Source organism: Streptococcus sp. ZY19097, from assembly GCF_040731245.1.
In the GTDB taxonomy this organism is placed as follows: Bacteria; Bacillota; Bacilli; order Lactobacillales; family Streptococcaceae; genus Streptococcus; species Streptococcus orisratti.
Window position 1 is genome coordinate 115,344 of the sequence record NZ_CP160400.1, and the last position, 57,671, is coordinate 173,014.

The window sequence follows — 57,671 nt, forward strand, 5'->3', positions numbered from 1 at the left end:
TAAATGCGAGACCATCTGTGAAGCCTACGGCGTTTGCGACTTCTGAGATATGAAAAGTAGTGTTGGTAAGTAAATCAGCACTTTTTTCCATGCGAACTTGGACGATGTAATCTTTGATGGCATAGCCAGTTTCTTCTTTGAAAATCTTGTAAAGGTAACTACGGTTAAGATTGAGTTTATCTGCGATTTCTCCCACTTTTAAAGAAGTTCCATATTGTGAATGAATTATTTTTTTAGTTTGTCTAATATAGTTTTGAATAAGAATACTACCATCAGAGGCTGCTTTACTGGGAGATTCTTCAATTAAGTAGGCAAGTAATTTATAAAGTTCAGCAATCAGTTGAAGTTCAGTTACGTCATCGAGTTTTTGGTCGCGAAATTGAGTTAATTTGACGATTTGATCAAGTACTTTGGACTTAAGTGTCGAATGGCAGAAGTATTGTTCTAGTAGCTGAGTTTTACTTAAAATATTTTCAGCTTTTGACCCGCTAAAGCCCACCCAAAGATAGGTCCAAGGGTGTTTGCTATCAGCTTGATAGAAGGTCACTTTTCCTTTGGGAAGGATAAACATATCACCGACACTAAGTTCGGTAGTTTGGCCATCAATAGTAAATTTTCCTTTGCCATCAACAATAAAATGCAAAACAAAATTATCACGAAGGGTTGGTCCAAAAGAGTAATTACCTTCGCAGATTTCAGCACCGTAGTGGTCAACATTTAGATCAAAATTATTGGTATCAAATTCATTATAGGTATTTAGAACGTTCAAATTATCATCTCCTCTATAAGCAACATTTTACCATATTTGTCCAACATCCTACCATTTAACAAAGGGGAATTTGGTGGTAAAATTTTAGTAAACATTAAGGAGAAAGCGTAATGGGAATTATAATTAAAGGAAATCTTTTCTACATTCAGAGTAAAGAGATGTCAATGATTATTGAGAACCGAGAAGGTGATTTGCTTCTTCGTCATATTGGGGGCAAAATCGCTAACTATCACGGTTCAAATGCGATATTGGAGAAAGATCATGCTTTTTCAGGCAATCCGACTCCTGATAATCGTACGTTTAGCTATGATACCCAACGTCAGATTTTCGGGGTACATGGTTTTGGTGATTTTCGTTGCCCATCACTTAAAATCCAACATGATAACAATGAATTAACACAATTTAAGTTAAAAGATAGTCACATTTTACATGGAGTTGTTGAGGCAACAGGATTACCTAGTCCTCATTCTACAGAAAGCGCCGAGACACTAGTGTTTGTCTTAGAAGATGAATTTGCTAAATTGCGTCTGACGCTTTATTACACAGCTTATGCAGACTGTACTAGCATTTCAACTTTTGCTAAGATTAGCAATCTATCTGATAAAGCTGTTGTTATCAATCGTGCCTTATCGACAATGCTTGACGTGCCAGCTAGCAATTATGATGTGATAACTTTGCAAGGCGCTTATGCGCGTGAGAAAACAGTTCGTCGTCAAAAAGTTGAGCAAGGCATCTTTAGCATCGCTTCGAATCGCGGAGCTTCTGGTCACGCTCAGACCCCAGCTATGATTTTGTGTGATGGGACAGCGACGGAGGAGGCTGGTCAGGCTTTAGCTCTTCAATTACTTTATAGTGGTAATTTCCAAGCATTTGTCCAAAAAAATCAATTGAATGAAGTTCGTCTGGGAATTGGCATTAATGATGATAACTTTGCTTGGCAATTAGCAGCTGGAGATAATTTTGAAACGCCAGTGGCTTTGATGACTTATTCGGCAAAAGGTTTGACACATTTAAGCCAAGAAAGCCAGTTATTTGTGCAAAATCACATCATGCCAAAACAATTTGCCCACGTTGAGCGTCCGATTCTTATCAATAACTGGGAAGCGACTTATTTTGATTTCAAGAAAGAAAAATTGCTGGATTTAGCTGATGAAGCAAGTAAACTCGGTATTGAACTCTTTGTTTTAGATGATGGTTGGTTTGGAAATCGATTCGACGATAATCGTGCGCTTGGTGACTGGGTTGTCAATGAAGAAAAACTCGGTGGACCATTGAGTGATTTGATTGATAAAGTTCATGCCAAAGGCTTGAAATTTGGCTTGTGGTTTGAGCCAGAAATGATTTCTGTCGATAGTGACCTTTACCGTGCTCATCCTGATTGGGCTATTCAAGCCGAGGGTCGTGCTCATACTTATTCTCGTAATCAATTGGTACTTAACCTTGCCAACCCTGATGTGGTAGCTTATATTAAATCAGCTATTGACAAGATTTTGACAGAAAATGCTATTGATTATGTCAAATGGGATTATAACCGTAACATCACAAATATCGGAAATGGTGATTCTGCTCTTGCTACCAAGATGCAATCCCATGCTTACATGCTAGGTTTGTATGATTTGGTGTCCTATTTGACTGAAAAACATAGCAATATTCTCTTTGAATCATGCTCAGGCGGTGGTGGTCGAAACGACCTTGGAATGATGCGCTACTTCCCACAAGTTTGGGCTAGTGATAATACAGATGCCATTTCTCGTTTGCCAATTCAATATGGTTCAAGTTATCTTTACCCAATTATCTCAATGGGTTCACATGTCTCAGCAAGCCCAAATCATCAGATGGGGCGTACCACACCAATTGAAACACGTGGAAATGTTGCTATGATGGGAAATCTTGGCTACGAACTTGATTTGACAAGCTTGCCAGAAAGCGATAAAGAAGTGATTGCTGCTCAAGTCGCTCATTACAAAGATATTCGCCCAGTTGTTCAATTTGGGAAGCATTATCGTCTCATCAATCCAGAACAAGGTGCAAATGAAGCGGCTGTGCAATTTGTTTATGAAGGTAAAACTGTTGTAACTTACGTTCGCACACTTTCAACGATTGAAACAATCGAAACAACGCTCAAACTGAAAGGTTTAGAGGAAGCGGCAACCTATCGTCTACAAGAAACAGGACAAGTCTTCTCAGGTGCAGAACTGATGTATGCAGGTTTGACTGTAACTCTCCCGCAAGGCGATTACCTTAGTCAACAATATTATTTCGTGAAACAGTAAGGAGGTTTTCAATGAAATGGTGTAAACGATTGATAACTGCTGGCATAGCAGTTTTAGCTGTCACTGCTGGTTTAACATTGACGGCGTGTTCAAAAGAGGATAACACATCGGCTGATGGCAAGGTAACCATTGAATATTTCAATCAAAAGACAGAAATGGTGGATACGTTAAAAGAGATTATTAAGGATTTTGAAGCTGAAAATCCTAACATCCACGTTAAAATGACAAGCGTTCCAAGTGCTGGAACAGTTCTAAAAACACGTATGCTTGCAGGTGACGCCCCAGATGTCATTAACATTTATCCTCAGAATGTCGATTTTAAAGAGTGGGCAAAAGCAGGTTATTTTGAAGATATGACAGGTAAATCCTACCTCAAGAATATAAAAAATAACTATGCAGAAAACTATGCAGTGAACGGAAAAATTTATAGTGTACCGTTATCTGCCAATGTTTCAGGAATTTACTTTAATAAAACAAAATTTGACGAATTAGGACTTAAAGTTCCAGAAACTTGGGCTGAATTTGAGGCTTTGGTAAAACAAATCAAGGCTGACGGTGAAACACCCTTTGCGCTCGCTGGTAGTGAAGGTTGGACTTTAAATGGTTATCATCAATTAGCCTATATTAGTGTGACTGGTAGTGGTGATAAGGCAAATGATTATCTTCGTTTTTCTCCTGTTAATTCTATTTCAACTTCTGATAGCGAGGTCAAAGAGGTTCTAACGCGTTTGGATTTACTTGCTGATAAAGGCAATCAGCAAACTAACTGGGAAGGTGCTTCTTACAACGATTCCGTTGTGGCATTTGCGACTGAAAAAGCGTTGATGTTACCAGGTGGCTCATGGGTACTAGCAGCGATTAAACAGCAAGATCCTGATTTTGAAATTTCAACCTTTGCCTTTCCTGGTGAAAAAGTTGGTCAAGAAGTTACTGTCGGTGCGGGAGATTTGGCGCTATCAATTTCATCATCAACAAAGCACAAAAAAGAATGTGAAACATTTATTTCCTATATGGCATCAGCTAAAGCTATGCAGAAATACTATGATGTTGATGGCTCACCAGTATCTGTAGAAGGTGTGGTTGAAGATGACAATTCTCCACTTGCACCGCTTTATCAGCTAGCATTTACAGATAAACATTATGTCTGGCTTGGTGAAAGTTGGACAAGTGAAGGAGATTTCTTTAACTTGACAGCTAACTATCTTTTGAATCAAGATGCTAAGCAATACACGAGTGAGTTAAATGCCTTCTTCAACCCAATGAAAGCTGATGTGAAGAAGTAGAGGAGTAGATTATGCGAAAATTTTTAAATAAGTATTGGGGATGGACGTTTCTAATTGTACCTTTGATCTTACAAGCTATTTTCTTCTATTTTCCAATGTTTCAGGGAGCTTTTTATAGCTTTACAAACTGGACTGGTTTGACTTATCATTTTGATTTTGTGGGTGTCAATAACTATAAAATTTTGATGACAGATACTAAATTCTTTAAGGCGCTTGGCTTTACCTTAATTTTAACTCTTGCTTTAATTGTGGGAGAAATTGTCATTGGTATTTGGGTGGCGCGTGCTTTGAATGCTAAAATCAAAGGGAAAACTTTCTTTAGAGCTTGGTTCTTTTTTCCGGCTGTTTTATCAGGGTTGACGGTATCTTTGATTTTCAAACAAGTCTTTAACTACGGTTTACCTGCCATTGGCGAAGCTTTGAACATTGCATTTTTGAAAACAAGCCTTCTAGGAACATCTGGCGGTGCCATTTTTGCAGCAATTTTTGCCATGCTATGGCAAGGTGTTGCGATGCCAATTATTCTCTTCTTGTCTGGACTTCAAACCATTCCAAGTGAAATCACAGAAGCGGCAGCAATTGATGGTGCTAGCAGTAAACAAACTTTCTGGAACATTGAGTTGCCTTATTTGTTACCAAGTATTTCCATGGTTTTCATTATGGCACTAAAATCAGGGCTGACCGCTTTTGACCAAATCTTTGCTTTGACTGGTGGTGGACCAAGTAACTCAACGACTTCAATTGGTCTTTTGGTTTACAATTATGCCTTTTCAAGTAACCAATATGGTTATGCTAACGCCATTGCCTTGATTCTCTTTGCTATTATTGTTTTGGTATCAATGTTGCAATTGAAATTATCAAGTCGTTTCGAAGTATAAATGGAGTGAAATATGAAAAAAGAAGAACGTTATCATACTTTTTGGAAATATGTGCTCTTAGTCACGGGATCAATTTTGATTTTGATTCCATTGCTAGCAACAGTCTTTAGTTCATTTAAGACGACTAAAGATATCATGCAACATTTCTTTGCTTTTCCAAATCCAGTTACATTAAGCAACTATGCACGTTTGCTGGCAGACGGTATCGGACACTATTTCTGGAACTCAACCATTATTACAGTGGTTTCAGTCCTTTTAGTAACCCTATTTATTCCTGCGGCAGCCTATTCCATTGCGCGTAATATGAGCAAAAAACGTGCTTTTAACATTATGTATAGCTTGTTGATTTTGGGAATTTTCGTGCCATTTCAAGTCATCATGATTCCAATCACAGTTATGATGAGCCGACTTGGTTTGACAAATATTTGGGGCTTGATTATCTTGTATCTGACTTATGCTGTACCTCAAACTCTATTCTTGTACGTTGGTTACATCAAATTGAGTGTTCCTGATAGTTTGGATGAAGCTGCTGAAATTGATGGAGCTGATAAATTTACAACATACCGCAAAGTTGTTTTTCCGATGCTAAAACCAATGCATGCCACAACTTTGATTATCAATGCTCTTTGGTTTTGGAATGACTTCATGTTACCCCTCTTGATGTTGAATAAATCTTCAGAGTCATGGTCACTGCCACTTTTCCAATACAACTACACAGGACAATACCTCAGCGATTACGGACCAAGCTTTGCCTCATATGTCGTCGGTATTATTACCATCACAATCGTTTACCTCATCTTCCAAAAGCACATCATCTCAGGAATGAGCAACGGCGCAGTGAAGTAAGGATACAAAGACCGTAAAACGAGTGTAGCAAAAATAGGAATTTTGACGAAGAACGTGTACGTTCTAGGAAACATTATCTTTTTTGCTCTGTTCGTAGGTTGTGTTCAACGATATCACAAAATAAAACAAAGGAATCATTATGGGAATTCAAAACAAAACAATGTTAATCACTTACTCGGATAGTCTGGGTAAGAATTTGAAAGAATTAGCGGATAATCTTGAGAAGTACTTTGGGGAAGCAGTTGGTGGTATTCATCTTTTGCCATTCTTTCCATCAACGGGTGACCGCGGTTTTGCCCCTGTTGATTATGACGAGGTAGATTTTGCATTTGGTACTTGGGATGATGTGAAGAATTTAGGTGAAAAGTATTATCTCATGTTTGATTTCATGATTAATCATATCTCTCGTCAATCAAAATATTATAAAGATTATCAAGAAAAACACGAAGCCAGCGCTTATAAAGATTTATTCCTTAATTGGGATAAATTCTGGCCAGAAAATCGTCCGACACAAGCTGATGTGGACTTGATTTATAAGCGTAAAGATCGTGCACCAAAACAAGAAATTCATTTTGCCGATGGTTCGGTTGAGCATTTGTGGAATACATTTGGTGAGGAACAGATTGACCTTGATGTGACAAAAGAGGTGACCATGGATTTCATTCGAAAGACCATCGAACATTTGGCAGAAAATGGCTGTGACCTCATCCGTCTAGATGCATTTGCTTATGCGGTTAAGAAATTGGATACCAATGATTTCTTCGTAGAGCCAGACATTTGGGACTTACTTGATAAAGTGCGTAGCATTGCAGCAGAATCTGGCACAGAATTGCTTCCAGAAATTCATGAGCATTATTCAATCCAGTTTAAGATTGCTGAGCATGACTATTATGTTTATGATTTTGCACTTCCCATGGTGACGCTTTATAGCTTATATAGCGGCAAAGTTGGCCGCTTGGCGAAATGGTTGAAAATGTCGCCAATGAAGCAATTTACAACGCTTGATACACACGATGGAATTGGTGTGGTTGATGTTAAAGATATTTTGACAGATGATGAAATTGATTATACCTCAAGCGAACTTTATAAAGTTGGTGCTAATGTCAAACGCAAATACTCATCTGCTGAATACAATAATCTTGATATTTATCAAATCAATTCGACTTATTATTCTGCGCTCGGTGATGATGACAAGAGATATTTCTTAGCACGCTTGATTCAGGCTTTTGCACCAGGTATTCCACAAGTTTATTATGTTGGCTTTCTAGCAGGAAAAAATGACCTTGATTTGTTAGAAAAAACAAAAGAAGGCCGCAACATCAATCGTCATTATTACACGAGTGAAGAAATTGCTGAAGAAGTCAAACGCCCAGTGGTTCAAGCTTTGCTCAAACTCTTTACTTTCCGAAATCACTCAGCTGCTTTTGACCTTGATGGCAGTATTGATGTAGAGGTATTAGATGAAAACACGCTTGTAATCACTCGCCGTAATCAAGGTAGCAGTGTGGTTGCAGACGCTACAATCAATCTAAAAGACTTAAGTTATACGGTTAAAGAAAACGGGAAAGAGATTGTCTTTTTATAATCAAAAAGAAGAGAACTCGTCTTCTTTTTAGCGGAATGAAGCCATGCTTGATTATCCTAGACAATGTGGTATTACGGCAATTTGGATCTATTAGGTTTACAATTCCCAATTTGCTTTTTAGGCTCATGAAGAGGTTGGTCAAAACGTAATCCGGCTTTAATAATTTGGACAAGTTTACAGTAAAAAACGCGTAGAATCAATGTTTTTGATAACTTGATTTTATGCGTTTTTACTTTTTCAATAGTTTTGCCCTTGATGAATAACATCATTAACTCGTCAACCACAAAGCCCTCACTAAGATTATACACCTAGTGAGGACTCTATATTCGTTTTCATTATTCTGTGGATGAGGGCGGAGCAATCATGGATGTTTTGCCCGCGTCTTTGTCTCATTCTTTTGTTGATATCTTTTATTTTGTGCTGTCTCGCAATGTTAGTGTGGTTGCGAGTCTTGTCATTGTTGGGATAGTGTTATGGTTGATAAGTTGGCGGTTAAGGATGTCAACGGCAGTCCGTCCCATTTCTTCGGTATAAACAGTGATGCTTGATAGGGCTGGAAAGACTTGTTTCGTTAGTGGAGTGTCGTTAAAAGAGATGAGGCTGACGCGGTCAGGTACGATGACATTAGCTTCTTGGAGAGCGCGAAGCGCACCGATTGCAAGGGTATCGTTGGCAACAAAGAAAGCTTGAGGGAGGTCATTACCAAGTTCGGTAATGGCTTTTTTCATTAATTCATATCCTGCTTGTGCTGAAAAATCTCCGACAAATACGTAGTTAGGATTGTAGAGATTATTTTCATAGGCGTAATTTTTGAAAGTACGGAAGCGTTGGTCAACGATAAGTTCTTGTTGGTCGGTTGTGCGTTCTTCGCCAGCAATCATCCCGATTTTTGTGAATCCTTGGTCCATAAAGTAATCAAGCACCTTGATAACAGCATTATCAAAATCAGTGGTCACGCAAGGGTGTCCTGCATTAAGTGTGTCGCTGTCAACAAAAACAAGATTTTGAGACAATTTTTCGAGCTTTGAAATTTGTGCGCTAGAAAATTTACCAATGGCAATAATACCACAGATGTTTTCAGAAATCGTTAAAATGTCATTATTAAAGTAACGAATAATATCATAGCCCAGCTCTTGAGCGCGTTTTTCGAGTCCGATACGAATGCTGTAATAATAGAGGTCATTGAGTTCTTCTTGCTTGCTGTACCATTGCACAATAGCAATTTTTTGCCGTTCTTGTAAAATATTCGTGCTACGTTTATGCTTTTCGTACCCCAACTCTTCAGCAACGGTTAAAATGCGATGCCGTGTTTCCTCGCTAACAGAAAGGGTAGTATCCTGATTGAGCACCCGAGAAACGGTCGCTGATGAAACCTTTGCCAACTTTGCAATGTCTTTTAATGTAGCCATAAGTCATCCCTTCTTTCTTATCTTTTCTTTAGTATAGCACAAAAAATAACACAAAGAAAATTTTAAGTAAAATTTTAGTAAAATTATTGACTTGGAACATCATCAGGTGTACAATGAAACCGTAATCATAGAAGAAATAAAAAGGAGACCCTCATGAAAGTTACAGAATTAAAAGAAGCCTTCACAGCCGTATTTGGCAATGAAGCAGATGCAACCTTTTTCTCACCAGGACGTATCAATTTGATTGGTGAACATACAGACTACAATGGTGGTCATGTTTTCCCAGCGGCTATCACCCTTGGAACATACGGTGCAGCTCGCAAACGTGATGACCAAACGCTTCGTTTTTATTCAGCAAACTTTTCTGACTTAGGCATTATCGAGGCTGACCTTGCTAATCTTGTCTTTGATAAAAAAGACAGCTGGACCAATTATCCAAAAGGTGTCATCAAATGCTTGCAAGAAGCTGGACATACGATTGCTACCGGCTTTGACCTTTATGTCAATGGGAATATTCCAAACGGTTCAGGCTTGTCATCATCAGCTTCGTTAGAGCTCTTGGTCGGAATTGTTGCTGAAGAATTATTTGACCTCAACTTAGACCGTCTTGACTTAGTAAAAATTGGTAAACAGACTGAAAATGAATTTATCGGCGTTAATTCAGGAATCATGGATCAATTTGCCATCGGTATGGGAGCTGATAAGCAAGCCATTTACCTTGATACCAACACATTAGAATATGACCTTGTACCGCTTGATTTAGGTGACAATGTCATCGTTATCATGAATACTAACAAACGCCGTGAATTGGCTGATTCAAAATACAATGAACGTCGTGCCGAATGTGAAAAAGCCGTTGAAGAACTCAATCAAGTGCTTGATATCAAGACACTTGGTGAACTTGATTTGCAAGCCTTTGATGAATACAGTTATCTCATTAAAGATGCTAATCGTCTCAAACGTGCTCGTCACGCTGTTTGGGAAAATCAACGCACTCTTCAAGCCAAAGAAGCTTTGATTGCAGGTGAACTTGAAACATTTGGTCGTTTGGTCAATGCCTCACATGTATCACTTGAGCATGATTACGAAGTGACTGGTATTGAGCTTGATACCCTTGCTCATACCGCTTGGCAACAAGAAGGTGTCCTTGGAGCTCGTATGACAGGAGCGGGCTTTGGTGGCTGCGGTATTGCCATTGTCGCTAAAGATAAAGTTGATGAATTCACCCAAAATGTCGGCAAGGTTTATACAGAAATCATTGGCTATGCACCAGCTTTCTACATTGCTGAAATTGCAGGTGGATCACGTGTCTTGTCTCGAAATAAGTAAGATTAGAGAAGAAAAATGAAACTTTTAGATACTTTTGTCGCTAAAGTCATTGCAGTTAGCGACTACACAGAAGATGATACTTTTTACCTGCGTAACCGTGTCCTTGCCCTTGTTGGCGAAGAAAGCGCACAGCAAGAAACGAAGCGAACAGAGCTTATTGCCCTCAAAGATGAACTGGTTGACCTAGCTGTGCAAAATGGCAAGGTTGGTGAATTGGCTGAAGAAAAAGAGTGTTTGGGTGCTGAGCTAATGAATTTTATCACGCCTGTCCCAAGTCAGGTGAATCGCGAATTCTGGGATACTTATGCAAAATCTCCTCAGCAAGCTATCGCAGATTTTTACGCCCTTAGCAAACGTAACGATTACATTAAAGTTGCTGCAATCGCAAAAAATATCGCCTTTACAACACCATCACAATATGGTGATATTCAAATCACAATCAATTTATCAAAACCTGAAAAGGATCCTAAAGCTATCGCACAAGCTAAACTGGTCAAAGCTTCTTCATATCCAAAATGCCAGCTTTGCATGGAAAATGAAGGTTACCAAGGTCGGATTAACCATCCTGCCCGCGCTAATCACCGCATTATCCGTATGAATTTGGGTGATGAAAAATGGGGCTTCCAGTATTCACCCTATGCTTATTTCAATGAGCACTGCATTTTCCTCGACACCCAGCATGTGCCAATGGTTATTAGTAAGGATACTTTTGCGCAATTATTGGACATTGTGGATATGTTCCCAGGCTATTTTGCAGGGTCAAATTCTGATTTACCAATTGTTGGCGGGTCAATTTTGATGCACAATCACTACCAAGGTGGCCGTCATGTCTTTCCTATGGAAATAGCAGAGCTAGACCGTGAATTTCACTTCAAAGGTTTTTCTGATGTGATAGCTGGCATTGTCAACTGGCCCATGTCTGTTATTCGTTTGCACAGCACTGATAAAAACCGTTTGGTTGAAGTAGCTGAAACCATTCGCTTGGCATGGCGTGATTATTCTGACGATAGTGTTGATGTTGTCGCTTATACAGGAGACACACCTCATCACACGGTGACTCCAATTGCGCGTAAACGTGATGGAGTCTTTGAACTGGATATTGTTTTGCGTGACAATCACACGACAGCTGAATTTCCAGACGGTGTTTATCATCCGCACGCTGATGTGCAGCATATCAAAAAAGAAAATATCGGTCTGATTGAGGTCATGGGCTTAGCTATTTTGCCGCCAAGGCTCAAAAATGAACTGATAGAAGTTGAAAAATACCTCCTGAACCAGTATAATGAAGTAGCAGACTATCACAGGGATTGGGCGGATACCATCAAGGTTGTCCATCCAGAAGTGGATGCAGATAATGTTTCAGAAATCGTCAGACAGGCTGTCGGGCAAACCTTTGTTCGTGTTTTAGAAGACGCAGGTGTTTACAAACGTGATGAAAAAGGTCAAGCTGCTTTTATGCGTTTTGTAGAAAGTATTGGAGTTATCAATGTCTAAACAGTTGGGAATCAGAGAGTTGCGTCAGCACATCCGTGCCTTATCTGAAAAAGAAAGAGAAGATTTGATTTGCCATCTATATAAGAAAAGTAATGAAGCTAGCCTTTTATTGGAACAACTGTTTTTAGGGCCGGAAGCCAATGAAACGATTGTTAGAGAATTTGATCAAAAACTTGAGAAAATGTATAGGCGTATTCGATCGTTTGAGTTTAAAAATGCCAAAAAACTTTTCAGAGAGACCAAGAAGGTTGTAACAGATGTTACTTTGCTAGCTGAAATCAACCTCAGTTTCGCTTATTATGCGACAGTGTTTACCTATGACTATGGTGATATGTACGAGGATTTTTATGATACAACTGCGAAAGCCTTTATCGCAGCTATGAACGAAGCTGAACGCAATCCAGACTTTGCTCGCAAGCACCAAAAGAGATTTCGTGATATTTACGAAATGGCAAATTGGATGGCTTGGGGTTTCGGTGAAGTTGTGGTTGAAGAGTTTGCCAGAGTTGATTGGGACAATATTTAAATAATAGGAGATAGAAAATGTCAATTTTAGTGCTTGGTGGGGCTGGTTACATCGGTTCTCACATGGTTGACCGTTTGGTTGAAAAAGGAGAAGAAAAAGTCGTCGTGGTTGATAGTTTGGTGACAGGACACCGTGCTGCGGTTCACCCTGATGCGACATTTTATCAAGGCGACCTTGCTGACCAAGATTTTATGCGTAAAGTCTTTACAGAAAATCCTGATATTGATGCGGTTATTCACTTTGCGGCTTATTCATTGGTTGCTGAATCAATGGAAAAACCTTTAAAATACTTTGATAATAATACAGCAGGCATGGTTAAATTGCTTGAAGTGATGAATGAATTTGGCGTGAAATACATTGTTTTCTCATCAACAGCAGCAACTTATGGCCTTCCAGATGAAATTCCAATCAAAGAAACAACACCGCAACGCCCAATCAATCCCTATGGCGAAAGTAAACTCATGATGGAAACCATCATGAAATGGTCTGACCAAGCTTACGGTATTAAATTTGTACCGCTTCGTTATTTCAATGTTGCTGGTGCAAAACCAGACGGTTCAATCGGTGAAGACCATGGTCCAGAAACACATTTGTTACCAATTATTTTGCAAGTGGCACAAGGTGTGCGTGAAAAAATCATGATTTTTGGTAATGATTACAACACGCCAGATGGCACAAATGTCCGTGATTATGTTCACCCATTTGACCTAGCAGACGCGCATTTGCTTGCGGTTAACTATCTTCGTGAAGGCAATCCGTCAACGGCATTCAATCTTGGTTCTTCAACAGGATTTTCAAATCTTCAAATTCTCGAAGCAGCTCGTAAAGTGACTGGCAAAGAAATTCCTGCAGAACTGGCTGACCGTCGCCCTGGTGACCCAGATACTCTTATTGCGTCATCTGACAAAGCGCGTGAAGTCCTTGGTTGGAAACCACAATTTGATGACATTGAAAAAATTATTGCCTCAGCATGGGCATGGCACTCAAGCCACCCAAATGGATATGATGATAGAGGTTAAAGAAAAAAGTTGGATGGAATCATCCAGCTTTTTTGTGCTAAGGGGGATAATATGGCAATTAGATGGCTCTTTTTTGATTTAGGTTCAACTTTGGTTGATGAAAGTTTGGCCTATGAGAATCGTGTTAAGACTTTACTGGCGGGAAGTGAGCTAGACTATCAGGAAACTTGGGAAAGACTTATTGAGGATTATAAAAAGGGGCTACGCGGAGACCTCGCATTGGCAGAACGGCTAAACAAACCTCTGCCTAAATGGACTTTTCAAGATGAACATCTCTATCCAGAAGTTCAGTCAGTTTTAGATTGCCTGTCAGCCCAGTATCATCTAGGTCTAATAGCCAATCAGTTATCGGGTTTAGAAGAACGTTTGGTCAACTTTGGTATTGCTCAATATTTTCAAGTTGTTATCTCCTCTGCCGAAATTGGTTTTGAAAAGCCGGCCTTAGGCATTTTCCAAAAGGCTCTTGGAATGGCCGATTGCTTGCCTGAACAAGCTGTTATGATTGGTGATCGTTTGGATAATGACATTAAGCCAGCAAAACGGCTTGGTATGAAAACTGTTCGTGTGATGAGAGGATTTGGTCAATATTGTCCCGTTACTTCTGAAAATGAGCAAGCAGATGCGACGCTATCTTGTCTGACTGAATTAGTTGATTTCTTATCTGATTGGGAGGAAAAATAATGATTATTTCAATTCAAGGATCTATGGCCGTTGGCAAGACGACCTTATTAGCGAATTTGCAGAAGAAATTTCCAGATGCGGTATTCAGTTACGAAGATGTGACTCCAGTGATAGGTGATATTCAGCGAAAACACCTAGATAAGACGGTTTTTGAAGACTATCTAGCCATTCAAAAACTTTGGATTGCTCATGAAGTGCAGCGTTACCAAAAGGTTAAGGATTATCCCTTAGTTTTTATGGACTTTGGTGCCGAGGAGATTGATTTCTACACACGTTTTTATCCTCAAGCGATTGGTCAGGAGTGGCATGTTCTTTCTTCTTTGAAAAATGAGCTAACGCAGCTTAGCTATTGTCTGCCAGACTATATTATTTTTTTGGAGGCGAGGAACGAGACGCTCAGGAAACGCAAAGCTTCGGATAACACACGTACACGAAATTTCTTTGATTTTCAGTTAGAAAAGCTTCTTCCTCTAAAAAGAAAATGGTTTGCAAAACAGAGAAATGTCATTTTTCTAGAAACGGACAATCTATCAAACGAGGAAGTCGCTCAACAGGCAGCTCAGCTTATTTCACAGATGGTAAAAAAAGGGACCAAACCCAAAAAGCCTCAACAGCGATTTTGAGTATCACCGTGAGGCTTTTATACGTTATTCACAAGTAAAGTACTTTTATCTAAGAGATAGTTTTTCGCTAATTAAGGCAGTTTTTTTGAGGGAATACTGACTGTATTTTGAAAGAAACTAACGATGAGTAGCTTAAAAACTAGCCTTAGATGGAAGTGCTGAACTGTGGATACAAGTTCTAAAGTTGGTTTTAAGCTTTTTGGACAATAATCTCCCAAGAAGCATCACTGATTTGAGCGAAATGAGTAACTGGATATCTCTCATCGGCAGCCCAGTTAGGAATACTCTCAGTTGCTTGAGTGCAGTCAAATCGAATATAAAGTTCGTCTCCGATTTCAAGCTCTGCCATTTTTTGTTTGGCATCAATCAGTGGGAAGGGACACACTAGCCCTCCGGTTTCTAAGGTGTAACGCATGATTTTTCTCCTTATGTTGTGGTTTGACAAAGATAAAGTAGGATGCTGTCCAAACGCCTAAGATGGTGAATAAAAGAGCAATCCATCCTTTGCTACTCATAGCAGATGTAGCGGTGAGACCATTTCCGATTGTGCAACCGCCGGCCCAAGAAGCACCGATTCCCATCAAAATCCCGCCAATAACACTGTTTCTGATAGTTTTAATATCAGGTAAGCGCCATTTAAATTCGTGGCTTCCCTTAGCTGCTAGGTAGGAGCCTAGTAAGATTCCTAAAACAAGAAATACTCCCCAATTTAGCTTGGTTTGATCACCACTAATAATAAAGTGAATCAAATTAGCAGACGGAGTAGTGATACCAAGCCCACCGTTGCGACCAGTAATTTGACTAGCTGGCCAAGCAATAAGTGCAATCAGCCCGATAGCTATACCAGCTCCAAAGGGATGATAACGCTTTTCAAAGAGATAGTGACGCAGCCCAGAATATTTCTGAGGAAGGCTGGCAACCTGACGTTTAGGTTTTCTTAACTCGGTCCAAACTAGGTAGGCTGTCACGATACCCAATATGCCAACTAATAACCAAATCGAAATTCCCAGTTGTCCAGCTAAATTGTCATTGATAACCCATTGGCTGGCAATACTTTGATTAAGTGCTTGAAGAGCTCCATATTTCATTGCAGCGGCACTTAGCATGTAAAGAATTAGAGCAATCCAACTCCCAATTAGGCCCTCGCCTGAACGATACCAAGTTCCAGTTGCACAGCCACCAGCGAGAACAATTCCGATACCAAAAAGATAAGAACCAAGAATTGCGCCAATGACTGAGTAATCTTCATATGGATTTGCGACTATTCCTAATTTAATTAAGCTCACAACTCCGATACTTTGAATAAAGATAGCAATTAAAAAAGCATAGAAGAGGCGATTATTTTTAGTGAGGTACATGTCTCTAAAACCGCCCGTCATACAGAAACGCGTTCGTTGAAGAATAAAGCCAAAGACCAGACCAACTAGACCTCCAGATATCATTGATAATCCCATAGAAACCTCCTTTTGCTTGATTGCTATCTAGCTTATCAAAAAATGAAACGTTTGCATAATCTTGATTTTTTATGGATGGCTATAAAAAAGAGTTATAGCTTAGAATTTATTCAGGTGCAGTAGCTATAAAATTAAGATTATAGCATCCTTGGCTTATTGAGCAGAGCATAGCAAAAAATTGAGCTTTGAATGAAAATCGTGTATGATAGGGCTATCATTAAAAACGAGGTGTGAAATATGACATTTGAACAAGCCGTTAGTGCTTTTGAACCAATCACGGTAGCCGCAGCGCGTGAGCGAATTGAAGCAGGCAACAAGTTTATCCTCTTCATTGGCCGTCCAAGCTGCCCTTATTGCCAACGCTTTGCCCCAAAATTAGCCAACGTTGCGCAGACGACAGGCGCTAAAGTTGCCTATATTAACAGCGAAGATTTAGTGCAAATAGAAGAGATTCAAGCTTTTCGTCGTCGATATGGTATCGCGACCGTTCCAGGTCTTTTTGTGGCTGAAAATGGCACAGCTAAAGTTGTGTGTGACTCCTCTCTTGCAGAAGAAGACATTATAGACTTTATTTCTTAAAAAGCCAAAAGCTTGTACAGGGAGGCTAATTTTGATGGTCTTTCCTTGCCCTGTCATTGAATTTTTGGTATAGTAAGTCTTGACTTTAAAATTTGGAGGAACCTATCTATGCCAATGATTATTATGCTTGTCGTGATGGTTGGGATGATCTTTTTCATGCAACGCCAACAAAAAAAACAAGCGGAAAGCCGTCAAAATCAATTGAATGCCATCCAGAAAGGTGATGAAGTTATCACTATTGGTGGAATGTATGCTCTTGTTGATGAGGTTGACACAGATGCTAAAAAAATCGTTCTAGATGTTGATGGCGTTTATTTGACCTTTGAGTTATCAGCTATTAAGACTGTTGTTAACAAAGCCGCTCAAGCTGTTCCAGCACCAACTGAAGAAGCTGACACAGAAGCCGCTGTTGAAGCAGATGATGTAGGCGATACTGCTATTGAAGAAGACTAACTCAACGACACGATGAAGGTTGGATGTTTAACATCTAGCTTTTTTTGTTACCGTAGAGACAAATGATGTGATTTTTAAGGTTATACTCTTCGAAAATCAAAATTATCCGTTGTCAACTTGCCTTGATGAACTCAAGTTCTATCGTCGGCTTCGTTTCCTAGGCTACTTTTGATTTTCATTGAGTATTAGAATAGGATTGACAGCGGTTTACATTGAATAAAATTCTTGACTTAAAAATAAAAAAGTTTTTTGTCTTAGTCTTGGTCTTAATGAGTAAGATAAACCAATACTCATTGAAGATTAGAGCAACAATGTCTGAATTTGGTATGAATACCAGGTTGAGTATTGCTCTTCCCCTTTGTTTAAGAAATATTTCTAATGTGGCTGGCTATTATTTTATTTGTTACTAAAATATGGTAAAATAAGGAGAATAGTAACGATTTAAGGATTTATATGCTGAAATTATTTAAGAAAACAGAGCAGCCTGTGACTTTGGATAAAATTCCAAATCACATAGGAATTATTATGGATGGCAACGGTCGGTGGGCTAAGAAGCGTTTACAGCCACGTGTGATGGGACATAAGGCTGGAATGGATGCCTTACAAGATGTGACCATTGCAGCTTCTGATTTAGGAGTCAAAGTATTGACCGTTTATGCTTTTTCAACAGAAAACTGGTCACGCCCACAAGATGAAGTAAAATTTATCATGAATTTACCTGTTGAATTTTTCGATAAATACGTTCCCGAACTTCACAAGAACAATGTACGCGTGCAGGTAATTGGAGATATTAGCCGGTTGCCAGAGGAGACTTTTGACGCTATGGAACGTGCGCGGGAGAAAACCAAACATAATTCTGGTCTTATTTTAAATTTTGCACTGAATTATGGTGGGCGAGCAGAAATCACTAATGCTGTCAAAGAAATTGCAAAAGATGTCTTAGATGCCAAATTAAATCCTGGTGATATCACTGAAGATTTAATTGCCAATTATTTAATGACACAGAGTTTGCCTTACTTGTATCGTGACCCAGAGCTTATTATTCGAACCAGTGGAGAGTTACGTTTGAGCAACTTTTTGCCTTGGCAATCCGCTTATAGTGAATTTTATTTCACTTCAACTTTATGGCCGGATTTCAAAAAAGATGGCTTAATTGAAGCAATTAGGGAATTCAATCGTCGCCATCGTCGTTTTGGTGGAGTATAGAAAGAGGAGTTTTATGCAACAACGTGTGATTTGGGGGGCGATCGCCCTTGCTATTTTCCTTCCTTTTCTTTTAATGGGAGGTCTTCCGTTTCAATTTTTTGTTGGCTTATTAGCGATGATAGGTGTGGCTGAAATGCTACGCATGAAAAGGTTGGAATTTTTTTCTTTCGAAGGTGTTCTAGCTATGCTCGCTGCCTTTGTGTTGACAGTTCCTCTTGATAATTATTTATCTTTCTTGCCAGTGGATGCCAGTCTTTCAGTTTACAGTTTAATTGTGTTCTTGATTTTGGCAGGAACGGTTTTGAGTTCTACCTATTCTTTTGATGATGCAACCTATCCTATTGCGGCTAGCTTCTATGTTGGTATCGGTTTTCACAATCTTGTTACTGCACGTATGGATGGCTTAGATAAGGTTGTTTTGGCCCTCTTTATTGTTTGGGCAACGGATATTGGAGCCTACATGATTGGCCGTCAATTTGGAAAGCATAAGTTATTGCCTAAAGTTTCGCCAAATAAGACTATTGAAGGTAGTCTCGGTGGTATTTTAGCCGCAGTTCTTGTGGGAGCTGCATTCATGTTATTTGACAAATCCGTCTATGCACCACATTCGTTTCTAGTGATGCTAGTTCTCATTGTTTTATTCAGTATTTTTGGTCAATTTGGAGATTTAGTTGAAAGTGCCATTAAACGCTATTTTGGTGTCAAAGATTCTGGAAAGCTTATCCCAGGGCACGGCGGTATTCTTGATCGTTTTGATAGCATGATTTTTGTCTTTCCAATTATGCATTTGTTTGGCTTGTTCTAATCCTGTTGACAGATGTTGCTTGGGCTTTGGAGTGTACCAAGGCCTATAATCTTTACCTGAAAGGAACTGCATGTTAGGAATCATAACTTTTATCATTATTTTTGGAGTACTTGTACTCGTCCATGAGTTTGGACATTTCTATTTTGCTAAAAAATCTGGCATTCTTGTGAGAGAATTTGCTATAGGTATGGGACCGAAGATTTTTTCTCATATTGACAAAGAAGGCACTGCTTATACAATTAGAATCCTTCCGCTCGGAGGTTATGTTCGTATGGCTGGTTGGGGTGATGATACCACTGAAATTAAGACAGGGACGCCTGCTAGCCTGACCTTAAATGCTGAAGGGCAAGTTGTTCGTATCAATTTATCACAAAAGCAGGTTGATATGACTAGCTTGCCAATCAATATTCTGACCTATGATTTAGAGGATGCATTAGAAATCACAGGAGTTGTCCTTGATGAAACCAAAACTTACTCGGTAAATCATGATGCGACAATCATTGAAGAAGACGGTACCGAAATTCGCATTGCACCTTTGGATGTTCAATATCAAAATGCTTCTATTTGGGGCCGCTTGATTACCAATTTTGCAGGACCAATGAATAATTTCATTCTTGGAACTCTGGTCTTTATTCTTTTAGTCTTTATGCAGGGCGGTGTTGCTGATGAATCAAGTAATCAGATTCAGGTCGTACCCAATGGTGCTTTGGCAGCAGCGGGTGCTAAGACTGGTGACCGTGTACTCTCAATTGCCAATCACAAAGTTTCAAATTGGGCTGAACTGACCAAAGCAGTTGAAGAAGCGACAACTGGCATTTCTACGGGAGATGAGATTACGGTTGCAATTCAAAAAACTGATGGCACGAAGCAATCGTTAAAAGTCGCTCCTAAAAAGCAGAATGGACAGTTTTACCTCGGAGTTAAGCCAGGTCTTAAAACTGGCTTTTGGGATAAGCTGACGGGTGGTTTCCGCTATGCTTGGCATGCTGCAACGATGATTATTTCTGCTCTAAAAAACTTAATTTCTAGCTTTTCCTTGAACAAACTTGGTGGTCCTGTTGCTATGTATCAGATGTCTAATCAAGCTGCTCAAAATGGTTTTGAAGATGTACTGACTTTGATGGCCATGTTGTCAATGAATCTTGGAATTGTTAATTTGATTCCAATTCCAGCTTTGGATGGTGGCAAGATCTTGATTAACCTTATTGAACTTGTTCGCCGTAAGCCATTGAAACAAGAAACAGAGACTTACATTACGCTTGTAGGTGTGGCTATTATGGTTGTTCTGATGATTGCCGTCACTTGGAACGACATCCTTAGGGTTTTCTTTTAAGTTGTCTGTTCCGCTTTCTTTTGTAAAGGTAAGTCCAGCTTTGCTAGATTTACCTTTTTAGTTTTTTTTGTTATACTTATAGCCAAGGAAACTATGATTATCAAGTTCTAGGAGAGTTTGTCTCCTAGTGAAAATTAGTGAAAGGAAAGTGTTCGCCAATGAACACAGTTCAGTAAAATAATATTTACTGGCTAATAAACTCAATTATGAAACAATCTAAAATGTTAATCCCAACACTTCGCGAAATGCCAAGTGACGCCCAAGTTATCAGCCACGCCCTCATGTTGCGTGCAGGCTATGTTCGACAAGTTTCTGCCGGAATTTATGCTTATTTACCGCTAGCTAATCGCACCATTGAAAAATTTAAAACTATTATGCGTCAAGAATTTGAAAAAATTGGAGCCGTTGAGATGCTTGCACCAGCGCTTCTTACGGCAGACCTTTGGCGTGAATCTGGACGGTACGAAACTTATGGTGAAGACCTTTATAAACTTAAAAATCGTGACCAGTCTGACTTTATCCTTGGTCCGACACACGAAGAAACGTTTACCATGTTGATTCGTGATGCTGTCAAATCATACAAGCAGTTGCCACTAAACCTTTATCAAATTCAATCAAAATATCGTGATGAAAAACGTCCACGCAATGGCTTACTCCGCACGCGTGAGTTTATCATGAAAGATGGTTACAGTTTCCACGCCAATTACGAGGATCTTGATGTGACGTATGAAGACTACCGTAAGGCTTATGAAGCCATCTTTACACGTGCTGGTCTTGATTTCAAAGGTATTATTGGTGATGGCGGAGCTATGGGTGGCAAAGACTCACAAGAATTTATGGCTATCACACCAGACCGTACAGACCTTGAACGCTGGTTGGTTCTCGATAAATCTATTGCTTCAATTGACGAAATTCCAGCTGATGTTTTAGAAAATATCAAAAAAGAATTGGCATCATGGTTGGTTTCAGGTGAAGATACCATTGCTTACTCAAGTGAATCAAGCTATGCTGCTAACCTTGAAATGGCAAGCAATGAATACAAACCTTCAACTAAAGTTGTTTCACAAGAAGAAGTGGTTAAGGTTGAAACGCCAAACTGCAAATCAATCGATGAAGTAGCTGCTTTCTTGCAAGTTGAGGAAGAACAAACCATCAAAACGCTTCTCTTCATAGCTGATAACGAGCCAGTTGTAGCTCTTCTTGTCGGCAATGACCAAGTTAACGATGTTAAGCTGAAAAATTACCTAGGTGCAGACTTCCTAGAACCAGCGACAGAAGAGGACGCAGTTAAAGTTTTCGGTGCTCACTTCGGCTCACTTGGCCCAGTTGCTCTTCCTGAAAATATCCGTATCATTGCTGATCGTAAAGTTCAAGACCTTGCCAATGCAGTTGTTGGTGCTAATGAAGATGGTTACCACTTGACTGGTGTTAACCCAGGGCGTGACTTCAAGGCTGAATACGTTGATATTCGTGAAGTTAAAGAAGGGGAAGTATCACCAGATGGTCAAGGTGTCCTCAAATTTGCTCGCGGTATTGAGATTGGTCACATTTTTAAACTTGGCACACGCTACACTGATAGTATGGGAGCTAATATTCTTGATGAAAATGGCAGAGCTGTCCCAATTGTGATGGGTTGCTATGGTATTGGAGTGAGCCGCATTCTTTCAGCAGTCATTGAACAACATGCCCGTCTCTTTGTCAACAAAACGCCAAAAGGTGACTTCAAGTTTGCTTGGGGAATCAATTTTCCTAAGGAGCTGGCTCCATTTGATGTGCATATAATTACGGTTAATACCAAAGATGACGAAGCTCAAGCTTTGACTGCCAAAATCGAAGCTGATTTGATGGCTAAAGGTTATGATGTTTTGACAGATGACCGCAATGAACGTGTGGGTTCTAAGTTCTCAGACAGCGACCTTATTGGTCTTCCGATTCGTGTGACCGTTGGTAAAAAAGCTAGCGAAGGCATCGTTGAAGTCAAAATCAAAGCAAGTGGTGACACGATTGAAGTGAATGCCGAAAATCTCATTGAAACCCTTGAAATTTTGACGAAAAATTAAGGCTAAATAAATCAATAATTTGAACGTTAGTAATGCAGTAACTGCTCAAATTTTTCAGAAAATAGCTGAAAATCAAATTGACAAATTACCCAACTTAGTTTATAGTATTGCTTGGGCACCTCTTTTTAGAGGTCTGATGAAAAAGTCTCCCTATATTTGGGAGATTTTTTGTTTTTCCTAGTAATATCTATAAGGAGTGTATTTAATGACAAAGTATATTTTTGTTACAGGCGGAGTCGTTTCATCTATTGGTAAAGGGATTGTGGCAGCTAGCCTTGGTCGTCTTTTGAAAAATCGTGGACTTAAGGTGACTATTCAAAAATTTGATCCCTACATCAATATTGATCCAGGAACAATGAGCCCTTACCAACATGGTGAAGTTTATGTTACAGACGATGGTGCTGAAACTGACCTTGACCTTGGCCACTATGAACGTTTCATTGATATTAACTTAAACAAATATTCAAACGTGACGACTGGTAAAATTTACAGCGAAGTTCTTCGTAAGGAACGTAAAGGGGAATACCTCGGAGCAACCGTTCAGGTAATTCCTCATATCACAGATGCATTGAAAGATAAGATTAAACGTGCTGCGCGCACAACCGATTCAGATGTTATTATTACTGAGGTTGGTGGAACCGTTGGTGATATCGAAAGCCTTCCTTTCTTGGAAGCACTTCGTCAAATGAAAGCAGATGTGGGTGCTGACAACGTTATGTATATCCATACCACACTTTTGCCATATCTTAAAGCTGCAGGTGAAATGAAAACTAAACCCACTCAACACTCGGTGAAAGAATTGCGCGGTTTGGGAATTCAACCCAATATGTTGGTTATTCGTACAGAACAACCAGTTGAGCAAGGTATTAAAAATAAATTAGCTCAATTTTGTGATGTTGCACCAGAAGCTGTTATCGAGTCTATGGATGTCGAACATATTTATCAAGTACCACTCAATATGCAGGCTCAAGGTATGGATCAAATTGTCTGCGATCATCTGAAGTTGGACACTCCAAAAGCTGACATGACAGAATGGACAGCAATGGTTGACAAGGTTCTTAACCTCAAGAAAACCACCAAGATTGCCTTGGTTGGGAAATATGTTGAGTTACCAGATGCTTATTTGTCGGTCGTTGAAGCCCTTAAACATTCTGGCTATGTTAATGACTCAGCCATTGATTTGAATTGGGTCAATGCAAATGACGTTACCGCTGAAAATGTTGCTCAACTTCTGGGGGATGCAGATGGTATTATTGTACCAGGTGGTTTTGGTCAGCGCGGTACTGAAGGCAAGATTCAAGCCATTCGTTACGCCCGTGAAAATGATGTTCCTATGCTAGGAGTCTGCCTAGGAATGCAGTTGACATGTGTTGAATTTGCCCGTCATGTGCTTCATTTGGAAGGTGCTAATTCGGCTGAACTTGATCCAGAGACAAAATACCCAATCATTGATATTATGCGTGATCAGATTGATATTGAAGATATGGGTGGAACGCTTCGTTTGGGGCTTTATCCATGTAAATTAAAAGCAGGTTCAAAAGCGGCAGCAGCATACAATAATCAAGAAGTGGTACAACGCCGTCATCGTCACCGTTATGAGTTTAACACATCATTCCGTGAGCAATTTGAAGCTGCAGGCTTTGTGTTTTCAGGAGTATCACCAGACAATCGTCTGATGGAAGTAGTCGAATTACCAGATAAAAAATTCTTTGTAGCTGCCCAATATCACCCAGAACTTCAAAGCCGCCCAAATCGACCTGAAGAACTTTATACTGCTTTTGTAACTGCTGCAGTTGAAAACGCTAAATAAGAGCTACCCTCAGTTTTCAGGAATAGTAAATAATTTACAACTAAGTATGAGAGAGGATCTGATTGAGTTGGTCCTCTCTTTTACTATGGTCAGAGGCATGAGAATTGCTTCATTTCCAAGATCCGTCAGCCTCACCCAGATTGGTGGATTTAGTACTAAAAGCAAACCGAAGGGCTATAAATTGGTATTCTCAAATAACATGAATATGATATCATAACAGGAAATGACACCACCTCTTGTAGCTACTATCAATTCTACTTGCTTGCCAGTAAATAAAAGATAAGGGCATCGTTTATTACATCTTTACGTTTTCTTGATATTTCTCTCGAAATTTTGCTGTTTCTTTTTTTCTTATTTTCTTGTAAAATACTGATATGAAAAAAATAAGATTATCAAAGTTATTTACCCATTTGTTTTTAATTGTACTTCTACTTTCAGTTGGCGCTAGCTTTTATTTTTTCCATGTCGCTCAAATTCGTGAAGAAAAATCATTTATCAATAATTCTGCTCGAAAGAAAGATAACCCCCTCTATGAGTACGAGCAACAATTTAAGCAATTGGATAAGGAAACTCTCTGGATGACAAACCAAGGTGTTAAACAAGATGCCTGGTATGTCCCAGCTAAAGAAAAGACGGGGAAAACGGTCATAGTTGTTCATGGCTTTACAAGTGATAAGGAGGATATGAGTCCTTATGCGTGGCTGTTTCATGATTTAGGTTACAATGTCCTTGTCCCTGACAATATGGCCCACGGGGACAGTGGTGGTCGCATTATCGGATATGGTTGGAATGATCGTCTCAATGTCATCAAATGGGTGGAGCTACTGGTTGAGAGAAATCCTTCAAGCCAAATAACTCTTTTTGGTCTGTCAATGGGGGCTGCGACGGTTATGATGGCAAGTGGTGAGGATAACCTTCCTAAACAAGTTGTTAATATTATTGAAGATTGTGGCTATAGTAGTGTTTGGGAAGAACTTAAGTATCAGGCTAGAGAAATGTACAACCTACCAGCCTTTCCAATCCTGTATGAAGTTTCAGCAATTTCAAAACTTCGTGCAGGCTTCTCTTACGGACAAGCTAGTAGTGTTAAGCAACTTCAAAAAAATCAGCTCCCGGTTCTCTTTATTCATGGTGATGCAGATGATTTTGTTCCGACCTCTATGGTTTATGATAATTACAAAGCCACTCAAGGAGAGAGAGAACTTTATCTAGTAAAAAATGCTAAACATGCAAAATCGTTTGAAACCGATCCGAAAACATATAAGGAAAAGATTTCAGCCTTTTTGAAAAAAACTGAAAAATAATGTTGACAGAGTTCCTATGACTTGATATAATAGTTCATGTTGTTAAGGAACAGCGGGGATGGCGGAATTGGCAGACGCGCAGGACTAAGGATCCTGTGGCCGCTTTAGGCCGTGTGGGTTCAAGTCCCACTCTCCGCAGATTAACTGAACCATGCCAAGGGTTCAGTTTTTTAGTGTCTTTCAAATATGACACTATGCGAAAATAAAGTTGACAGGATGCTGAAAAGGTAAAGTTATCTGATTTTATTGAAAAATTTAGCTTGCTTATTCGAGTGGAATGTGTTAAAATTTTATGGTATGCGGTGTGATACACCCTTAATTCTAAGCAGGAGGACACAGATAATCATGGCTAAAGTTTGTTATTTTACAGGTCGTAAAACTGTATCAGGAAACAATCGTTCACACGCGATGAACCAAACAAAACGTACAGTTAAACCAAATCTTCAAAAAGTAACTGTTCTTATTGATGGTAAACCTAAAAAAGTTTGGGCATCAGCTCGTGCGCTTAAATCTGGTAAAGTAGAACGCGTATAAAAACTAAAGGCCTCTCAGAAGGCTTTTTTTGTTATTTGGGCTGATAGAAGAAAAGGTACAAAAGTTCTGTAAATGCGAATTCATTCCTTCAAATGCTTATATTTTTTTACAAGAAGTCTAAGTTATGATAGAATAAAGTGATAAAAACTTGAGAGGTAGTCAACTATGACTGTAAAAATTAATACAAAAGATGGTCAAATTGAACTATCCGACGATGTGATTGCAACTGTCGTTGGTGGTTCTGCAACAGAAATTTTTGGGGTTGTTGGCATGGCTAGTAAAAGTGCCATTCGTGATAATGTCCAAGCTCTTTTGCGTCGTGAAAACTATGCCAAAGGTGTTGTGGTTAAGGCAGGGGATACAGGAATTACTGTTGATGTCTACACTGTAATGTCTTACGGTGTCAAAATCTCTGAAGTGTCTAAAAACATCCAAGAACGTGTGAAATTTAACCTTGAAAATCAACTCGGTCTAACTGCTGATATGGTGAATGTTTACGTTCAAAACATCAAAGTTGTAGGAGAAAACTAGTGTCAAAAATTACAACAAGTTTATTCCAAGAAATGGTGCAAGCAGCCGCTACAAGACTTGGAAAACAAGCAGAATATGTTAATTCGCTTAATGTCTTTCCTGTACCTGACGGAGATACAGGAACTAATATGAGCATGACCATGGATAATGGTGCTAAAGAAGTCGCTGACAAACCAGCAAGTACTGTTGGTCAAGTTGGTCAGATTCTCTCTAAAGGGGTATTGATGGGAGCTCGTGGAAATTCAGGAGTTATCACCTCACAACTCTTCCGCGGATTTGGTCAATCAATTAAGGACAAAACAGAACTAGATGGCAAGGATTTAGCGCAAGCCTTTCAAACAGGAGTTGAAGTAGCCTATAAAGCCGTTATGAAGCCTGTTGAAGGAACAATCTTAACAGTATCTCGTGGTGCAGCGACAGCCGCTATTAAAAAAGCTGAAGAAACAGAGGATGCCGCAGAAGTGATGCGTGCAGCTCTGGAAGGCGCAAAACGTGCTTTGGCTAAGACTCCAGAGATGCTTCCTGTCTTGAAGGAAGTTGGTGTGGTTGACTCAGGTGGGCAAGGTCTGGTCTTTATTTATGAAGGCTTTTTGTCAGCTCTCACTGGTGACTATATCACCTCCGAAGACTTTAAAGCAACTCCAGCAGTAATGACTGAAATGATTAACGCTGAGCACCACAAATCTGTTGCTGAACATGTCGCAACTGAAGACATTAAATATGGCTACTGTACGGAAATCATGGTGGCACTTAAACAAGGTCCAACTTACGTTAAAGAGTTCAATTATGATGAATTTCAAGGTTATTTGGGTGGTTTAGGAGACTCTCTGCTTGTGGTCAATGATGATGAAATTGTGAAAGTTCATGTCCACACAGAAGATCCTGGGCTGGTTATGCAAGAAGGACTGAAGTACGGTGCACTTATCAAGGTTAAAGTGGATAATATGCGTGGTCAGCACGAAGCTGTTCTTGAAAAAGAAGCTAGTGCTTCTGTACCAGTTCAAGAAGCAAAAGAATTTGGTTTGATTGCGGTTGTTGCTGGTGAAGGATTGGCTGACATTTTCAAATCACAAGGTGTTGACTACATCATCTCTGGCGGACAAACCATGAATCCATCAACAGAAGATATTGTCAAAGCTATTGAAGCTGTTAATGCTAAGAATGTGATTATCTTGCCAAATAATAAAAATATCTTCATGGCAGCACAATCAGCAGCTGACGTGGTTGATATTCCTGCGGCTGTTGTTGAGACGCGAACTGTTCCTCAAGGATTTACTAGTTTGTTAGCCTTTGATCCATCAAACAGTCTTGAAGAAAATATTCAAGCCATGACGGCTAGCTTGTCAGATGTTGTTAGTGGTAGTGTCACTTTGGCTGTTCGAGACACAAGTATTGATGGTCTTGAAATCCATGAAAATGATAATCTTGGCATGGTTGATGGTAAGATTGTGGTGTCAAACCCTGATATGGAAGCTACCTTGAAGGAAACTTTCGCTAAGATGATTGATGAAGATAGTGAAATCGTAACAATTTATGTTGGTGAAGACGGTAATTCTGACTTTGCTCAAGAGATTGCAGACTATCTTGAAGGTACTTACGAGGATATTGAGGTTGAAATCCATCAAGGTGACCAACCAGTCTATCCTTATTTGATGAGTGTTGAGTAGTTTTATAATGATAGAGTCACCTAGCCCATGCTAAGGTGACCTTTTTAGGAGTTAATATGGCAGAGAATATTTTAAATTGGGTAAATATATGTGTCAAAAAAGGTGATGAAGTTCTGTTGTTAAATCGCCAACATGACAATTTTAAAGGGTGGATACAGCCGGGTGGGAAAGTGGAATTTCCTGAGTCCTTCTTTGAAGCTGCTGCAAGAGAATTGAAGGAAGAGACTGGGCTGACTGCTCTTAACCTTCAACTAAAAGGGATTTCTGGTTTTACAAATCCTGATAAGCCTGAACGTTATGTCTATTATGATTTTCTGTGTGAAGATTTTGCTGGTGAACTTAAGGGCAATGATCATGAGGGTGAACCCAAATGGCATAAAATTACGGACATAGATAAAATAGAGATGCAGGATGATATTCGTGATCGTCTGCCACTTTATTGGCGTAGGGGCTCTTTTGAACGCATTCATTACTGGGATGAAGCCAATCACTGCATTGGAGAAACCAAGACAATTTTATATGATTAAGACGGCTGATGATTAAGCTGTCTTTTTTTACTTTAAAAGAGAAAATAGAAATGCCTAGCTCTGCTATTTTCCTAAAAAATAAAAAGCAAAACTTGTGAAAAATCAAACAAAGATAATAGTGGTTCTAAAATACTAAATTTTCTGAAAATTCCTTGACTTTACGCTAGAAAATGTTAACATAGAGTGTAAGATTGAAAGTACGAAGGAGTAACATAAAATGAGAAGTGATATGATTAAAGTTGGTGTTGATAAGGCACCTGCACGTGGTCTGTTATATGCAACAGGACAAGTCAAATCAGCTAAGGATATGCAAAAGCCTTTTATCGCAATTTGTAATTCTTACATTGATATTGTACCTGGGCATGTTCATTTGCGTGAGTTAGCTGATATTGCTAAGGAAGCTATCCGTGAAATGGGAGGCATCCCATTTGAATTTAATACTATCGGTGTTGATGATGGTATTGCCATGGGGCATATTGGGATGCGCTATAGCCTCCCCTCTCGTGAAATCATCGCTGATGCGGCTGAAACAGTTATTAACGCTCACTGGTTTGACGGTGTTTTCTACATTCCAAACTGTGATAAAATTACTCCAGGTATGATTTTAGCAGCTATGCGGACCAATGTGCCTGCTGTTTTCTGTTCGGGTGGTCCAATGAAGGGCGGTGTCGATATGACAGGACACCAAGCGACTCTTTCAAGCTTGTTTGAAGCAGTTGGAACTTACCAAGCAGGGGATATGACAAAACAAGAACTTGATTTCTTGGAACAAAATGCCTGTCCAACCTGTGGTTCATGTTCGGGTATGTTTACAGCCAATTCCATGAATTGTTTGATGGAAGTCATGGGACTTGCTCTTCCTGGTAACGGAACGACTCTGGCTGTTTCTGATGCCCGTCGTGAATTAGTTCGCCAAGCAGCCAAGCATTTGATGGATAACGTTAAAAATAATCTCAAACCTCGTGACATTGTTACGAAAGAAGCTATTGATGATGCTTTTGCGCTTGATATGGCTATGGGTGGATCTACCAATACTGTTTTGCACACCTTGGCAATCGCTCGTGAAGCAGGGATTGATTATAATCTCAAGGACATCAATGAAATTGCTAAGAAAACGCCTTATCTTTCTAAGATTGCACCATCTAGTGTCTATACAATGCACGATGTTCATGAGGCAGGCGGGGTTTCAGCGATTATCAATCAGCTGATAAAAAATGGCTCAATTAAGGGTGATCGCATTACTGTTACGGGTAAAACTCTTAAAGAAAATGTTGCTGGTGCTGAGATTAAAAATGAGAAAATCATTCATCCAATTGAAGCTCCGATTTCACCTGTTGGTGGCCTGTCTATTCTGTATGGTAACATTGCGCAAGATGGTGCTGTTATCAAGGTTGGTGGGGTTGACCCATCTGTTAAAACTTTCCGTGGTAAAGCGATTTGCTGTGATTCGCAGGATCAGGCTCTTGAATTGATTGATAATGGCACTGTTAAAAAAGGTCATGTTGTTGTTATCCGTTACGAAGGACCTCAAGGCGGTCCAGGAATGCCAGAAATGTTAGCACCAACTTCTAAGATTGTTGGTCGTGGTCTTGGTAAAGATGTTGCTCTCATTACGGATGGTCGCTTCTCTGGTGCAACCCGTGGCATTGCTATCGGGCATGTATCGCCAGAGGCTGCCGAAGGTGGCAATATTGCTCTCATCGAAGATGGTGATGAGATCTTCATTGATTTGACTAACCGTACCATTGATTTGATGGTTGATGAAGCTACTTTGTCTGAACGTCGTAAGACCTTGAAGGCGTTTAAACCTAAGATTTCTAGTGGTTGGCTTCGCCGTTACACTGCATTTGCCTCATCAGCTAATTACGGTGGTTCAATGATGACCGAAGAAGAATTCCAAGAACGAAAGGCTGAGCGTGAGGCCTCAGAGGAACATTGACTTATTTCTAAAGTTAATAAGTAGTTTTGCCGAAGAGGATACCACTTTTGGCAAAGCAAAAAAGAATACACTGTAAACGTCAACAATTCTGAATTCCCCTTGCTTTATTTTTAAAAAATGTTATCATAGATGCAAGGTGTTGGAATTTTTCGACAATTTTGAATTTAACTGCAAAGGAGGAGCTAGTGAAACAAGTCAAATTAAGAGAGTCTAAGAATGGTTCTGAACTCGTACTTGAAACCTTGATAGAGCTTGGCGTAGATACTATTTTTGGTTACCCCGGTGGTGCTGTACTGCCACTCTATGATGCCATTTACAATTATAAAGACAAAGGAATTCGCCATATTTTAGCTCGCCATGAACAAGGTGCTCTCCACGAGGCTGAAGGTTATGCTAAATCTACTGGCAAGATTGGTGTTGCTATCGTAACAAGCGGACCTGGTGCCACCAATGCCATTACAGGTATTGCTGATGGAATGAGTGATAGTGTACCCATGCTTATCTTTACTGGGCAAGTTGCCACGCCTGGAATTGGTAAAGATGCTTTTCAAGAAGCGGATATTATTGGCATAACCATGCCGATTACAAAATATAATTATCAGATTCGCGATGTCACAGAAATTCCACGAGTGATTACTGAGGCTATCCATATTGCAACAACAGGCCGCCCTGGTCCTGTCGTCATTGACCTCCCTAAAAATATTACTGAAGTTAAAACAAGCGTTTATCATGATCCAACGATAAATATTCCAAGTTATCAACCAACTATTGAGCCAAATGCCCTTCAAGTTAAGAAGATTTTAGAGCAACTTAAGAAATCCAAGAAACCTGTTATTATTGCAGGTGGTGGAGCCAACTATGCTGGTGCTTCTAAAGAATTGGTCGCCTTTGCTGAACGATACAATGTACCAGTTGTATCAACGCTCCTTAGTTTAGGAGTTATGCCAATTGAACACCCTCTATCGCTAGGTATGGGAGGTATGCATGGTTCTTATGCAGCAAATATGGCAATGAGCCAAGCTGATTTTATGATTAATTTTGGTTCGCGCTTTGCTGATCGGTTGACAGGAAATCCTGCAACTTTTGCCAAAAAAGCGGTGGTTGCTCATGTTGATATTGATCCTGCTGAAATTGGCAAGGTTGTTAAAACTCAAATTCCTGTTGTCGGAGATGCAAAAAAAGCCTTACAAATTTTACTTGAAGCCGATGAGGTTAGAACCAGACATGCAGAATGGACAGAGCAAGTTTTGGCTAACAAGGCCAAGGCACCGTTTGGCTATGACTTTGACGAAACAATCATCAAACCACAACATGCTATTGAAACTATCGGTAAAATCACTAGTGGTGAGGCAATCATTGTTACCGATGTCGGTCAACATCAGATGTGGGCAGCTCAATTCTATCCTTACAAGTACGAACGTCAAATTATCACTTCAGGTGGTTTAGGAACGATGGGATTTGGAATTCCGGCAGCGGTTGGCGCTAAGCTGGCCAATCCAGACAAGGAAGTTATCCTTTTTGTTGGTGATGGTGGTTTCCAAATGACCAATCAAGAATTAGCTATTTTAAATGGTTATGGTGTTCCTATTAAAGTAGTTCTGATTAATAATCACTCGCTCGGTATGGTTCGTCAATGGCAGGAGTCTTTCTATGACGAGCATCGTTCAGAATCAACCTTTGATGATGAACCGAATTTCCAACTCTTGGCGGAAGCCTATGGCATTGCTCATTACCAATTTTCAGATCCTAATACCTTGGAGGAAGATCTGAAGGTTATCACTGAAAACAAGCCGATGCTGATTGAAATTAGCATTTCTAATCGGGAGCACGTTTACCCGATGGTTCCGTCTGGAAAATCAAATGCTGAAATGTTGGGGGTGAAGTTTAATGCGTAGAATGTTAACGGCCAAACTTAAAAACTCAACAGGTGTTTTGAATCGCTTTACAGGAGTCTTATCTCGCCGTCAAGTCAATATTGAATCTATCTCAGTTGGACACACGGTTGAAAAAGACATTTCGAGAATCACCATTATTATTGATGTGGAGAGTATTGAAGAGGTGGAACTTATCATTAAGCAGCTCAATAGGCTAATTGATGTTATCAGAGTTCGAGATATCACTGATATCCCTCACCTAGAGCGTGAAGTTATCCTCGTCAAGTTATCGGCTCCAACAAGCAAGCGCGCAGAGATCTTGGCAGTGATTCAACCTTTCCGAGCTAGCGTTGTTGATGTGGCACCAAAATCAATCACTATTCAAGTAACTGGTGATGCTGATAAGATTGAAGCTCTTATCCGTGTAGTTAAACCTTATGGTATTCAAAATCTTGCTCGCACGGGAGCAACAGGATTTTCAAGAGATTTCTCTTAAATCCTTCCTAAATTTAGTTAATCTTGCCTTTAGGCAAAATTATTGCTTTCTTTTTTGGGAAAGTATTATAAATAAAAATAGAAAAGAGACATATTACTATGGCAGTAACAATGGAATACGAAAAAGACGTCAAAGTTGATGCACTTGCAGGCAAAAAAATTGCCGTTATCGGTTATGGTTCACAAGGACACGCACACTCACAAAACTTGCGTGATTCAGGCTACGATGTGATTATCGGTGTACGTGCAGGTAAATCATTTGATAAAGCTAAAGAAGACGGTTTTGAAACATTTGAAGTGGCTGATGCTGTCAAACAAGCAGATGTTGTCATGATTTTGGCACCAGATGAAATCCAAGCCGACCTCTACGCTACTGAAATCGCTCCAAATCTTAAAGATGGTGCTGCACTTGGTTTTGCTCATGGATTTAACATTCGCTTTGAATATATCAAGGCACCTGAAACAGTTGATGTTTTCATGTGTGCGCCTAAAGGGCCAGGTCACTTGGTACGTCGTACTTATACTGAAGGATTTGGTGTACCAGCACTTTATGCCGTTTACCAAGATGCTACTGGAAATGCTAAAGACATTGCAATGTCATGGTCTAAAGGTGTAGGAGCTGCTCGTGTTGGTCTTCTTGAAACAACCTTTAAAGAAGAAACTGAAGAAGATTTGTTTGGTGAACAGGCCGTTCTTTGTGGTGGTTTAACTGCACTTATTGAAGCTGGTTTTGAAGTACTTACTGAAGCAGGTTACGCTCCAGAATTGGCCTACTTTGAAGTTCTTCATGAAATGAAATTGATTGTTGACCTTATCTACGAAGGTGGATTCAAAAAAATGCGTCAATCAATTTCTAACACTGCTGAATTTGGTGATTATGTTTCAGGACCACGTGTCATCACAGCTCAAGTAAAAGAAAATATGAAAGCTGTTCTTGCTGATATTCAATCAGGTAAATTTGCTGATGAATTCGTATCAGATTACAAAGCTGGTCGTCCACGTCTTGAAGCTTATCGTAAAGAAGCTGCTGAACTTGAAATTGAAAAAGTTGGTGCAGAACTTCGTAAAGCTATGCCATTTGTTGGACAAAACGATGACGATGCGTTCAAAATCTATAACTAATTTTTCAAACTTAGTCTAATAGGAAGCAGGGAGAGTTCTTTCTCTGCTTTTTATAATGAAGCATTTTAGGAATATTTTCAGGAAATTGAGGAAAACTCATAAACCTACATTCAAAACTGACAAAATATGTTATAATACTAAAAAGACAGAAAATTTTGAAAAGAAGGAAAATTTATGCTTACAGCAAAAGATGTTATCAAAGCCAATGAAGTATTAAAAGACGTTGTAGAGCGTACGCCACTTGATTTTGATCGATATTTATCGGAAAAATATGGAGCAACTGTCTATCTCAAACGTGAGAATATGCAGAAGGTACGTTCTTTTAAAATCAGGGGGGCCTATTATGCGATTCACCAATTATCTGATGAAGACAAGCAAAGAGGTGTTGTTTGTGCTTCTGCGGGGAATCATGCCCAAGGGGTAGCATTTACCTGTCATGAGATGAAAATTCCAGCAACTATTTTTATGCCCGTGACAACACCGCAGCAAAAAATTGGACAGGTCCGTTTTTTTGGGGGGTCATATGTTACCATTAAACTGGTTGGAGATACTTTTGATGCTTCGGCTCAAGCAGCTCAAGAATTTACCAAATCTGAAGGTATGACCTTCATTGATCCTTTTGACGATTTTAATGTTCAAGCTGGTCAGGGAACAGTAGCTTATGAAATTTATGAGCAGGCCCAAGAAGAAGGGGTTGATTTTGACCAAATCTTTGTTCCAGTTGGCGGTGGAGGTCTTATTTCAGGTGTGGCAACTTATATCAAAGATGTCTCTCCAGAAATAGAAGTAATCGGAGTGGAAGCATCTGGTGCACGTAGCATGAGAGCAGCTTTTGATAGGGGACGTCCTGTCAAATTGGAAGAAATTGATAAGTTTGCAGATGGTATTGCCGTACAACAGGTCGGTAGGAATACCTACGAAGTGGCTCGTAAGTATGTGGATAAGCTTGTCGGAGTAGATGAAGGTCTAATTTCAGAAACCTTGATTGACATGTACTCTAGACAAGGCATTATCGCAGAACCTGCTGGAGCAGCTTCCATAGCTGCCTTGGAAGTCATGAAGGATGAAATCAAAGGTAAGACGGTTGTTTGCATCATTTCTGGTGGGAATAATGACATTAATCGTATGCAAGAAATGGAAGAGCGGGCACTTATTTACGATGGTGTGAAACACTATTTTGTTGTTAATTTTCCACAACGACCAGGTGCCCTACGTGAGTTTGTAAATAATATCTTGGGACCAAATGATGACATCACGCGTTTTGAATACATCAAACGTGCTAATAAAGGGACAGGACCTGTTTTAATTGGGATTACTCTAGGGGATAAGAATGATTATGAACTCCTTATTGAACGTTTAGCGGCCTTTGATCCGTCCTATATCAACCTTCATGGTAATGAAAGCCTCTATAATTTATTGGTATAATTTAGTCAACAATGGTCAAAGAATTGGAGGCTTGACTCAGGATTTTTCTTGACGAGTTTCAAGAATTGAGTATAATAAATTTATAAATCAATAGAGAACTAAGAGGAGTTTGTCGCTGCAGAGACAGACTCTTTTTCTATATTGGTTTAGTCTTTTTAAGCTTAAAATATCAGACAATGATTGACTTTTGTTTTATTTGATAATATAATTGTACTAAGGAAACGAAACAAAGGAGATCTTATGCCGGTTTACTTTTGGATTTTTGTTTTTATTGCTATTACAGCTGATCTTTGGGGCAGCAAGAAAAAATAAGGAGGAAAGTTTTATGTTTTTCATCGTTTTTGTGATTTTTGTCTTAGTGATTATCCTTTCGGTAATTGCTAGTACTCTCTATGTAGTGCGCCAACAATCCGTTGCTATTATCGAGCGCTTTGGTAAATATCAATTAACTGCTGGCTCAGGGATTCATGTCCGTATGCCTTTTGGCATTGATAAAATTGCTGCGCGAGTGCAATTACGCTTGCTTCAAAGTGAAATCGTTGTAGAAACCAAGACAAAAGATAATGTTTTTGTCACTCTAAATGTTGCTACTCAATATCGTGTCAACGAGCAAAATGTGACTGATGCTTACTACAAACTTATGAAACCGGAAGCTCAGATCAAATCATACATTGAAGATGCTCTACGTTCATCAGTTCCTAAATTGACATTGGACGAATTATTTGAGAAAAAAGATGAGATTGCCCTTGAGGTACAACATCAAGTAGCTGAAGAAATGTCAACATACGGTTACATTATCGTTAAAACTTTGATTACTAAGGTTGAACCTGATGCTGAAGTTAAACAATCCATGAATGAAATCAATGCTGCGCAACGTAAACGTGTGGCAGCTCAAGAATTGGCTAATGCTGATAAGATTAAAATCGTAACAGCTGCTGAAGCCGAAGCTGAAAAAGACCGGCTTCACGGTGTCGGTATTGCTCAACAACGTAAGGCTATTGTTGATGGGTTGGCTGAGTCAATTCAAGAACTTAAAGACGCCAATGTTGGTATGACAGAAGAACAAATCATGTCAATCCTTTTGACTAACCAATACCTTGATACTCTGAATACTTTTGCGGTTAAAGGGAATCAAACAATCTTCTTGCCTAACAATCCAGAGGGTGTTGAAGATATTCGTACACAAATTTTGTCTTCTCTAAAAGCTAAATAATATAAAACCTGCTAGGGAAATTTCTAGCAGGTTTTTGTCTGGCGATTGGAAAAGAATCATACAATGAAGAAGTCCAGAATCTTTCAGATTATTTTTCTAAAAATTCTAGGGTTGGTTAATATTTTTTTCCTTGACGTTTATGCTCATGAATAATTTTCAAGGCACGTTTTCGGGTTTTGATATTTGGGCTCTTCAGTCTACGATAGGCTGAAGATAAGTCTGTTTTTTCAGCCATAAAACCTCCTTTGGTGAGAAATTATTAACGTTAACAAGAAAAGTATAACATAAAATACTTAACCGGTAAAGTAAAAAATAAAGTTATTCGGATATCGTCGATATTTGGTAGAAAACAATCGCTTTTGATATTCAAAATAAAAAAGCTCGTAGAAAATTTTTGAGATTAATTAAGAACCTGTATTCACAGTTCAGTACTTCTATTTAAGGCTAGTTTTTGAACTACTCATCATTAGTTTTTTCAAAATACTGACTTGATTAGCGAAAAACTATCTCTTATCTATAAACACTTCACTTGTGAATAAAGGTTCTAACATTTTCTACGGCTTAAATACAGAAAGGATGGATGGGAGATGAAATTAGAGATAGTTTGAGATATAGTCAATTAGTTTATCTTTTATTACTTTGACGTAAGAGGAAACTCCGTTTCCTTATCTCCAACTTCAAACACTCCACTGGATTGTTTAAACTCGCCTTGCTGTACTTTACGAAAGTGACTTGCTTCGCATGTTTTATTTCCAACCTAGAACAGCCTAGAGGCGTTCTAGCAACCTGCAGCTCGTTGCCTAGTACTAAAAAGCAAACTAAACTAAAAGACTATAATGACATGTTTTTGTTTCCAGTTTTGCAGAAAGAAGTGATAAAAGAGATTTCCAATAGTGAGGCTCAATAGGTTCAGACTAACATCGCCAAGATCAAAAATCCCTAAATGAAATACAAATTGACAGGATTCAATCATGAGGATACCTAAGAATCCTAGTAAGATATTTTTTCTGGACAAAGGGTAGAGGAACCCCAAGGGAATGAACATGAGCAGGTTCATAATCGGTACAAAGCGACTGCCATTTTCAATTTCTCCAATGAAGGACAGCGGATTTAAAGAAAATCCTTGCGTTCCTATGTTTTTTAGGAAAAGAAGATAAACTAGCGAGAAGAAATAGATGAAATAGCAAGAAATTAGGGTGGAACTTTTCATTTGTCTATTTGTACAAAGGTTTAAAAAAACATAAGTAAAGTAGCTGATTATTAAAGTAATAATGATATTGAGGGACAAGGCAAAGTCAACACCATAATTTGAGATATAGTAGGAATATGAAATAAGGTAGCTATCATAAAACCATTTTGAAAGAGAAAAGCAGAGCAAGAAGAGTAATATTTGGAAAATGTAGGGATGTCTCGTCTTTTGCATAGGAAGTTCCTCCTTCTTTTTGTTTTTTCAAGTCTAACATTAAAAACTTAAAGGAAATTGAAGGAAAAAAAGAAGACTAGAAGTTTTGCAAATTAAGCAAACTTTCTAGTCCTTACTCTGATTTTCTATTTCAAGAAACGTTGTAAGAATACTTTGGTACGTTCTTGTTGTGGATTTTCAAAAATTTGTTGTGGTGTGCCTTCTTCAGCAATAACGCCTTGATCCATGAAAATGACACGGTCAGAAACTTCCTTGGCAAATTCCATTTCGTGAGTAACAATGATCATGGTGAGACCTGATTTTGCCAAATCTTTCATAGTTTTAAGTACCTCACCGACCATTTCCGGGTCAAGAGCTGAGGTAGGTTCATCAAAAAGCATAGCTTCTGGATTAACAGACAGGGCGCGTGCAATAGCCACACGTTGTTTTTGCCCACCTGACAGTTGTTTTGGCTTGGCCTGCCAGTATTGCTCAGTCATCCCAACCTTATTAAGGTTTTCTTTGGCAATAGCTTCCGCATCTGTGCGAGAACGTTTGAGAACTGTTGTTTGGGCTACGATGGCATTTTCAAGAACATTAAGGTTTTCAAAGAGATTGAAGGACTGAAAAACCATACCGAGTTTTTCACGATATTCGGTTAAGTTGTAACCTTTGTTAAGAACATTTTGTCCATGAAAGAGAATTTCGCCGCCAGTCGGTATTTCTAAAAGATTGATGGAACGCAGAAGAGTTGATTTCCCTGAACCTGATGAACCAATGATAGAGATAACTTCACCTTTGTTGACGGCAAGTGAAATGTCTTTAAGGACTTCATTTTGCCCAAAAGATTTCTTTAAATGTTTGATTTCTATGATTGTCTGTGTCATTATTTCACCACCTTAGTTTGAATTTGGTTAGCCCCAGTTGTATAAGTATCAGCATCAAAACGCTTTTCAATATAACGGAGGATACGTGTCACGGTAAAGGTGAGCACGAAGTAGATGACTGCTATAATGGTGAAAGTTTGGAAATATTGATAAGTTTGTGTTGCTACGGTATTACCTGAGAAGTAAAGCTCTACAACGGAAATCACATTCAGCACAGAGGTATCTTTGATGTTAATGACAAACTCATTACCTGTAGCTGGAAGAATGTTACGGATAACTTGTGGCAGAACAATTTTACGCATGGTTTGTCCATGACTGAAACCAAGAGCTGTTGCGGCTTCAAATTGTCCTTTATCAACGGCGAAAATACCACCACGAACAATCTCACTCATGTAGGCACCAGTATTGATAGACACGATGAAAATAGCAGCAAGCGTACGGTCGAGTGAAATCCCAAAGGCTTGGGCAGTCCCATAGTAAATAACCATAGCTTGTACAATCATTGGGGTTCCGCGGAAGACTTCAATATAAACGTTAAGGAGCCAACCAAATACTTTTTGTAGAATAGCTAGCACTTTATTGGTAGCTTTGGGAGCGGTACGGTAAACACCAATTAAAAGACCGATAAGTGTTCCGACAATGGTGCCGATGATTGAAATGAGAAGTGTCATTCCAGTACCGCGCAGCAAGGCCTTCCAGTTATTAGTCAGTATTTTTAGAGCTTGAGCAAAGAAACCAGGTGTTTTTTCGCTCGTTTCTTTTTCAATAGGCTGTTTTGGAATAATACTGTCCATCAATTTGGTCTGTTCTTCTTGACTAAAATCAGCAAGAACAGCATTTACTTGGTTGACAAGAGAATCGCCTTTGCGCACACCGATAGCCAACGCTACATCAGATTCGCTAACCTCAAATCCTTCTTTGAGAGAAATCATTTTGAAATCACTGTCAGCAAGTTGAGCCGAGATGCCATCTGGGCGTTCAGAAACATAGGCGTCGATTACTCCTGATTTTAAAGCTTGGCGCATTTGTCCAAAGTCTCCCATTGCCGTTTGTTGATTAACATCAGGGATTTGGCTGATTAGGTTATAGAGATAGACACCTTGTTGAGATGTTACTTTAGCTCCAGAAAAATCAGAGAGTTTAGTAGCATTGGCGTATTTACTGTCTGATTTTACTACAAGAACAGGTTCGCTAGTGTAGTAACTATTGGTGAAGTTAATCTCTTTTTTACGCTCTTCAGTAGGACTCATACCTGCAATGATGAGATCAATTTTTCCTGAAGTGAGTGCGGGAACAAGCCCTTCCCATTTCGTTTTGACTACAAGAGGTTCTTTTCCGAGAGCAGCTGCAATTTTTTTGGCAACTTGGACATCATAACCGTTAGCGTATTGATTTGTCCCCTCAATGGGAACAGCTCCATTAGAATCGTCGTCTTGTGTCCAGTTAAAGGGAGCATAAGCTGCTTCCATACCGACACGAAGGTATTCATCTGCTTGAACTGTAAGACCTGTAAAGGTCATGAGAATAGCAGCGAATAGACTTAAGATAAATTTTTTCATTAAAGTCTCCTGTCTAAATTATATGTTTACATTTTACAGGAAAAAAGTCTTGATTTCAATACAAGCGGCCCTATAATATAGAATATTTATACAGTAAGTAAAATTTGATTAAATCAAAATGGTCGTGATAGGATAAAAAGTATCAAGAGCTCTGCTATTTTTCTCAAAATTTGGTATAATTAGAACGAATACATATTGAGGAGATGCTATGTTAATTATTGAATTGCTCAAGGCTCTTTTTTTGGGGATTATTGAGGGTGTTACAGAATGGTTGCCTGTCTCTAGTACAGGGCATTTAATCTTAGTTCAAGAGTTTATGAAACTCAATCAGTCTAAGGATTTTATTGATATGTTCAATATTATTATCCAGTTAGGAGCGATTTTGGCGGTTATTGTGATTTACTTTGAGCGTCTTAATCCTTTTCAACCGGGAAAATCGGCACGTGAGGTGCGTTTGACTTGGCAACTTTGGCTTAAGGTTGCTATTGCATGTATCCCATCGATTATTATTGCATTGCCTTTTGATAATTGGTTTGAAGCTCACTTTAACTTTATGGTGCCAGTTGCAATCGCATTAATTGTTTACGGGATTGCTTTCATATGGATTGAGAAACGGAATGCGACTGTTGAACCTGCGGTGACTAGTTTAGCAAAAATGTCCTACAAGACAGCTTTTCTCATCGGTCTTTTTCAAGTATTAGCTATTATTCCAGGTACCAGTCGTTCAGGCGCAACCATTTTGGGAGCCATTATTGTTGGAACCAGTCGTTCAGTTGCGGCAGATTTTACCTTCTTCTTGGCGATTCCAACCATGTTTGGGTATAGCGGTCTTAAGGCTGTAAAATTCTTTTTAGATGGTAATGTGCTTAATTTTGGACAAGTGTTGATTTTACTTGTAGCAAGCGTAACAGCTTTTGTGGTCAGTCTTTACTCTATTAAGTTCTTAACGGATTATGTCAAAAAACACGATTTTACCATCTTTGGGAAATATCGTATTGTTCTCGGAACGATTCTTTTGGTTTATGCTTTCATTACTTGGATTTTTTAGACAAATATGAGCGGAGATAGTTTTTATGATTCATAAAAAACTGTCTCTTTTTTTCATTGCTTTAAAAAATTGAAAAAAAAGTATATTTCTTGTATAATGGAATGACTACGCGTGCGAGGTAAAGAAGTATGGAAATGAAACAAATTAGCGAAACAACGCTGAAGATTACGATTAGTATGGAAGACTTGGAAGAACATGGTATGGAGCTTAAAGATTTCTTGTTACCACAGGAGAAAACTGAGGAATTTTTCTATACAGTAATGGATGAACTTGATCTCCCTGACAATTTTAAAAATAGCGGTATGTTGAGCTTTCGAGTAACACCACGCAAGGATCGCATTGATGTCTTTGTGACCAAGTCTGAACTGAATAAGGATTTGAATTTTGAAGATTTGTCTGAGTTTGGGGATGTTTCCAACATGTCTCCAGAAGATTTTTTCAAGACTTTAGAGCAATCTATGCGCTCCAAGGGTGACACTGAGGCGCATGAAAAGCTTGAAAAAATTGAAGAAATGGTGGAAGCGGCTATCAGTGAAACTCAGGCAGATGAAAAGTTGTCTGAAGAAGAGGAAATCAACCCTACAGAGTATGTTCATTACGTCTTGGATTTTGCAAACTTGGAGGATGTTATCTCCTTTTCAAAGGCTATTGATTTTGAAGTAGAGGCTTCTGAACTTTATAAGCAAGCTGATCGTTACCATATGACTATTTTGCTTAGTTTGATTGACAAACCAAGTTATTATGCTAATGTGATGTACGCTCGTCTATTGGAGCACGCCACTCCTGGAACGAAGACACGTGCCTATTTACAAGAACATGGTGTACAACTCCTACTAGAGAATGCTGTTGAAAATTTACGTTTAATTGAATTGGTGTGATATGAACTCATTTACGATTGAATACATAATGGTCTTAATCGGTGCATTTTTGATATCTCTTATCTTAACTCCACTTGTTCGATTTTTATCCTTTCGTATTGGAGCTGTTGATAATCCGAATGCGAGACGTATCAATAAGGTTCCTATGCCAAGCGCAGGTGGACTTGCTATTCTGATTTCTTTTTTGATTAGTACACTGTTTGCTATGCCATTTGTAACTGAAAAGAATGTCTTTGGACAGACCTACTTTGACTTCATTCTGCCGATTGTAGTAGGAGCGGTTATTATTGCTGTGACTGGACTAATTGATGACATTAAGGAGCTTTCTCCCAAGATAAAATTGATAGGGATAATTGCAGGAGCTCTGGTAATTTGGGCTTTTACCGATTTTCATTTTGACAGTTTTAAAATTCCTTTTGGAGGTCCTCTAATTCATTTTACACCTCTATTTACCTTTATTTTTACTATTTTATGGATTGTAGGAATTACTAATGCTGTCAATTTGATGGACGGGCTTGATGGTTTAGTGAGTGGTGTTGCTATTATTAGCCTTTTAACAATGGGAATTGTCTCACAGTTCTTTTTACCAAGCACTAATCAATTTTTGACCTTGACAATATTTGTTCTTATAGCCTCTATTGTGGGATTTTTCCCATATAATTATAATCCAGCCATTATCTATTTAGGAGATACTGGGGCGCTTTTGATAGGCTTTTTAATTTCTGTTTTATCACTTCAAGGATTAAAAAATGCCACTGCTGTAGCAGTTGTGACACCCGTTATCATATTGGGAGTTCCTATTGTTGATACGTTTGTAGCCATTATTCGCAGAACCTTGTCGGGGAAGAAATTTTATGAACCTGACAAAATGCACCTGCATCACCGTCTGCTAGCCATGGGCTTTACCCATCGTGGAGCAGTTTTGGTTGTTTACGGAATTGCTATGCTCTTTTCTTTGACATCGCTTTTACTCAACCTCTCTAGCCGTATTGGTGGACTTCTGCTCATAGTCGGACTTTTATTTGGTATTGAAATTCTGATTGAAGGTATAGAAATTTGGGGAAAAGGACGGACACCGCTTTTTAACGTTCTAAAATTCATCGGAAATAGCGATTACCGTCAAGCTAGTCTCTTAAAATGGCAACAAAGAAAGAAAAAATGATAAACACGAAGAAAGCCATTCTAGGCTTTTTTTGTTATAATATTCTATAAAATAATATAATAGATTATCAGAGCAATGCTCTAGTCTGATAGATTAAGGAGTGGACTATGTCTGTACTTGAAATAAAAAACCTTCACGTTTCGATTGAGGATAAGGAAATTCTCAAAGGTGTTAACCTAACCCTTAAAACAGGTGAAATTGCAGCTATTATGGGACCAAATGGAACAGGAAAGTCAACCCTCTCAGCAGCTATCATGGGCAATCCAAACTACGAAGTTACAGAAGGTGAGATACTTTTTGATGGAGAAAATATTTTGGAATTGGAAGTTGATGAGCGAGCACGTTTGGGACTTTTCTTAGCGATGCAATACCCATCAGAAATTCCGGGGATTACCAATGCCGAATTTATCCGTGCAGCTATGAATGCCGGCAAAGAGGATGATGACAAAATCTCAGTCATGGATTTCATCACAAAATTGGATGAAAAAATGGAACTTTTAGGCATGAAAGAAGAAATGGCAGAGCGCTACCTTAATGAAGGTTTCTCAGGTGGTGAGAAAAAACGTAATGAAATTCTTCAACTCCTCATGCTTGAACCTAAGTTTGCTCTTCTTGATGAAATTGACTCAGGTCTTGACATCGATGCCCTCAAAGTTGTTTCAAAAGGAGTTAACGCTATGCGCGGCGAAGGTTTTGGAGCTATGATTATCACTCACTACCAACGCCTCCTCAACTACATCACACCAGATGTGGTTCACATCATGATGGACGGTCGTGTGGTTCTTTCAGGTGGAGCTGAACTTGCTGCTCGTCTTGAAAAAGAAGGTTATGCCCAATTAGCCGAAGAACTCGGTCTTGAGTACAATGAAGAAGTCTGATTTGTCACTTCTAACAAATGAAAAGAGGTACAAAAGATGACAAAAGATACAATTATAGCTTTTTCACAAGCACATGCTGAACCAAGCTGGTTGCAAGAGCGCCGCTCAGCTGCTTTTGATAAAATTGATGATTTAGAGTTACCAAAAATCGAACGTGTCAAATTCCATCGTTGGAATTTAGGTGATGGTACGATCGCGGAGAGCGAGTATTCGGCAAATGTTCCAGACTTTACAGCATTAGGGGATAACCCTAAGCTGGTTCAAGTTGGTACACAAACCGTCTTTGAACAATTGCCAGCGGACCTAACGGCTAAGGGAGTTGTTTTCACAGATTTCTATTCTGCTTTGGAAGAAATTCCAGAGATAATAGAGAAGCACTTTGGGACAGCTCTTACCTTTGATGAGGATAAATTGTCGGCTTATCACATGGCTTATTTCAATAGCGGAGCAGTTCTTTACGTTCCTGATAATGTCGAACTTGACCAGGCTATTGAAGGAATTTTTTATCAAGATAGCACAAGTGCTGTGCCATTTAACAAACACATCCTCATTATTGTAGGTCGAAATGCTAAGGTCAACTACTTGGAACGCTTTGAGACTATCGGTGATGGTAGTGAGAAAGCGACAGCCAACATTAGTGTGGAAGTTATCGCTCAGGCGGGCAGCCAAGTGAAATTCTCAGCCATTGATCGTCTTGGTGCTAATGTCACAACCTACATCAGTCGTCGTGGCCGTCATGGCAACGATGCAACTATCGATTGGGCTTTGGGGGTTATGAACGAAGGTAATGTCATTGCAGACTTTGACTCTGACTTAATTGGTAATGGTAGCCATGCTAACCTCAAGGTTGTTGCGGCTTCATCTGGTCGTCAAGTACAAGGGGTTGATACACGCGTTACTAATTATGGTTGCAACTCTGTCGGTCATATTCTACAACACGGAGTTATTTTAGAGCGCGGCACCCTGACCTTCAACGGAATTGGTCATATTATCAAGGGAGCTAAGGGAGCAGATGCTCAGCAGGAAAGCCGTGTGCTGATGCTATCTGACCAAGCCCGATCAGATGCCAATCCTATTCTTTTAATTGATGAAAATGATGTCACGGCAGGTCATGCGGCTTCGATTGGTCAAGTAGATCCAGAAGACATGTATTACCTGATGAGTCGTGGCTTGGATAAAGCAACAGCTGAACGCTTAGTGATTCGCGGTTTCCTAGGGACAGTTATTACAGAAATTCCAGTTAAGGAAGTTCGTGATGAAATGATTGGGGTACTCGATAACAAATTGGATGGACGATAAGATGACAGCTTTACTAGATAAAAAAATTCGTCAGGATTTCTCTATTCTTGAGCAGATTATTAATGATGAGCCGTTGGTTTATCTTGATAATGCAGCTACGACACAAAAACCTAAGCAAGTTTTAGAAGTCTTGAATAACTATTATGAAAAGGATAATGCTAATGTGCACCGTGGGGTGCATACTTTGGCAGAACGTGCGACGGCAGCTTATGAAGCTAGTCGTGAAAAGGCGCGTGCTTTTATCAATGCTAAATCAACTAAAGAGGTTCTCTTTACTCGAGGGACTACAACAGGACTTAATTGGGTAACTCATTTTGCAGATGAAGTGCTACAAGAAGATGATGAAGTTATTATCTCTATTATGGAGCATCACTCCAATGTTGTACCTTGGCAAGAGGTTTGTCGCAAAAACGGCGCACACTTAGTTTATGTCTACCTTAAAGATGGCGCTCTAGATATGACTGACTTGCGTAGCAAACTTTCAAGCAAAACAAAATTTGTAAGCATTGCCCACGTCTCTAACGTTTTAGGTTGTGTTAATCCAGTTAAGGAGATAGCAGAGCTAGCCCATGAGGTTGGAGCCTATATGGTTGTGGATGGTGCTCAATCAGCTCCTCATATGACTATTGATGTTCAAGAATTAGATTGTGATTTCTTTACTTTATCTGGTCACAAGATGCTTGGGCCAACAGGTATTGGTGTTCTTTATGGTAGGGAAGAAATTCTAAACCAAATGAGCCCAGTAGAATTTGGTGGGGAAATGATTGATTTTGTTCATGAACAGAAATCTACCTGGACTGACCTACCTTGGAAATTTGAGGCTGGAACGCCGAATATTGCAGGCGCGATTGCCCTTGGTGCTGCTATTGATTATTTAACAGAACTGGGAATGGACAAGGTTCAAGCTCATGAGCATGAATTGGTATCCTATGTTCTACCTAAACTACAAGCTATCGATGGGTTGACAGTTTATGGTCCTCAAGAAGTGAGTAAACACACTGGTGTTATTGCTTTTAATCTTGATGGGTTGCATCCACATGATGTAGCGACCGCCCTTGATTATGAAGGTGTAGCAGTGCGTGCGGGTCATCACTGTGCTCAACCTCTTATTAGTCATCTAGGAATTCATTCTGCTGCCCGCGCTAGCTTTTACATTTACAATACAAAAGAAGACTGCGACAAACTTGTCGAAGCCATTATCAAAACAAAGGAGTTTTTCAATGGCACTCTCTAGATTAGATAGTCTCTATATGGCAGTGGTTTCTGATCACTCAAAAAATCCTCACCATCATGGATTTTTAGAAGGGGTAGAACAAGTTCAGCTTAATAATCCAACTTGTGGTGATGTCATTAGTTTGTCAGTGAAGTTTGATGGCAATCTTATCTCGGATATTGCTTTTGCAGGAGATGGTTGTACGATTTCAACGGCCTCATCAAGCATGATGACGGATGCAGTAATTGGAAAAACAAAAGAAGAGGCTTTAGAACTAGCTGAAATTTTCTCAAAAATGGTTCAAGGAGAAAAAAGTCCTGAACAAAAAAGTCTTGGAGAAGCTAGCTTACTCGCAGGAGTATCAAAATTTCCGCAGCGTATCAAATGTTCAACTTTGGCTTGGAATGCACTAAAAAAGTCAATTGAACGCAGTGAGGAGACTTCTTGAGGAAAAGTTGTCTCTTCACTAATAAAGAACTAGGACAGTAAGCTGTCAGACAGCGTTAGATAGCTAGTACCGTTTACTACTCATTTGAGAATCAATTTCAGATGTGTTGACTTGATATGATGAATTTCAAGTCTATCTGTATCACTGTCGTTTAGTTTTTGATAAAAAGTTATTGAACGTCAAGAAAAAATAGGAAGGGCTGCTATGTCAGAAAACGAAAAAGTAGAACCGAAACCGATTGACCTCGGTGATTATAAATTTGGTTTCCATGATGATGTGAAACCTATCGCAAGTACAGGAAAGGGACCAACAGAAGCTGCAGTTCGTGAAATGTCACGAATAAAAGGTGAACCTGAATGGATGTTAGAGTTTCGATTGAAATCTCTAGAAACCTTCAACAAAATGCCTATGCAAACTTGGGGAGCAGACTTGTCCGATATTAATTTTGATGATATTATTTATTATCAAAAACCGACCGATAAACCTGCACGCTCTTGGGATGATGTACCTGAAAAGATTAAAGATACCTTTGAAAAAATTGGTATTCCAGAAGCTGAACGTGCCTTTTTGGCGGGTGCTTCGGCTCAGTATGAATCTGAAGTGGTCTACCATAATATGAAAGAAGAGTATGATAAATTAGGTATTATCTTTACTGATACTGACTCTGCTCTCAAAGAATATCCTGAGCTTTTTAAAAAATACTTCGCCAAATTAGTACCTCCAACTGATAACAAGTTGGCTGCGTTAAACTCTGCTTTCTGGTCTGGTGGAACTTTTATTTATGTACCAAAAGGTGTAAAAGTAGATATTCCACTGCAAACTTACTTCCGTATCAATAACGAAGGCACAGGTCAGTTTGAGCGTACTCTTATTATCGTTGATGAAGGAGCGAGTGTTCACTATGTAGAAGGATGTACAGCTCCGACTTATTCCACTGCTAGCCTACATGCGGCCATTGTTGAAATTTTTGCCTTGGATGGGGCGTATATGCGCTATTCAACAATCCAAAACTGGTCGGACAATGTTTATAACTTGGTAACCAAACGTGCCAAGGCGATGAAAGACGCTACTGTCGAATGGATTGATGGTAATCTTGGTGCCAAGACAACCATGAAATACCCATCAGTTTACTTAGATGGTGAAGGAGCGCGTGGAACAATGCTGTCTATCGCATTTGCCAACAAAGGTCAACACCAAGATACAGGCGCTAAGATGATTCACAATGCACCACGCACCTCTTCATCTATTGTTTCCAAGTCAATTGCCAAGGGTGGTGGCAAAGTTGATTATCGTGGTCAGGTTACTTTTAATAAAGACTCAACTAAATCAGTCAGCCACATTGAATGTGATACTATCATCATGGACGACTTATCGGCCTCTGACACCATTCCATTCAATGAAATCCACAATTCGCAAGTAGCATTGGAGCATGAGGCTAAAGTTTCAAAAATCTCAGAAGAACAGCTTTACTACCTCATGAGTCGTGGGTTGTCTGAATCTGAAGCGACAGAAATGATTGTTATGGGATTTGTGGAGCCATTTACCAAAGAACTACCAATGGAATACGCCGTTGAGCTTAATCGTCTAATTAGCTACGAAATGGAAGGCTCTGTCGGCTAATATCGTTGAAAAATAGTTTTTCAGTTTATACTCTTCGAAAATCAAAATTATCCGTTGTCAACTTGCCTTGATGAACTCAAGTTCTATCGTCGGCTTCGTTTCCTAGGCTACTTTTGATTTTCATTGAGTATTACCTTGGTTTTCTTGCCTACTCTAAGACGTTTAAGTATAAATAAAATGAGTTGAAAAAACAACTCATTTTTGTTTTGAAGAAAATCAGAAAACTTTATGCTAAAACAAAGCTCATAAATGAATACACTTCATAGTGAGTTATCGAGTTATCTTACTGACTTTGTCACAAAAGTAATGGTTTTTAATTCCACATGTTCCAACGATTTGCAAGCAGTGCTGGATTATTGCATAAAGTTATAAAAGCTCAACTAAAAGATTCTATGATCGTGATTGTCTAAAGGTAATCAGCAGTAGGATAAATAGCAGAGCAATTAGGAAGCCGATAAGACCAATAAGTAAATGGCTATGCTGACTAATAAAAGTCTCAACAGTTTCAAAAAAAGTCTTCTTCTCAGTCTTTTTTATAGTCTTTGTAGTAGAGCGAGGAGCAACGGTCTCGACTTTACTATCTTTCTGTGACGATTTGTTTATTTCCTGAACATCAGCGAAACCTTTTTCTAACAGGGCATTAACAAAGGGGTGGCGATAATATTCACCATTTTGATCAGACCAATCTCCAACTCCCATGACAACAGAAATCAAGCGAGTGTCTCCTCTTTTGGCTGTTACGATACTGTTAAAGGCTGCGCTTGGACTTGAACCAGTTTTTAGACCATCTACCCCTTCAAGAGGGTAGGCGCCCCCAGGAAGAGAATGGTTGTAAGAATGGAAAGTTTCTTCATAAGGAGTTCCTACCATAACACTTACTTCAGATTGATTTGCAAAATTAACAATATTAGGATATTTTTGCATAAAATTGTAAATGAGAATACCTAGATCACGTGCAGTAGTTTTATTTGTTGCACTTAAATCATAGCGTTCAGGGTTATAGTAACCCTGGAAAGCTTCGGCAACAGCTCCGCTGGCATTGCTGAAATAGGTGTTAGTCATACCAAGTGATTTAGCGGTTTTGTTGATAGTATCAATAAAATCTGACGCGTTATTATTAGAAAGGTAGTTCGCAATCATGATTGTTGCCGCATTAGATGAAGGGACAATGGTCATGGTGATAAGATCACGGATAGGATAGGCAACGCCCGCTACGATATTATTGTTAGAAATTTCGTAGATTCGACTGATTGCTTGATCGGTTTCAGTGGCTGTAATTGTAGTATCAAGTGTGATTTTTCCTTTAGCCATCTCTTCAAAAAGCAGATAGAGGGTGAACATTTTGGACATGCTAGCGGGATCGCGAACCTCGTCAATGTTATCTTCCCAGAGAATATTGCCAGTGCTGCCATCAACTACAATTGAAGATTTTGGGCGGTTAATGTCAGAAACATCGTATCCTGCATCACGGGTAATCTGCATGATATCTTTAGTACTAGCGGCGCTGCTGTCTTCTGCGGCAACGACTGAAACAGTAGTAAAAGCCAAAAGGCAAGTCAAAATATATAATAGGATTTTCAAATTTAGTTCCTCAGACAGATTGTATTGTATGATTATATCATAACAAAAAAATCAGTAAATGTCTTTACTGATTCCTAAAGCTAGAAAAATTTTTTAAGAAGGTTTTGAAAAAAGGCTTTAAGGTGACTTTGCCAACTCTGTGTGATTTTTTCAGACGAGTAAAGAGAGATGGATGGTTCTTTAAAGAGATAACCATCACCAATTACATCTGGATCGTTAAAAATTAACCGGCCTATTTTTTGATTTTTAGAAATAGGTGAGGTCAGTTTATTATAAGCTAAGTCAAGTGTGATAGTTTCACTGACATCGCTTCCCTTTCGTCTAACGACAGTTAGGCTATCTTTGACATAAGGGGTCACTTTTTTGGTGCTTTCGTTACTGATTGCCAGTGAATGTAAATGTTGTCCAGAGCTATATAAATCGGTCAACTCAAAAGTTTGATAGAGATAATCTAGCAGTTTATTGGCTTCAGTAAAACGTGCATAGTCATCACTGTCAGCATTGTCTGCATGAAGAATAACAGCTATAATGCGCATGCCATTTTCTTTACTAGTAATAACCAAGGTTTGCCCCGCTAACTCTGTTGTTCCAGTTTTTAGACCATCAACCCCCTGACGCTCCAAAATTTGCCCTGCTAACATTTTATTAGAGGTAGCATAGCTTTCATCTCCCAACTCAACACTAGACTGACTGCTAATGTCTAAAATCTCAGGGAAATCTTGGATGAGATGATAGGCAATGATGGCAACGCTTTTGGCGCTGAGCATGTTTTCATCATTTTCACCAGAATTAGGATAGATATTGCCGTTCAAGGCACTATTGTTTAAGCCACTTGAATTAACAATTTGATAATCTGTAATTCCCCATTCCTCAAGCTTAGCGCGCATCAGATCCACAAAGGCTGGTTCGCTACCGGCAACTTTTTCAGCTAGAGCAATGGCTGCGCTGTTAGCACTGACTACCATGCTGGCATTGACTAATTCACGGACAGTATAGACGCGGTTGGTCATTCCGGGATTGCTGATGGTTGGGTCTTCAACTAATCCATAAGCATAGTCAGACAAACTTACCTCGGTGTCCCAGCTTAATTTTCCTTCATGAATGTTTTCCAAAACCAAGTAAATAGTCAATATTTTACTGATGGAGGCAATATAATTTTTGCTGTCAGCATTTTTATCGTAGAGAACTTTCCCTGTGCTGGTCTCGACAGCAATGACATTTTGAGCAGCGATGTCAGGTTCCTCGGCAGCAACAGCAGAGGTGAAAAACAGGATTAAAAGAAAGCAAAGACTTAGGATGTATTTTTTCATAGCATTATTGTAACAAGTTACCCACGCTTGGTCAAAGGTTTGTCCAAGTAAGTTTGAAGATAGGAATAAGAAAGAAACGGGGGTTGGTCTAATCGTTTTTCTCTTTTTCACAAATGACTGTTATAGTCTTTTAGTTTGCTTTTAGTACAAGGCAACGAGCTGCAGGTTGCTAGAACAGCCTCTAGGCTGTTCTAGGTTGGAAATAAGACATGCGAAGCAAGTCACTTTCGTAAAGTACGACAAGGCGAGTTCAAACAATCCAGTGGAGTGTTTGAAGTTGGAAATAAGGAAACGGAGTTTCCTCTTACGTCGAAGTAATAAAAGATAAACTAATTGACTATAGTTAGATTCTTTTGGTTTGTTTTTCATGACTTTGTTAATCCATTTTGTGGCTTCCAAGCTGAAGCGTGCATGTGTTATTTAGTAGCGAGAGCTAACTGAAATTTCAGGGGAAACTTTTTAGAAAGCTGAAGTTGCAGCCTGCTGGCTGCATTTGTCTCAATTCTAAACTAATTTTTCGTTATGAGTTTAGCCTTCAAAAAGTTCTTAAAGTTCAGAGGTTTTCGTTAACATAGTTAACAAAGTGATTCCACCAAACGGTAAGGAAAAAGTCTCGGTTCACGCTAGTCTTTGTGATAAGTTCTATGCTTGGCTTTTGTTCTAAGTAGCCCTGACCAATCAAAGCAGGGTCTTCAAAACTAGCTGTTCCAACCGTTTGCCCTGCTGCGACAGGAGCAACAAGAGCCTTTGAGTTTAAATTGACTTTAAGTGAGAGTTTGGAAGAGGAAGATTTACTTTTTACCACCTTAAAATCATTTTTGGCAACGCTAGCTACTTGGTTTTCCTGACCATCAATGACCTTGATAGAGCTATTTTGGTAAGTTTTGCCTTTTTTTAGAACGGTTGAAAGTTTAAAATTAGTTTGAATGTAGTTAAGCAATCCATTTGCTGCATCAAAGCTAGCATAGCTGTTGCTCTCAGCACCAGAAGCTCCAAGAATAACTGTCAGCACCTTCATACCATTCTCAGTACTTGTCGTTATGAAAGAATCACCGGCAGTTTTTGAAGTTCCCAATAAAAGCCCATCTACACCGGAACGTTGATAAAGCAAGTCTTTGAGCATATAGTTGTCGTTGTACAAGGTATAGCCTTCAAAGTCTGTGCTTTGTGAACTTGTTATTTTCAAAACTTCTGGGAAATCTTTTACCAAATGATAACTAATGATAGCAAGATCGTAGGCGCTTAATTTATTTTTAGATTTTTTACTAGATCCCGGGTAGATATTATCTCCAAGATAGCTATTTGGTAGTCCAGAAGCATTGATTAACTTAGCATCGGTAATTCCCCACTCTTGAAGTTGGGCCTGCATCATATCCACAAATTTACTTTCACTGCCTCCGATATGCTCAGCTAGGGCAATGGCAGGGCTATTTGCATTAGCGATTAGTGTTACTTTGACAAGTTCTTCAACAGTATATTTCCGAGCGTCCAGAGGCACGTTACTAATAGAGTAATCAGTCGTTAGTGCATAAGCGTAATCGGAAATATCAACAGAACTTTGCCAAGATAATCTACCAGCAGCAATTTCTTTGTAAACCATGTAAATGGTCAAAAGTTTATTTAAAGACGTTACGGACTGCAGAGAGTCGGCGTTTTTTTCATAAAGGATTTTTCCAGTAGTAAGTTCAACAGCTAGAGCATGATTAGCTGCAACATCAAATTCTTCAGCTTTAACCTTTGTACCTATGAGGGTAAGGCAAACAATGAAGAGCGCAAAAAATTTTTTCATATGTATATCAGTGTCCCAAAATCATTTTTCTTCATTATATCACAAGTCTTGTAAAAAAATAAATTAGCGAAATTTTCAGAAAACATAAATAATTCTTAAAAAGTATGATATAATAAAATACAAGCAATAGACCTTCGTTTGAATAAAAATGAAGAAATAGCCTATTGTGATGGATTGGACAATGACATAATATGAATTTTTATTACCGTCTGTTCTAATAAATAGGAGGAACTTTATGACATTGATGAGGAAAAAACTTCTTGTTTTAGGAGTTGCTAGTTTATCTTTTCTGGCTTTGACAGCTTGCGGCAGCAATAAGAATAGTTCAAGTGAGAAAGTGTATCAATACGTTTATGCAACCGATCCAGATTCGCTGGATTATATTGTCAATTTTAATGCGACAACTTCAGATCTCACTACAAATGGAGTTGACGGGTTATTAGAAAATGACCAATACGGAAACTTAGTCCCATCGCTAGCGAAAGATTGGACAGTTTCAAAAGATGGATTGACTTACACCTACAAACTCAGAAAAGGTGTCAAATGGTACACTTCTGAGGGAGAAGAGTATGCTGAAGTTACAGCCAATGATTTTGTGGCAGGTATTAAACATGCAGTGGAGGGGGAATCCTCAGCGCTTTATCTCATTCAAGATTCCATCAAGGGCTTGGACGATTATGTCAAAGGGAAAACGAAAGATTTTTCAACTGTTGGTGTCAAAGCCCTGGATGATTATACCGTTCAATATACGCTAAATAATCCAGAAAGTTTTTGGAATTCTAAAACGACGGCACAGATTCTCTTTCCTGTAAACGAAGAATTTCTCGAATCCAAAGGGAAAAAATTTGGGACAACGGATCCTTCAAGTATCCTATATAATGGTGCCTACTTCTTGAAAAATCTAACTGCTAAGTCTGAAATTTCTTTTGAGAAGAACCCTAATTACTGGGATGCGAAAAATGTTCACATTGACCAAATCAAATTGATTTACAATGATGGTTCTGAAACTGAGTCCATCTACAAAAATTTTGATGACGGGGTGTATTCGGCTCTAAGTTTGAATCCTAATGATTCAAGTTACAAGTCAGCGGCTAAGAAGTATGATAAAAATATTGTTTTTGGACTTCAAGATAGCACTGTTTATTCGCTGCATTTTAATTTGAATCGTACGGCTAACCAATTTACCAAAAAAACATCAGACAGTCAGAAAAATGATACGAAAACAGCTATCTTGAATAAAGATTTCCGTCAAGCAATCGGCTTTGCTCTTAATCGTGAGGCTTTTAATGCTCAAAAGGTTGGAGAACAAGCCGCTAGTAAGTCGCTCCGTAATTTAGTAGTTCCTCCAACATTTGTTCAAATTGGCACCAAAGATTTTGGAACCGCGGTCAAAGAAGAACTTGACAATTATGGAGATGTTTGGAAAGATGTCAATCTTGAAGATGCACAAGATGGATTTTATAATCCAGAAAAAGCAAAAAAATCATTTGAAAAAGCTAAGGAAGTTCTTCAATCAGAAGGTGTTACCTTCCCGATTCACTTGGATATTTCTGTTGACCAAACTTATTCGGTGGGTGTCAATCAAGCAAACTCTCTCAAACAATCCCTAGAAGCTTCTCTTGGGAAAGACAATGTTGTGATTGATATCAATCAGTTGACTACTGATGATTATAATAACACGACCTATTTTGCAAATAATGCAGAGCAAAAGGATTGGGATTTAGCTATTGAGGGTTGGTCAGCAGACTATGATGATCCTTCTACTTTCCTTGATATTTATAGACCAACAGATGGCAGCTACATTCACTATGTTGGGCTAAATCCTGGTCAGAATGCAGATATTGTTCACCAAGTTGGATTGGATGTTTTTGAAGATTATCTGGATGAAGCCGTTAAGGAAACTAATGATCTGCAAAAACGTTATACAATATATGCAAAAGCACAAGCAGCCTTCACAGACAGCGCGGTTATGATTCCAATTTTTACACGTGGCGGAAGTCCAATTGTTACTAAACTCAAGCCTTACTCAAGTGCTTTCTCATGGACAGGGACAAAAGGGAACTCTAGTTTCAAATATAAGAAACTTCTTGATGAACCTGTCACCGCAAAAGAATTTTACAAAGCGCGTGAGAAATGGTTGAAAGAAAAAGCCAAATCAAATGCCAAATATGAAGAAGAACTAGCAGATCACTTAGAATAGTGATATCAACTTCAAGTTGAAGAGAAGAATTGACAAGCTAAAAAAGTTTGTTGACTCTTCCCTTCTTTTTTTGAAGTTCTCCAATGAAAAATCAAAAAAATAGTACACCAGTTTATCTTTGGAGAATGGTCGGTGAGCACGATGAGCTTACGCCAAATGCTAGTTTGAAATGTAACCTAAAGAATGCGACCTGATTTTGAGGAGTAACGTCTTTTTTCAACATAATTGTTAACATAAGAAATTAGATCGGTTGTTTGTAGGAAAGCGCATTCGTAAAGAAAAATTTTATTTTAAAAATTTTTTTGCTCCATAAAAAGTCAGTAATTTCAAGCTTCAAAGCATTTTTTTGAAAAGTTGCGCACAATTTTCAGACAATTTTTTAGCTTTAATCGCTTTTTTTAAGAAAATTTTATGGTATAATAACACACATAAACGTACACGATGAATTGTACGAAAAATGAAAAAATTAGTTTTTAGAGGTACTTTTATGAAGAATAAAAGCAAATGGCTTTTTGCCGCAGGAGTAACATTGCTATCTGCATCTTTCCTTGCTGCATGTGGTAGCAAGAGTTCTGACAGCACTAGTTCATCATCAACTTACAACTACATATATGCATCTGAGCCAGTCTCTCTTGATTACATCAAGATGAACCAAGCAGGGACAAGTGAAATCACTAATAACCTCATTGATGGTCTTTTGGAAAACGACCAATATGGTAACTTGATTCCATCGCTTGCCAAGGATTGGACAGTATCTAAGGATGGTTTGACCTACACTTACAAACTTCGCAAAGATGCTAAATGGTACACTGCTGATGGCGAAGAGTATGCTGATGTTACAGCACAGGACTTTGTTACTGGTCTTAAACATGCCGTTGATTCAGAATCAGAAGCTCTTTACGTTGTCCAAGGCTCTATCAAAGGTCTCCAAGACTATATTGATGGTAAGACTAAGGATTTCTCAACGGTAGGTGTTAAAGCAATTGACGATCACACTGTTCAATATACACTTAACAAACCTGAAACCTACTGGAATTCTAAATTGACTTACAGTATTATGGCTCCAGTCAACGCTGAATTCTTGAAATCAAAAGGCAAAGACTTCGGTAAACAAACTGACCCATCTTCACTTCTTTACAATGGTCCATACCTCTTGAAATCAATCACTGCTAAGTCATCAATGGAATTTGAAAAGAATCCTAACTACTGGGATGCTGACAATGTCCATATTGACAACGTTAAATTGACTTATTATGATGGTTCTGACCCAGACTCACAATACAACAACTTTGACGAGGGTTCCTATGTAACTGCACGCTTGTACCCAACAGCACCAAGCTATAAGACAGCT

At 39.1% G+C, this 57,671-nt stretch carries 50 protein-coding genes and 1 tRNA gene (2 of these 51 cut by a window edge); 40 read left to right on the forward strand and 11 right to left on the reverse strand.

Annotated features, from left to right (window positions below):
* On the reverse strand, positions 1–769 hold the 5' portion of the coding sequence (locus ABZ559_RS00565; protein ID WP_367006819.1) for an AraC family transcriptional regulator. The gene continues 65 nt to the left of window position 1, outside the view; 769 of the gene's 834 nt are visible here — the first part of the coding sequence; it begins with the start codon at positions 767–769; its stop codon lies beyond the left edge, outside the window.
* A gap of 110 nt (positions 770–879) precedes the next feature.
* On the opposite strand from ABZ559_RS00565, the gene ABZ559_RS00570 reads away from it, so the two are divergent.
* The 5 genes from ABZ559_RS00570 (at position 880) to gtfA (ending at position 7,634) form a co-directional block, all read left to right on the forward strand.
* Positions 880–3,042, forward strand: coding sequence for an alpha-galactosidase (locus tag ABZ559_RS00570; RefSeq protein ID WP_367006821.1), 2,163 nt, complete (start codon positions 880–882; stop codon positions 3,040–3,042).
* Between the two features lie 11 nt (positions 3,043–3,053).
* Positions 3,054–4,325, forward strand: coding sequence for an extracellular solute-binding protein (locus tag ABZ559_RS00575; protein WP_367006822.1), 1,272 nt, complete (start codon positions 3,054–3,056; stop codon positions 4,323–4,325).
* 11 nt (positions 4,326–4,336) lie between these two features.
* Entirely contained in the window at positions 4,337–5,203 is an 867-nt protein-coding gene (locus ABZ559_RS00580; protein ID WP_367006823.1) for a sugar ABC transporter permease, read from the forward strand.
* 12 nt (positions 5,204–5,215) lie between these two features.
* Complete coding sequence (locus ABZ559_RS00585; RefSeq protein ID WP_018375002.1) at positions 5,216–6,049, forward strand: carbohydrate ABC transporter permease; 834 nt, start codon at positions 5,216–5,218, stop codon at positions 6,047–6,049.
* Between the two features lie 139 nt (positions 6,050–6,188).
* A complete protein-coding gene (gtfA, locus tag ABZ559_RS00590; RefSeq protein WP_367006824.1) occupies positions 6,189–7,634 on the forward strand; it encodes a sucrose phosphorylase in 1,446 nt (481 codons plus the stop codon).
* 410 nt (positions 7,635–8,044) lie between these two features.
* Here gtfA and ABZ559_RS00595 read toward each other — a convergent pair whose 3' ends face one another.
* Positions 8,045–9,043, reverse strand: a complete 999-nt coding sequence (locus tag ABZ559_RS00595; protein WP_367006826.1) for a LacI family DNA-binding transcriptional regulator — start codon at positions 9,041–9,043, stop codon at positions 8,045–8,047.
* Between the two features lie 153 nt (positions 9,044–9,196).
* Between ABZ559_RS00595 and ABZ559_RS00600 the strand changes: the two genes are divergently transcribed.
* Genes ABZ559_RS00600 through ABZ559_RS00625 form a run of 6 tightly spaced genes read left to right on the forward strand, consistent with a single transcriptional unit; the run spans position 9,197 to position 14,715 of the window.
* The gene (locus ABZ559_RS00600; RefSeq protein WP_367006828.1) at positions 9,197–10,372 is read left to right on the forward strand and encodes a galactokinase; all 1,176 of its coding nucleotides are present in this window, start codon (positions 9,197–9,199) and stop codon (positions 10,370–10,372) included.
* Between the two features lie 15 nt (positions 10,373–10,387).
* Positions 10,388–11,866, forward strand: a complete 1,479-nt coding sequence (gene galT, locus ABZ559_RS00605) for a UDP-glucose--hexose-1-phosphate uridylyltransferase (RefSeq protein ID WP_367006830.1) — start codon at positions 10,388–10,390, stop codon at positions 11,864–11,866.
* Positions 11,859–12,392 carry a hypothetical protein gene (locus ABZ559_RS00610; protein WP_018363962.1) on the forward strand — a complete coding sequence of 178 codons (534 nt, stop codon included), beginning with the start codon at positions 11,859–11,861 and terminating at the stop codon, positions 12,390–12,392. Before galT ends, ABZ559_RS00610 begins: the two co-directional genes overlap by 8 nt.
* A gap of 17 nt (positions 12,393–12,409) precedes the next feature.
* Positions 12,410–13,411, forward strand: a complete 1,002-nt coding sequence (galE, locus tag ABZ559_RS00615; protein ID WP_367006832.1) for a UDP-glucose 4-epimerase GalE — start codon at positions 12,410–12,412, stop codon at positions 13,409–13,411.
* Between the two features lie 51 nt (positions 13,412–13,462).
* Positions 13,463–14,092, forward strand: a complete 630-nt coding sequence (locus tag ABZ559_RS00620; protein ID WP_367006833.1) for an HAD-IA family hydrolase — start codon at positions 13,463–13,465, stop codon at positions 14,090–14,092.
* Complete coding sequence (locus tag ABZ559_RS00625) at positions 14,092–14,715, forward strand: AAA family ATPase (RefSeq protein ID WP_367006835.1); 624 nt, start codon at positions 14,092–14,094, stop codon at positions 14,713–14,715. The genes ABZ559_RS00620 and ABZ559_RS00625 overlap by 1 nt, the downstream gene beginning before the upstream one ends.
* 190 nt (positions 14,716–14,905) lie before the next feature.
* Here the strand turns inward: ABZ559_RS00625 and ABZ559_RS00630 are convergent, their stop codons facing one another.
* Together ABZ559_RS00630 and ABZ559_RS00635 are read right to left on the reverse strand one after the other, a co-directional pair.
* Positions 14,906–15,130, reverse strand: coding sequence for a sulfurtransferase TusA family protein (locus ABZ559_RS00630; protein WP_367006836.1), 225 nt, complete (start codon positions 15,128–15,130; stop codon positions 14,906–14,908).
* Positions 15,078–16,169 (reverse strand): YeeE/YedE family protein, encoded by a 1,092-nt coding sequence (locus tag ABZ559_RS00635; RefSeq protein ID WP_367006838.1) that lies wholly within the window; start codon positions 16,167–16,169, stop codon positions 15,078–15,080. The genes ABZ559_RS00630 and ABZ559_RS00635 overlap by 53 nt, the downstream gene beginning before the upstream one ends.
* Positions 16,170–16,406: 237 nt before the next feature.
* Between ABZ559_RS00635 and traF the strand changes: the two genes are divergently transcribed.
* The 19 genes from traF to ABZ559_RS00730 all read left to right on the forward strand — a co-directional run bounded on the left by traF (position 16,407) and on the right by ABZ559_RS00730 (position 37,046).
* Complete coding sequence (gene traF, locus ABZ559_RS00640) at positions 16,407–16,748, forward strand: conjugal transfer protein TraF (RefSeq protein ID WP_018374992.1); 342 nt, start codon at positions 16,407–16,409, stop codon at positions 16,746–16,748.
* Positions 16,749–16,856: 108 nt separating this feature from the next.
* On the forward strand, positions 16,857–17,201 hold the full coding sequence (yajC, locus tag ABZ559_RS00645) for a preprotein translocase subunit YajC (protein WP_367006840.1): 345 nt from the start codon (positions 16,857–16,859) through the stop codon (positions 17,199–17,201).
* A 447-nt stretch (positions 17,202–17,648) separates the two neighbouring features.
* Complete coding sequence (locus ABZ559_RS00650) at positions 17,649–18,407, forward strand: isoprenyl transferase (protein WP_273413805.1); 759 nt, start codon at positions 17,649–17,651, stop codon at positions 18,405–18,407.
* 13 nt (positions 18,408–18,420) lie between these two features.
* Entirely contained in the window at positions 18,421–19,212 is a 792-nt protein-coding gene (locus ABZ559_RS00655) for a phosphatidate cytidylyltransferase (RefSeq protein WP_367006842.1), read from the forward strand.
* Between the two features lie 70 nt (positions 19,213–19,282).
* A complete protein-coding gene (rseP, locus tag ABZ559_RS00660) occupies positions 19,283–20,545 on the forward strand; it encodes an RIP metalloprotease RseP (RefSeq protein ID WP_367006844.1) in 1,263 nt (420 codons plus the stop codon).
* Positions 20,546–20,751: 206 nt separating this feature from the next.
* On the forward strand, positions 20,752–22,605 hold the full coding sequence (locus ABZ559_RS00665) for a proline--tRNA ligase (protein WP_367006846.1): 1,854 nt from the start codon (positions 20,752–20,754) through the stop codon (positions 22,603–22,605).
* 205 nt (positions 22,606–22,810) lie between these two features.
* Positions 22,811–24,415 (forward strand): CTP synthase, encoded by a 1,605-nt coding sequence (locus ABZ559_RS00670; protein WP_018374985.1) that lies wholly within the window; start codon positions 22,811–22,813, stop codon positions 24,413–24,415.
* A gap of 374 nt (positions 24,416–24,789) precedes the next feature.
* Complete coding sequence (locus ABZ559_RS00675) at positions 24,790–25,719, forward strand: alpha/beta hydrolase (RefSeq protein ID WP_277290446.1); 930 nt, start codon at positions 24,790–24,792, stop codon at positions 25,717–25,719.
* A 52-nt stretch (positions 25,720–25,771) separates the two neighbouring features.
* Positions 25,772–25,857: transfer RNA gene (locus ABZ559_RS00680), tRNA-Leu, on the forward strand.
* A 207-nt stretch (positions 25,858–26,064) separates the two neighbouring features.
* Positions 26,065–26,253 carry a 50S ribosomal protein L28 gene (rpmB, locus tag ABZ559_RS00685; RefSeq protein ID WP_018164578.1) on the forward strand — a complete coding sequence of 63 codons (189 nt, stop codon included), beginning with the start codon at positions 26,065–26,067 and terminating at the stop codon, positions 26,251–26,253.
* 165 nt (positions 26,254–26,418) lie between these two features.
* Positions 26,419–26,784 carry an Asp23/Gls24 family envelope stress response protein gene (locus tag ABZ559_RS00690; protein WP_018374983.1) on the forward strand — a complete coding sequence of 122 codons (366 nt, stop codon included), beginning with the start codon at positions 26,419–26,421 and terminating at the stop codon, positions 26,782–26,784.
* Positions 26,784–28,451 carry a DAK2 domain-containing protein gene (locus ABZ559_RS00695; RefSeq protein ID WP_367006848.1) on the forward strand — a complete coding sequence of 556 codons (1,668 nt, stop codon included), beginning with the start codon at positions 26,784–26,786 and terminating at the stop codon, positions 28,449–28,451. The genes ABZ559_RS00690 and ABZ559_RS00695 overlap by 1 nt, the downstream gene beginning before the upstream one ends.
* Before the next feature lie 56 nt (positions 28,452–28,507).
* Positions 28,508–28,978: an 8-oxo-dGTP diphosphatase gene (locus tag ABZ559_RS00700; RefSeq protein WP_018374981.1), complete on the forward strand. Its 471-nt coding sequence runs from the start codon at positions 28,508–28,510 to the stop codon at positions 28,976–28,978.
* Between the two features lie 217 nt (positions 28,979–29,195).
* Positions 29,196–30,917 carry a dihydroxy-acid dehydratase gene (gene ilvD / locus ABZ559_RS00705; protein ID WP_367006851.1) on the forward strand — a complete coding sequence of 574 codons (1,722 nt, stop codon included), beginning with the start codon at positions 29,196–29,198 and terminating at the stop codon, positions 30,915–30,917.
* A 185-nt stretch (positions 30,918–31,102) separates the two neighbouring features.
* Positions 31,103–32,812: an acetolactate synthase large subunit gene (locus ABZ559_RS00710; protein ID WP_277290449.1), complete on the forward strand. Its 1,710-nt coding sequence runs from the start codon at positions 31,103–31,105 to the stop codon at positions 32,810–32,812.
* Complete coding sequence (ilvN, locus tag ABZ559_RS00715; protein WP_018374977.1) at positions 32,805–33,287, forward strand: acetolactate synthase small subunit; 483 nt, start codon at positions 32,805–32,807, stop codon at positions 33,285–33,287. The genes ABZ559_RS00710 and ilvN overlap by 8 nt, the downstream gene beginning before the upstream one ends.
* A gap of 98 nt (positions 33,288–33,385) precedes the next feature.
* Positions 33,386–34,408 (forward strand): ketol-acid reductoisomerase, encoded by a 1,023-nt coding sequence (gene ilvC, locus ABZ559_RS00720; RefSeq protein WP_018374976.1) that lies wholly within the window; start codon positions 33,386–33,388, stop codon positions 34,406–34,408.
* Between the two features lie 174 nt (positions 34,409–34,582).
* Positions 34,583–35,833, forward strand: a complete 1,251-nt coding sequence (gene ilvA, locus ABZ559_RS00725) for a threonine ammonia-lyase IlvA (protein WP_367006855.1) — start codon at positions 34,583–34,585, stop codon at positions 35,831–35,833.
* Positions 35,834–36,158: 325 nt separating this feature from the next.
* Positions 36,159–37,046, forward strand: coding sequence for an SPFH domain-containing protein (locus ABZ559_RS00730; RefSeq protein WP_018374974.1), 888 nt, complete (start codon positions 36,159–36,161; stop codon positions 37,044–37,046).
* A 115-nt stretch (positions 37,047–37,161) separates the two neighbouring features.
* Here ABZ559_RS00730 and ABZ559_RS00735 read toward each other — a convergent pair whose 3' ends face one another.
* The 4 genes from ABZ559_RS00735 to ABZ559_RS00750 form a co-directional block, all read right to left on the reverse strand.
* Positions 37,162–37,281: a putative metal homeostasis protein gene (locus ABZ559_RS00735; RefSeq protein WP_018374973.1), complete on the reverse strand. Its 120-nt coding sequence runs from the start codon at positions 37,279–37,281 to the stop codon at positions 37,162–37,164.
* Between the two features lie 588 nt (positions 37,282–37,869).
* The gene (locus ABZ559_RS00740) at positions 37,870–38,469 is read right to left on the reverse strand and encodes a VanZ family protein (RefSeq protein ID WP_317335338.1); all 600 of its coding nucleotides are present in this window, start codon (positions 38,467–38,469) and stop codon (positions 37,870–37,872) included.
* A gap of 125 nt (positions 38,470–38,594) precedes the next feature.
* A complete protein-coding gene (locus tag ABZ559_RS00745) occupies positions 38,595–39,335 on the reverse strand; it encodes an amino acid ABC transporter ATP-binding protein (RefSeq protein WP_317335337.1) in 741 nt (246 codons plus the stop codon).
* Entirely contained in the window at positions 39,335–40,894 is a 1,560-nt protein-coding gene (locus ABZ559_RS00750) for an ABC transporter substrate-binding protein/permease (RefSeq protein ID WP_367006856.1), read from the reverse strand. Before ABZ559_RS00750 ends, ABZ559_RS00745 begins: the two co-directional genes overlap by 1 nt.
* Before the next feature lie 208 nt (positions 40,895–41,102).
* Here ABZ559_RS00750 and ABZ559_RS00755 point away from each other — a divergent pair, with 208 nt between their 5' ends.
* The 8 genes from ABZ559_RS00755 (at position 41,103) to sufB (ending at position 49,440) form a co-directional block, all read left to right on the forward strand.
* Positions 41,103–41,942, forward strand: coding sequence for an undecaprenyl-diphosphate phosphatase (locus ABZ559_RS00755; protein WP_273415228.1), 840 nt, complete (start codon positions 41,103–41,105; stop codon positions 41,940–41,942).
* A 128-nt stretch (positions 41,943–42,070) separates the two neighbouring features.
* A complete protein-coding gene (mecA, locus tag ABZ559_RS00760; protein WP_367006858.1) occupies positions 42,071–42,820 on the forward strand; it encodes an adaptor protein MecA in 750 nt (249 codons plus the stop codon).
* A 1-nt stretch (position 42,821) separates the two neighbouring features.
* Positions 42,822–43,982, forward strand: a complete 1,161-nt coding sequence (locus tag ABZ559_RS00765) for an MraY family glycosyltransferase (protein WP_367006859.1) — start codon at positions 42,822–42,824, stop codon at positions 43,980–43,982.
* A gap of 107 nt (positions 43,983–44,089) precedes the next feature.
* Positions 44,090–44,860: a Fe-S cluster assembly ATPase SufC gene (sufC, locus tag ABZ559_RS00770; RefSeq protein WP_018374965.1), complete on the forward strand. Its 771-nt coding sequence runs from the start codon at positions 44,090–44,092 to the stop codon at positions 44,858–44,860.
* A gap of 36 nt (positions 44,861–44,896) precedes the next feature.
* Positions 44,897–46,159 carry a Fe-S cluster assembly protein SufD gene (gene sufD, locus ABZ559_RS00775; protein WP_367006861.1) on the forward strand — a complete coding sequence of 421 codons (1,263 nt, stop codon included), beginning with the start codon at positions 44,897–44,899 and terminating at the stop codon, positions 46,157–46,159.
* Position 46,160: 1 nt separating this feature from the next.
* Positions 46,161–47,393: a cysteine desulfurase gene (locus ABZ559_RS00780; RefSeq protein ID WP_026217069.1), complete on the forward strand. Its 1,233-nt coding sequence runs from the start codon at positions 46,161–46,163 to the stop codon at positions 47,391–47,393.
* Positions 47,380–47,820 carry a Fe-S cluster assembly sulfur transfer protein SufU gene (gene sufU, locus ABZ559_RS00785; protein WP_018374962.1) on the forward strand — a complete coding sequence of 147 codons (441 nt, stop codon included), beginning with the start codon at positions 47,380–47,382 and terminating at the stop codon, positions 47,818–47,820. Before ABZ559_RS00780 ends, sufU begins: the two co-directional genes overlap by 14 nt.
* Positions 47,821–48,024: 204 nt before the next feature.
* Positions 48,025–49,440, forward strand: a complete 1,416-nt coding sequence (gene sufB, locus ABZ559_RS00790) for a Fe-S cluster assembly protein SufB (RefSeq protein ID WP_018374961.1) — start codon at positions 48,025–48,027, stop codon at positions 49,438–49,440.
* Between the two features lie 390 nt (positions 49,441–49,830).
* Here the strand turns inward: sufB and ABZ559_RS00795 are convergent, their stop codons facing one another.
* The 3 genes from ABZ559_RS00795 to pbp3 (ABZ559_RS00805) all read right to left on the reverse strand — a co-directional run bounded on the left by ABZ559_RS00795 (position 49,831) and on the right by pbp3 (ABZ559_RS00805) (position 54,120).
* A complete protein-coding gene (locus tag ABZ559_RS00795; RefSeq protein ID WP_367006863.1) occupies positions 49,831–51,021 on the reverse strand; it encodes a serine hydrolase in 1,191 nt (396 codons plus the stop codon).
* Between the two features lie 80 nt (positions 51,022–51,101).
* Positions 51,102–52,331, reverse strand: coding sequence for a D-alanyl-D-alanine carboxypeptidase PBP3 (gene pbp3, locus ABZ559_RS00800; protein ID WP_367006866.1), 1,230 nt, complete (start codon positions 52,329–52,331; stop codon positions 51,102–51,104).
* A gap of 553 nt (positions 52,332–52,884) precedes the next feature.
* On the reverse strand, positions 52,885–54,120 hold the full coding sequence (pbp3, locus tag ABZ559_RS00805; RefSeq protein WP_367006867.1) for a D-alanyl-D-alanine carboxypeptidase PBP3: 1,236 nt from the start codon (positions 54,118–54,120) through the stop codon (positions 52,885–52,887).
* Positions 54,121–54,364: 244 nt separating this feature from the next.
* Between pbp3 (ABZ559_RS00805) and ABZ559_RS00810 the strand changes: the two genes are divergently transcribed.
* Both ABZ559_RS00810 and ABZ559_RS00815 read left to right on the forward strand, forming a co-directional pair.
* Positions 54,365–56,320 carry a peptide ABC transporter substrate-binding protein gene (locus ABZ559_RS00810; RefSeq protein WP_367007668.1) on the forward strand — a complete coding sequence of 652 codons (1,956 nt, stop codon included), beginning with the start codon at positions 54,365–54,367 and terminating at the stop codon, positions 56,318–56,320.
* A gap of 487 nt (positions 56,321–56,807) precedes the next feature.
* Positions 56,808–57,671, forward strand: partial view of a peptide ABC transporter substrate-binding protein gene (locus ABZ559_RS00815; protein ID WP_367006869.1) — the beginning only. 1,113 nt of this gene lie beyond the right edge of the window; 864 of the gene's 1,977 nt are visible here — the first part of the coding sequence; the start codon lies at positions 56,808–56,810; its stop codon lies off the right edge, out of view.

What these genes read in the sequence shown, in the direction of transcription:
- ABZ559_RS00700 (WP_018374981.1), top strand. Translation starts at nt 28,508, where the DNA reads ATGGCAGAGAATATTTTAAATTGGGTAAATATATGTGTCAAAAAAGGT.
- ABZ559_RS00655 (WP_367006842.1), top strand. Translation starts at nt 18,421, where the DNA reads ATGCAACAACGTGTGATTTGGGGGGCGATCGCCCTTGCTATTTTCCTT.
- ilvC (WP_018374976.1), top strand. Translation starts at nt 33,386, where the DNA reads ATGGCAGTAACAATGGAATACGAAAAAGACGTCAAAGTTGATGCACTT.
- ilvD (WP_367006851.1), top strand. Translation starts at nt 29,196, where the DNA reads ATGAGAAGTGATATGATTAAAGTTGGTGTTGATAAGGCACCTGCACGT.
- ABZ559_RS00585 (WP_018375002.1), top strand. Translation starts at nt 5,216, where the DNA reads ATGAAAAAAGAAGAACGTTATCATACTTTTTGGAAATATGTGCTCTTA.
- ABZ559_RS00735 (WP_018374973.1), bottom strand. Translation starts at nt 37,281, where the DNA reads ATGGCTGAAAAAACAGACTTATCTTCAGCCTATCGTAGACTGAAGAGC.
- ABZ559_RS00750 (WP_367006856.1), bottom strand. Translation starts at nt 40,894, where the DNA reads ATGAAAAAATTTATCTTAAGTCTATTCGCTGCTATTCTCATGACCTTT.
- galT (WP_367006830.1), top strand. Translation starts at nt 10,388, where the DNA reads ATGAAACTTTTAGATACTTTTGTCGCTAAAGTCATTGCAGTTAGCGAC.
- galE (WP_367006832.1), top strand. Translation starts at nt 12,410, where the DNA reads ATGTCAATTTTAGTGCTTGGTGGGGCTGGTTACATCGGTTCTCACATG.
- sufD (WP_367006861.1), top strand. Translation starts at nt 44,897, where the DNA reads ATGACAAAAGATACAATTATAGCTTTTTCACAAGCACATGCTGAACCA.
- sufB (WP_018374961.1), top strand. Translation starts at nt 48,025, where the DNA reads ATGTCAGAAAACGAAAAAGTAGAACCGAAACCGATTGACCTCGGTGAT.
- ABZ559_RS00575 (WP_367006822.1), top strand. Translation starts at nt 3,054, where the DNA reads ATGAAATGGTGTAAACGATTGATAACTGCTGGCATAGCAGTTTTAGCT.
- ABZ559_RS00595 (WP_367006826.1), bottom strand. Translation starts at nt 9,043, where the DNA reads ATGGCTACATTAAAAGACATTGCAAAGTTGGCAAAGGTTTCATCAGCG.
- ilvN (WP_018374977.1), top strand. Translation starts at nt 32,805, where the DNA reads ATGCGTAGAATGTTAACGGCCAAACTTAAAAACTCAACAGGTGTTTTG.
- traF (WP_018374992.1), top strand. Translation starts at nt 16,407, where the DNA reads ATGACATTTGAACAAGCCGTTAGTGCTTTTGAACCAATCACGGTAGCC.
- ABZ559_RS00730 (WP_018374974.1), top strand. Translation starts at nt 36,159, where the DNA reads ATGTTTTTCATCGTTTTTGTGATTTTTGTCTTAGTGATTATCCTTTCG.
- ABZ559_RS00740 (WP_317335338.1), bottom strand. Translation starts at nt 38,469, where the DNA reads ATGCAAAAGACGAGACATCCCTACATTTTCCAAATATTACTCTTCTTG.
- ABZ559_RS00675 (WP_277290446.1), top strand. Translation starts at nt 24,790, where the DNA reads ATGAAAAAAATAAGATTATCAAAGTTATTTACCCATTTGTTTTTAATT.
- ABZ559_RS00600 (WP_367006828.1), top strand. Translation starts at nt 9,197, where the DNA reads ATGAAAGTTACAGAATTAAAAGAAGCCTTCACAGCCGTATTTGGCAAT.
- ilvA (WP_367006855.1), top strand. Translation starts at nt 34,583, where the DNA reads ATGCTTACAGCAAAAGATGTTATCAAAGCCAATGAAGTATTAAAAGAC.
- ABZ559_RS00630 (WP_367006836.1), bottom strand. Translation starts at nt 15,130, where the DNA reads ATGCGTTACACCTTAGAAACCGGAGGGCTAGTGTGTCCCTTCCCACTG.
- ABZ559_RS00670 (WP_018374985.1), top strand. Translation starts at nt 22,811, where the DNA reads ATGACAAAGTATATTTTTGTTACAGGCGGAGTCGTTTCATCTATTGGT.
- ABZ559_RS00745 (WP_317335337.1), bottom strand. Translation starts at nt 39,335, where the DNA reads ATGACACAGACAATCATAGAAATCAAACATTTAAAGAAATCTTTTGGG.
- ABZ559_RS00580 (WP_367006823.1), top strand. Translation starts at nt 4,337, where the DNA reads ATGCGAAAATTTTTAAATAAGTATTGGGGATGGACGTTTCTAATTGTA.
- gtfA (WP_367006824.1), top strand. Translation starts at nt 6,189, where the DNA reads ATGGGAATTCAAAACAAAACAATGTTAATCACTTACTCGGATAGTCTG.
- ABZ559_RS00755 (WP_273415228.1), top strand. Translation starts at nt 41,103, where the DNA reads ATGTTAATTATTGAATTGCTCAAGGCTCTTTTTTTGGGGATTATTGAG.
- mecA (WP_367006858.1), top strand. Translation starts at nt 42,071, where the DNA reads ATGGAAATGAAACAAATTAGCGAAACAACGCTGAAGATTACGATTAGT.
- ABZ559_RS00690 (WP_018374983.1), top strand. Translation starts at nt 26,419, where the DNA reads ATGACTGTAAAAATTAATACAAAAGATGGTCAAATTGAACTATCCGAC.
- ABZ559_RS00765 (WP_367006859.1), top strand. Translation starts at nt 42,822, where the DNA reads ATGAACTCATTTACGATTGAATACATAATGGTCTTAATCGGTGCATTT.
- sufU (WP_018374962.1), top strand. Translation starts at nt 47,380, where the DNA reads ATGGCACTCTCTAGATTAGATAGTCTCTATATGGCAGTGGTTTCTGAT.
- ABZ559_RS00620 (WP_367006833.1), top strand. Translation starts at nt 13,463, where the DNA reads ATGGCAATTAGATGGCTCTTTTTTGATTTAGGTTCAACTTTGGTTGAT.
- sufC (WP_018374965.1), top strand. Translation starts at nt 44,090, where the DNA reads ATGTCTGTACTTGAAATAAAAAACCTTCACGTTTCGATTGAGGATAAG.
- ABZ559_RS00635 (WP_367006838.1), bottom strand. Translation starts at nt 16,169, where the DNA reads ATGGGATTATCAATGATATCTGGAGGTCTAGTTGGTCTGGTCTTTGGC.
- yajC (WP_367006840.1), top strand. Translation starts at nt 16,857, where the DNA reads ATGCCAATGATTATTATGCTTGTCGTGATGGTTGGGATGATCTTTTTC.
- ABZ559_RS00625 (WP_367006835.1), top strand. Translation starts at nt 14,092, where the DNA reads ATGATTATTTCAATTCAAGGATCTATGGCCGTTGGCAAGACGACCTTA.
- ABZ559_RS00610 (WP_018363962.1), top strand. Translation starts at nt 11,859, where the DNA reads ATGTCTAAACAGTTGGGAATCAGAGAGTTGCGTCAGCACATCCGTGCC.
- ABZ559_RS00570 (WP_367006821.1), top strand. Translation starts at nt 880, where the DNA reads ATGGGAATTATAATTAAAGGAAATCTTTTCTACATTCAGAGTAAAGAG.
- pbp3 (WP_367006867.1), bottom strand. Translation starts at nt 54,120, where the DNA reads ATGAAAAAATTTTTTGCGCTCTTCATTGTTTGCCTTACCCTCATAGGT.
- ABZ559_RS00665 (WP_367006846.1), top strand. Translation starts at nt 20,752, where the DNA reads ATGAAACAATCTAAAATGTTAATCCCAACACTTCGCGAAATGCCAAGT.
- ABZ559_RS00780 (WP_026217069.1), top strand. Translation starts at nt 46,161, where the DNA reads ATGACAGCTTTACTAGATAAAAAAATTCGTCAGGATTTCTCTATTCTT.
- rpmB (WP_018164578.1), top strand. Translation starts at nt 26,065, where the DNA reads ATGGCTAAAGTTTGTTATTTTACAGGTCGTAAAACTGTATCAGGAAAC.
- pbp3 (WP_367006866.1), bottom strand. Translation starts at nt 52,331, where the DNA reads ATGAAAAAATACATCCTAAGTCTTTGCTTTCTTTTAATCCTGTTTTTC.
- ABZ559_RS00810 (WP_367007668.1), top strand. Translation starts at nt 54,365, where the DNA reads ATGAGGAAAAAACTTCTTGTTTTAGGAGTTGCTAGTTTATCTTTTCTG.
- rseP (WP_367006844.1), top strand. Translation starts at nt 19,283, where the DNA reads ATGTTAGGAATCATAACTTTTATCATTATTTTTGGAGTACTTGTACTC.